The sequence below is a fragment of the Bacillus sp. 11C genome (assembly GCF_055486375.1).
Map to the genome: position 1 here is coordinate 1 of NZ_JBUPVZ010000002.1, position 56,819 is coordinate 56,819.

Annotated in this window: 60 protein-coding genes and 6 pseudogenes (1 of these 66 running past the window's edge); 22 read left to right on the forward strand and 44 right to left on the reverse strand. The window is 38.0% G+C overall.

The features are described from left to right. Positions 1-110 precede the first annotated feature (110 nt). From ACY3LV_RS02595 to ACY3LV_RS02610, 4 genes are all read right to left on the reverse strand, one after another. Complete coding sequence (locus tag ACY3LV_RS02595) at positions 111-449, reverse strand: thioredoxin family protein (RefSeq protein ID WP_464863352.1); 339 nt, start codon at positions 447-449, stop codon at positions 111-113. 186 nt (positions 450-635) lie between these two features. After that, positions 636-1,025, reverse strand: coding sequence for a DoxX family protein (locus ACY3LV_RS02600; protein ID WP_087993565.1), 390 nt, complete (start codon positions 1,023-1,025; stop codon positions 636-638). A 100-nt stretch (positions 1,026-1,125) separates the two neighbouring features. Beyond that, positions 1,126-2,064, reverse strand: coding sequence for a ring-cleaving dioxygenase (locus tag ACY3LV_RS02605; RefSeq protein WP_464863353.1), 939 nt, complete (start codon positions 2,062-2,064; stop codon positions 1,126-1,128). 27 nt (positions 2,065-2,091) lie between these two features. Continuing rightward, positions 2,092-2,712, reverse strand: coding sequence for a nitroreductase family protein (locus ACY3LV_RS02610; RefSeq protein ID WP_464863354.1), 621 nt, complete (start codon positions 2,710-2,712; stop codon positions 2,092-2,094). Between the two features lie 486 nt (positions 2,713-3,198). On the opposite strand from ACY3LV_RS02610, the gene mneP reads away from it, so the two are divergent. The 3 genes from mneP to ACY3LV_RS02625 all read left to right on the forward strand — a co-directional run bounded on the left by mneP (position 3,199) and on the right by ACY3LV_RS02625 (position 5,893). Further along, on the forward strand, positions 3,199-4,092 hold the full coding sequence (mneP, locus tag ACY3LV_RS02615) for a manganese transporter MneP (protein WP_464863355.1): 894 nt from the start codon (positions 3,199-3,201) through the stop codon (positions 4,090-4,092). Between the two features lie 207 nt (positions 4,093-4,299). Continuing rightward, positions 4,300-5,121, forward strand: coding sequence for a MerR family transcriptional regulator (locus ACY3LV_RS02620; RefSeq protein ID WP_333561129.1), 822 nt, complete (start codon positions 4,300-4,302; stop codon positions 5,119-5,121). An 82-nt stretch (positions 5,122-5,203) separates the two neighbouring features. Further along, entirely contained in the window at positions 5,204-5,893 is a 690-nt protein-coding gene (locus tag ACY3LV_RS02625) for a DUF554 domain-containing protein (protein ID WP_333561130.1), read from the forward strand. A 362-nt stretch (positions 5,894-6,255) separates the two neighbouring features. Here the strand turns inward: ACY3LV_RS02625 and ACY3LV_RS02630 are convergent, their stop codons facing one another. From ACY3LV_RS02630 to ACY3LV_RS02675, 10 genes and pseudogenes are all read right to left on the reverse strand, one after another. Next, positions 6,256-6,387, reverse strand: coding sequence for a Rok-like winged helix domain-containing protein (locus ACY3LV_RS02630; RefSeq protein WP_464863356.1), 132 nt, complete (start codon positions 6,385-6,387; stop codon positions 6,256-6,258). A 125-nt stretch (positions 6,388-6,512) separates the two neighbouring features. After that, positions 6,513-6,701 carry a hypothetical protein gene (locus tag ACY3LV_RS02635; protein ID WP_464863357.1) on the reverse strand — a complete coding sequence of 63 codons (189 nt, stop codon included), beginning with the start codon at positions 6,699-6,701 and terminating at the stop codon, positions 6,513-6,515. A 153-nt stretch (positions 6,702-6,854) separates the two neighbouring features. Further along, complete coding sequence (gene brnQ / locus ACY3LV_RS02640; RefSeq protein WP_464863358.1) at positions 6,855-8,177, reverse strand: branched-chain amino acid transport system II carrier protein; 1,323 nt, start codon at positions 8,175-8,177, stop codon at positions 6,855-6,857. 438 nt (positions 8,178-8,615) lie between these two features. Continuing rightward, positions 8,616-8,716, reverse strand: a pseudogene (locus tag ACY3LV_RS02645) (branched-chain amino acid transporter AzlD); the annotation flags it as partial. Continuing rightward, positions 8,712-9,219 (reverse strand): annotated as a pseudogene (locus ACY3LV_RS02650) (AzlC family ABC transporter permease); the annotation flags it as partial. The pseudogenes ACY3LV_RS02650 and ACY3LV_RS02645, both read right to left, overlap by 5 nt. A 378-nt stretch (positions 9,220-9,597) precedes the next feature. Beyond that, positions 9,598-12,117, reverse strand: coding sequence for a heavy metal translocating P-type ATPase (locus ACY3LV_RS02655; protein ID WP_464863359.1), 2,520 nt, complete (start codon positions 12,115-12,117; stop codon positions 9,598-9,600). Beyond that, positions 12,104-12,439 carry an ArsR/SmtB family transcription factor gene (locus tag ACY3LV_RS02660; protein ID WP_187441519.1) on the reverse strand — a complete coding sequence of 112 codons (336 nt, stop codon included), beginning with the start codon at positions 12,437-12,439 and terminating at the stop codon, positions 12,104-12,106. Before ACY3LV_RS02660 ends, ACY3LV_RS02655 begins: the two co-directional genes overlap by 14 nt. Positions 12,440-12,577: 138 nt before the next feature. Beyond that, entirely contained in the window at positions 12,578-14,749 is a 2,172-nt protein-coding gene (locus tag ACY3LV_RS02665) for an MMPL family transporter (RefSeq protein ID WP_333561134.1), read from the reverse strand. A gap of 112 nt (positions 14,750-14,861) precedes the next feature. Beyond that, positions 14,862-15,503, reverse strand: coding sequence for a two-component system response regulator YdfI (gene ydfI, locus ACY3LV_RS02670; RefSeq protein WP_148963098.1), 642 nt, complete (start codon positions 15,501-15,503; stop codon positions 14,862-14,864). Then, positions 15,496-16,719: a sensor histidine kinase gene (locus tag ACY3LV_RS02675; protein WP_333561135.1), complete on the reverse strand. Its 1,224-nt coding sequence runs from the start codon at positions 16,717-16,719 to the stop codon at positions 15,496-15,498. The genes ydfI and ACY3LV_RS02675 overlap by 8 nt, the downstream gene beginning before the upstream one ends. A gap of 268 nt (positions 16,720-16,987) precedes the next feature. Here ACY3LV_RS02675 and ACY3LV_RS02680 point away from each other — a divergent pair, with 268 nt between their 5' ends. The 3 genes from ACY3LV_RS02680 to ACY3LV_RS02690 all read left to right on the forward strand — a co-directional run bounded on the left by ACY3LV_RS02680 (position 16,988) and on the right by ACY3LV_RS02690 (position 17,863). Further along, positions 16,988-17,158: a hypothetical protein gene (locus ACY3LV_RS02680; RefSeq protein ID WP_148963096.1), complete on the forward strand. Its 171-nt coding sequence runs from the start codon at positions 16,988-16,990 to the stop codon at positions 17,156-17,158. Then, positions 17,155-17,331 (forward strand): hypothetical protein, encoded by a 177-nt coding sequence (locus ACY3LV_RS02685; protein WP_148963095.1) that lies wholly within the window; start codon positions 17,155-17,157, stop codon positions 17,329-17,331. Before ACY3LV_RS02680 ends, ACY3LV_RS02685 begins: the two co-directional genes overlap by 4 nt. Positions 17,332-17,419: 88 nt before the next feature. After that, positions 17,420-17,863, forward strand: a complete 444-nt coding sequence (locus ACY3LV_RS02690; RefSeq protein ID WP_333561136.1) for a carboxymuconolactone decarboxylase family protein — start codon at positions 17,420-17,422, stop codon at positions 17,861-17,863. Positions 17,864-17,905: 42 nt separating this feature from the next. On the opposite strand, the gene ACY3LV_RS02695 is transcribed toward ACY3LV_RS02690, so the two are convergent. Then, complete coding sequence (locus tag ACY3LV_RS02695; RefSeq protein ID WP_464863360.1) at positions 17,906-18,592, reverse strand: ArsR/SmtB family transcription factor; 687 nt, start codon at positions 18,590-18,592, stop codon at positions 17,906-17,908. Between the two features lie 89 nt (positions 18,593-18,681). Between ACY3LV_RS02695 and ACY3LV_RS02700 the strand changes: the two genes are divergently transcribed. Continuing rightward, positions 18,682-19,305: a flavin reductase family protein gene (locus tag ACY3LV_RS02700; RefSeq protein WP_464863361.1), complete on the forward strand. Its 624-nt coding sequence runs from the start codon at positions 18,682-18,684 to the stop codon at positions 19,303-19,305. Positions 19,306-19,431: 126 nt separating this feature from the next. Here ACY3LV_RS02700 and ACY3LV_RS02705 read toward each other — a convergent pair whose 3' ends face one another. The 7 genes from ACY3LV_RS02705 to pdxR all read right to left on the reverse strand — a co-directional run bounded on the left by ACY3LV_RS02705 (position 19,432) and on the right by pdxR (position 25,609). Then, a complete protein-coding gene (locus tag ACY3LV_RS02705; RefSeq protein WP_333561137.1) occupies positions 19,432-20,214 on the reverse strand; it encodes a GNAT family N-acetyltransferase in 783 nt (260 codons plus the stop codon). Between the two features lie 199 nt (positions 20,215-20,413). Further along, complete coding sequence (gene arsC, locus ACY3LV_RS02710; RefSeq protein ID WP_464863362.1) at positions 20,414-20,833, reverse strand: arsenate reductase (thioredoxin); 420 nt, start codon at positions 20,831-20,833, stop codon at positions 20,414-20,416. Positions 20,834-20,857: 24 nt separating this feature from the next. Further along, positions 20,858-22,156 (reverse strand): arsenic transporter, encoded by a 1,299-nt coding sequence (locus ACY3LV_RS02715; RefSeq protein ID WP_464863363.1) that lies wholly within the window; start codon positions 22,154-22,156, stop codon positions 20,858-20,860. A 12-nt stretch (positions 22,157-22,168) separates the two neighbouring features. Continuing rightward, positions 22,169-22,483 (reverse strand): ArsR/SmtB family transcription factor, encoded by a 315-nt coding sequence (locus ACY3LV_RS02720; RefSeq protein WP_464863462.1) that lies wholly within the window; start codon positions 22,481-22,483, stop codon positions 22,169-22,171. 317 nt (positions 22,484-22,800) lie between these two features. Next, a complete protein-coding gene (locus ACY3LV_RS02725; RefSeq protein WP_333561140.1) occupies positions 22,801-23,673 on the reverse strand; it encodes a YitT family protein in 873 nt (290 codons plus the stop codon). A 334-nt stretch (positions 23,674-24,007) separates the two neighbouring features. Then, positions 24,008-24,187 (reverse strand): hypothetical protein, encoded by a 180-nt coding sequence (locus ACY3LV_RS02730; protein WP_148963086.1) that lies wholly within the window; start codon positions 24,185-24,187, stop codon positions 24,008-24,010. A 30-nt stretch (positions 24,188-24,217) separates the two neighbouring features. Further along, positions 24,218-25,609: a MocR-like pyridoxine biosynthesis transcription factor PdxR gene (gene pdxR, locus ACY3LV_RS02735; RefSeq protein WP_333561141.1), complete on the reverse strand. Its 1,392-nt coding sequence runs from the start codon at positions 25,607-25,609 to the stop codon at positions 24,218-24,220. 154 nt (positions 25,610-25,763) lie between these two features. Between pdxR and ACY3LV_RS02740 the strand changes: the two genes are divergently transcribed. Then, complete coding sequence (locus ACY3LV_RS02740) at positions 25,764-26,627, forward strand: DMT family transporter (protein WP_333561142.1); 864 nt, start codon at positions 25,764-25,766, stop codon at positions 26,625-26,627. Between the two features lie 147 nt (positions 26,628-26,774). On the opposite strand, the gene ACY3LV_RS02745 is transcribed toward ACY3LV_RS02740, so the two are convergent. After that, positions 26,775-27,185 (reverse strand): Lrp/AsnC family transcriptional regulator, encoded by a 411-nt coding sequence (locus tag ACY3LV_RS02745; protein WP_333561143.1) that lies wholly within the window; start codon positions 27,183-27,185, stop codon positions 26,775-26,777. Positions 27,186-27,440: 255 nt separating this feature from the next. Here ACY3LV_RS02745 and ACY3LV_RS02750 point away from each other — a divergent pair, with 255 nt between their 5' ends. The 3 genes from ACY3LV_RS02750 (at position 27,441) to ACY3LV_RS02760 (ending at position 29,791) form a co-directional block, all read left to right on the forward strand. Beyond that, on the forward strand, positions 27,441-28,202 hold the full coding sequence (locus ACY3LV_RS02750; RefSeq protein ID WP_333561144.1) for an MBL fold metallo-hydrolase: 762 nt from the start codon (positions 27,441-27,443) through the stop codon (positions 28,200-28,202). A 178-nt stretch (positions 28,203-28,380) separates the two neighbouring features. After that, on the forward strand, positions 28,381-28,512 hold the full coding sequence (locus ACY3LV_RS02755; protein WP_252400958.1) for an ester cyclase: 132 nt from the start codon (positions 28,381-28,383) through the stop codon (positions 28,510-28,512). Between the two features lie 604 nt (positions 28,513-29,116). After that, positions 29,117-29,791: a hypothetical protein gene (locus ACY3LV_RS02760; protein WP_333561145.1), complete on the forward strand. Its 675-nt coding sequence runs from the start codon at positions 29,117-29,119 to the stop codon at positions 29,789-29,791. Between the two features lie 542 nt (positions 29,792-30,333). Here the strand turns inward: ACY3LV_RS02760 and ACY3LV_RS02765 are convergent. The 9 genes and pseudogenes from ACY3LV_RS02765 to ACY3LV_RS02805 form a co-directional block, all read right to left on the reverse strand. Then, positions 30,334-31,110, reverse strand: a complete 777-nt coding sequence (locus ACY3LV_RS02765) for a sulfite exporter TauE/SafE family protein (RefSeq protein ID WP_464863364.1) — start codon at positions 31,108-31,110, stop codon at positions 30,334-30,336. 61 nt (positions 31,111-31,171) lie between these two features. Then, the gene (locus tag ACY3LV_RS02770) at positions 31,172-31,399 is read right to left on the reverse strand and encodes a sulfurtransferase TusA family protein (RefSeq protein ID WP_333519305.1); all 228 of its coding nucleotides are present in this window, start codon (positions 31,397-31,399) and stop codon (positions 31,172-31,174) included. 32 nt (positions 31,400-31,431) lie between these two features. Next, positions 31,432-32,563, reverse strand: a pseudogene (locus ACY3LV_RS02775) (MBL fold metallo-hydrolase); the annotation flags it as partial. A gap of 15 nt (positions 32,564-32,578) precedes the next feature. Continuing rightward, positions 32,579-33,136: a sulfurtransferase TusA family protein gene (locus tag ACY3LV_RS02780; RefSeq protein ID WP_333561147.1), complete on the reverse strand. Its 558-nt coding sequence runs from the start codon at positions 33,134-33,136 to the stop codon at positions 32,579-32,581. A 78-nt stretch (positions 33,137-33,214) separates the two neighbouring features. Then, positions 33,215-33,583 (reverse strand): rhodanese-like domain-containing protein, encoded by a 369-nt coding sequence (locus ACY3LV_RS02785; protein ID WP_333561148.1) that lies wholly within the window; start codon positions 33,581-33,583, stop codon positions 33,215-33,217. Positions 33,584-33,607: 24 nt separating this feature from the next. Beyond that, on the reverse strand, positions 33,608-34,090 hold the full coding sequence (locus ACY3LV_RS02790; protein WP_268456360.1) for a DsrE/DsrF/DrsH-like family protein: 483 nt from the start codon (positions 34,088-34,090) through the stop codon (positions 33,608-33,610). Positions 34,091-34,247: 157 nt separating this feature from the next. Beyond that, positions 34,248-34,508 carry a metal-sensitive transcriptional regulator gene (locus ACY3LV_RS02795; RefSeq protein ID WP_087993538.1) on the reverse strand — a complete coding sequence of 87 codons (261 nt, stop codon included), beginning with the start codon at positions 34,506-34,508 and terminating at the stop codon, positions 34,248-34,250. 567 nt (positions 34,509-35,075) lie between these two features. Continuing rightward, on the reverse strand, positions 35,076-35,495 hold the full coding sequence (locus tag ACY3LV_RS02800) for a universal stress protein (RefSeq protein ID WP_464863365.1): 420 nt from the start codon (positions 35,493-35,495) through the stop codon (positions 35,076-35,078). 17 nt (positions 35,496-35,512) lie between these two features. Continuing rightward, positions 35,513-36,979, reverse strand: coding sequence for a SulP family inorganic anion transporter (locus tag ACY3LV_RS02805; RefSeq protein WP_202328993.1), 1,467 nt, complete (start codon positions 36,977-36,979; stop codon positions 35,513-35,515). 218 nt (positions 36,980-37,197) lie between these two features. Here ACY3LV_RS02805 and ACY3LV_RS02810 point away from each other — a divergent pair, with 218 nt between their 5' ends. Next, entirely contained in the window at positions 37,198-37,758 is a 561-nt protein-coding gene (locus tag ACY3LV_RS02810) for a recombinase family protein (RefSeq protein WP_464863366.1), read from the forward strand. Positions 37,759-37,919: 161 nt separating this feature from the next. Here ACY3LV_RS02810 and ACY3LV_RS02815 read toward each other — a convergent pair whose 3' ends face one another. Both ACY3LV_RS02815 and ACY3LV_RS02820 read right to left on the reverse strand, forming a co-directional pair. Further along, complete coding sequence (locus ACY3LV_RS02815) at positions 37,920-38,474, reverse strand: cupin domain-containing protein (RefSeq protein ID WP_148963075.1); 555 nt, start codon at positions 38,472-38,474, stop codon at positions 37,920-37,922. A 305-nt stretch (positions 38,475-38,779) separates the two neighbouring features. After that, positions 38,780-39,157: a hypothetical protein gene (locus tag ACY3LV_RS02820; RefSeq protein ID WP_333561153.1), complete on the reverse strand. Its 378-nt coding sequence runs from the start codon at positions 39,155-39,157 to the stop codon at positions 38,780-38,782. Positions 39,158-39,878: 721 nt separating this feature from the next. Between ACY3LV_RS02820 and ACY3LV_RS02825 the strand changes: the two genes are divergently transcribed. Further along, positions 39,879-40,340, forward strand: a complete 462-nt coding sequence (locus tag ACY3LV_RS02825; protein ID WP_148963073.1) for a CarD family transcriptional regulator — start codon at positions 39,879-39,881, stop codon at positions 40,338-40,340. Between the two features lie 921 nt (positions 40,341-41,261). Here ACY3LV_RS02825 and cspC read toward each other — a convergent pair. Beyond that, positions 41,262-41,462 (reverse strand): cold shock protein CspC, encoded by a 201-nt coding sequence (cspC, locus tag ACY3LV_RS02830; RefSeq protein WP_148963072.1) that lies wholly within the window; start codon positions 41,460-41,462, stop codon positions 41,262-41,264. 845 nt (positions 41,463-42,307) lie between these two features. Between cspC and desA the strand changes: the two genes are divergently transcribed. Continuing rightward, positions 42,308-43,336 (forward strand): Delta(5) desaturase DesA, encoded by a 1,029-nt coding sequence (gene desA, locus ACY3LV_RS02835; RefSeq protein WP_464863367.1) that lies wholly within the window; start codon positions 42,308-42,310, stop codon positions 43,334-43,336. A 498-nt stretch (positions 43,337-43,834) separates the two neighbouring features. On the opposite strand, the gene ACY3LV_RS02840 is transcribed toward desA, so the two are convergent. From ACY3LV_RS02840 to ACY3LV_RS02850, 3 genes are read right to left on the reverse strand one after another with little or no spacing between them, the layout of a single operon-like run. Beyond that, positions 43,835-44,452: an FMN-binding negative transcriptional regulator gene (locus ACY3LV_RS02840; RefSeq protein WP_253268842.1), complete on the reverse strand. Its 618-nt coding sequence runs from the start codon at positions 44,450-44,452 to the stop codon at positions 43,835-43,837. Between the two features lie 20 nt (positions 44,453-44,472). Next, positions 44,473-44,991, reverse strand: coding sequence for a spermidine/spermine N(1)-acetyltransferase (gene paiA / locus ACY3LV_RS02845; protein ID WP_333561155.1), 519 nt, complete (start codon positions 44,989-44,991; stop codon positions 44,473-44,475). 30 nt (positions 44,992-45,021) lie between these two features. Further along, positions 45,022-45,474, reverse strand: a complete 453-nt coding sequence (locus tag ACY3LV_RS02850; RefSeq protein WP_087993909.1) for a MarR family winged helix-turn-helix transcriptional regulator — start codon at positions 45,472-45,474, stop codon at positions 45,022-45,024. A 117-nt stretch (positions 45,475-45,591) separates the two neighbouring features. Between ACY3LV_RS02850 and ACY3LV_RS02855 the strand changes: the two genes are divergently transcribed. After that, entirely contained in the window at positions 45,592-46,236 is a 645-nt protein-coding gene (locus tag ACY3LV_RS02855) for a YitT family protein (RefSeq protein ID WP_333561156.1), read from the forward strand. A gap of 345 nt (positions 46,237-46,581) precedes the next feature. Here ACY3LV_RS02855 and ACY3LV_RS02860 read toward each other — a convergent pair whose 3' ends face one another. Further along, the gene (locus ACY3LV_RS02860) at positions 46,582-47,175 is read right to left on the reverse strand and encodes a TetR/AcrR family transcriptional regulator (protein WP_333561157.1); all 594 of its coding nucleotides are present in this window, start codon (positions 47,173-47,175) and stop codon (positions 46,582-46,584) included. Positions 47,176-47,333: 158 nt separating this feature from the next. Here ACY3LV_RS02860 and ACY3LV_RS02865 point away from each other — a divergent pair, with 158 nt between their 5' ends. From ACY3LV_RS02865 to ACY3LV_RS02875, 3 genes are all read left to right on the forward strand, one after another. Next, positions 47,334-48,329, forward strand: a complete 996-nt coding sequence (locus tag ACY3LV_RS02865) for an acrylyl-CoA reductase family protein (protein ID WP_333561158.1) — start codon at positions 47,334-47,336, stop codon at positions 48,327-48,329. A gap of 407 nt (positions 48,330-48,736) precedes the next feature. Next, the gene (locus ACY3LV_RS02870) at positions 48,737-49,057 is read left to right on the forward strand and encodes a multidrug efflux SMR transporter (RefSeq protein WP_333561159.1); all 321 of its coding nucleotides are present in this window, start codon (positions 48,737-48,739) and stop codon (positions 49,055-49,057) included. Positions 49,058-49,075: 18 nt separating this feature from the next. Next, on the forward strand, positions 49,076-49,417 hold the full coding sequence (locus ACY3LV_RS02875; protein WP_333561160.1) for a multidrug efflux SMR transporter: 342 nt from the start codon (positions 49,076-49,078) through the stop codon (positions 49,415-49,417). 517 nt (positions 49,418-49,934) lie between these two features. On the opposite strand, the gene ACY3LV_RS02880 is transcribed toward ACY3LV_RS02875, so the two are convergent. Then, positions 49,935-50,282, reverse strand: coding sequence for an HNH endonuclease (locus ACY3LV_RS02880; RefSeq protein ID WP_333561161.1), 348 nt, complete (start codon positions 50,280-50,282; stop codon positions 49,935-49,937). 90 nt (positions 50,283-50,372) lie between these two features. Continuing rightward, positions 50,373-51,233, reverse strand: a complete 861-nt coding sequence (locus tag ACY3LV_RS02885) for a DUF3427 domain-containing protein (RefSeq protein ID WP_333561162.1) — start codon at positions 51,231-51,233, stop codon at positions 50,373-50,375. A 243-nt stretch (positions 51,234-51,476) separates the two neighbouring features. Between ACY3LV_RS02885 and ACY3LV_RS02890 the strand changes: the two genes are divergently transcribed. The 3 genes and pseudogenes from ACY3LV_RS02890 (at position 51,477) to ACY3LV_RS02900 (ending at position 54,522) form a co-directional block, all read left to right on the forward strand. After that, positions 51,477-53,198 (forward strand): T7SS effector LXG polymorphic toxin, encoded by a 1,722-nt coding sequence (locus ACY3LV_RS02890; RefSeq protein ID WP_464863368.1) that lies wholly within the window; start codon positions 51,477-51,479, stop codon positions 53,196-53,198. Positions 53,199-53,208: 10 nt separating this feature from the next. After that, positions 53,209-53,724, forward strand: a complete 516-nt coding sequence (locus ACY3LV_RS02895) for a hypothetical protein (protein WP_333561163.1) — start codon at positions 53,209-53,211, stop codon at positions 53,722-53,724. Between the two features lie 236 nt (positions 53,725-53,960). Then, positions 53,961-54,522 (forward strand): annotated as a pseudogene (locus tag ACY3LV_RS02900) (GNAT family N-acetyltransferase). Positions 54,523-54,613: 91 nt separating this feature from the next. Here the strand turns inward: ACY3LV_RS02900 and ACY3LV_RS02905 are convergent. Next, a pseudogene (locus ACY3LV_RS02905) lies at positions 54,614-54,814 on the reverse strand (response regulator aspartate phosphatase); the annotation flags it as partial. Positions 54,815-55,056: 242 nt separating this feature from the next. Between ACY3LV_RS02905 and ACY3LV_RS02910 the strand changes: the two are divergent. Beyond that, positions 55,057-55,776 (forward strand): DUF4145 domain-containing protein, encoded by a 720-nt coding sequence (locus ACY3LV_RS02910; RefSeq protein WP_333561164.1) that lies wholly within the window; start codon positions 55,057-55,059, stop codon positions 55,774-55,776. Between the two features lie 9 nt (positions 55,777-55,785). Here the strand turns inward: ACY3LV_RS02910 and ACY3LV_RS02915 are convergent. Together ACY3LV_RS02915 and ACY3LV_RS02920 are read right to left on the reverse strand one after the other, a co-directional pair. Continuing rightward, positions 55,786-56,000, reverse strand: a pseudogene (locus ACY3LV_RS02915) (cystatin-like fold lipoprotein); the annotation flags it as partial. A 211-nt stretch (positions 56,001-56,211) separates the two neighbouring features. Continuing rightward, positions 56,212-56,819, reverse strand: partial view of a hypothetical protein gene (locus tag ACY3LV_RS02920; protein ID WP_333561165.1) — the 3' portion only. It continues 16 nt past the right edge of the window; the window shows 608 of its 624 coding nt (coding positions 17-624); its start codon lies off the right edge, out of view; its stop codon occupies positions 56,212-56,214.

Here is a 56,819-nt window from a genome sequence, read left to right on the forward strand (position 1 = left end):
AAGTCTTTCTTTTATTTTATTACACGTGAATGGGTATTTTAAGGAAAAAATAAAGACTGTCGAGATTTTCTCGACAGTCTGAAGCCCCTTAAAGGGGGCTTGCGTAAACTTTATTCATCTTCATATAACTGATAAACCCTTTTCAGCCTTTCTTCAAGCTGTTCAAAATGTACAAAACGGGCTTCTCTCAGAAACTCAGTTCCATCAATGAACAAAAGAAGCACAGGGACAGTGAAGACTGAAAATCTGCCGGCGACCTCTTCTACATCGTCAGCATTGATATGCCCCAATGTGATGTTTGGAAACTGATCCAATAATATTCTGAGCTGCGGCAGAACTGCGTGACATACTGTGCAGCCGGGTCTTGATATATAGATAAAACTAAATTGATGCTGTTTGATAAAAATCTCTATAGCATCTAATGAATGTAATTCTGTCATCTCTTTCATCAATTTACTCCTTCAAATTGGCCTGTCTTTCATGACCAAGCTCATTGATACGTATCATTCACTATACACATTTATATTTTTTATATCCGCTTTTTTGCTTTGCAGGGTACCCGCAAGTTTGCTTGAAAATCCCAAAACAAAAGAACAGTTACCGCTTGCCAGTAACTGTTCTTACATACTTGCGTATTAAAAATGCAAAGCGTAAGCCCCTGAACCGATGAGTGCAACCCCGATGGAGACTGCAATCAGTACCAAGTTATATTCAAAACCGCCTGCGCCATTCGCAAATCCTTTCGCTCCATGGACTTTTACGATGGCACCTAACATAATAATCGTGATGATAGCAGCTCCAAGCGGGAGGAATACACCTAAAATAAATAGAATTCCGCTTACTAATTCCCCAAGACCTGATAAAGCGGCCGCGACGTTACCTGGTTTAACCCCAATTGACTCGAACCATTGTCCGGTTCCTTTAATCCCGTATCCGCCAAACCAGCCGAATAATTTTTGTGATCCATAAAACAGAAACACCACACCAATCATTATACGAATAAGTAACAATCCTGCATCTTCCATTTTTATCTCTCCCCTTCTTTGATTTCATCTGATTCTTTGCTGACATTGCCACCAGTAATCATCAATTGAATATATGTTTTTTTATTTTTTATGTGTCAAATCAATCTAATTCTCTCACTTCAAACGGCAGCAGCCCTTGTTCAATTTGTGTTCGATGCGGTTCATATTGCACAGGCAGCATCAATTTTCCGCCCATTGTTTCTTGTGATTCATCGTGTGCAAAGCCCGGTGGATCAGTTGCGATTTCAAACAGGATTTCTCCATGTTCTCTGAAGTAAATCGCATTAAAATAGTTTCTATCCCGAACAGGAGTTACACCGTATCCGTGAGACGCAATATATCTTTGCCAATCTAATTGATCTTCGTCATCGTTAGCCCGCCAAGCAATGTGATGCACCGTGCCGGCTCCCATTTGTCCGCGGCCAATAGGCGTTACTTTAAGGTCAATCACATTTCCGATATCACCGACAGAACGATAACGAATGAAGTCTCCTTCCTTGCCGACTCGTTCCATCCCCATGATGTTTTCTAACAGTTCACCTGTTTTGTCAGGTTGTGCTGATAACAGGGTTGCACCTCCGAAACCTTTGATGGCAACATCACGTGTTATATCTCCAAAAGTCCAAGTATTACCTTCTCCTTCTTCTCTTTCCACGATTTCTAAGTGCAGGCCGTGCGGATCATCAAATTCTACATATTGTTCTCCAAAGCGCTCGATTTTTGTGTATGGAACGTTGAATTTCTCAAGTCTCTTTTCCCAAAAAGCGATAGCCCCCTTCGGCACGACATAAGAAGTCACGCCAACTTGCCCGTCTCCAATGATGCCTTGGCGGGCCCCCGCCCACGGGAAGAAGGTGATGATGGTTCCCGGTTTCCCGCCTTCATTCCCAAAATAAAGATGATACGTACCTGGATCATCAAAATTGACGGTTTTCTTGACCAATCGAAGCCCCAGCACTCCTGCGTAGAAATCTGCGTTCTCTTGAGGGTGACCGACAATTGCTGTAATATGATGGATTCCCATCGTTTTTTTAGCCATATTTATCCGCTCCTTTACGTTTATTATTTAGATATACTCAACAAACTCATTCACAGGCTTCCGGTAGCCGCGCGGCCTCCTGCTCTCTGTTTTTTCTTTCCCAATTGTCATCATCATGACAACTTCAAATTGGTCATCTATATCCAAAATACGTTTCACGGCTTCAGCATCAAACCCGATCATAGGGCAGGTATCCCAGCCTTTTTCCTTAGCACTCAGCATAAACATCATCGCAGAAAGTGAAGCATTCCTTATCGCCTCATCTCTCTTAAATGGTTCTCCCCTGTTTTCATAAAACGAAACGGTGTCTTGAACCATGTGATCATACTCTTGCTTATTTAATACCCCCAACACCTTTAATCCTTCATAGATGTCAGCCGCTTGCTGATATGCCTGCTTATCCCCCAATACCAAAAGAACCGCAGATGAGCTAACCACTTTATATTGTCCGTTTGCCGCCTGCTTCAGCTTTTCTTTTACATCCGGGTCAAGCACCGTCACATATTTTGTATGCTGTAAATTAAAAGCCGATGGAGCCAATGAAACCAATTCAAACATCTCATTGAGTTCTTCTTTTGTGATTGGATGATCTGGAAGGAAGTTGCTTGCAGATCTTCTTTCATGGACTAGCTGTGAAAATTCAGCCAATTACGATACACTCCTTTATATCTCGAATTCGAGATATTATTTTATAAAAAAACACATTGCATATCATTTAAAAGAACAGACAATGCTTGTGACATCTCTTCATTATTCAACAACACTCAGGTTTGCACTTGATCGTTAATATCTTATCTCGAATTAAAATATCTTGAATATGAGATAATAATAAAATACGGATGGTCTAATGTCAACAGGTTTTTAAAAATCAGGTGGGAATTTTTCACTGAAGCAAAATTTTATTTGATGAAAATCACAGCTTGTTACACAATACGCATTGGTTTTCTCTGTTAGCTTTTAGCCCGGCTCCAACTTTTTTTCTGCCACCTTATTTATTAGTAAACAGGAAACAACGTTGCTATAGACCCACTCGAAATTCAGTTGGTATGATAAGCAAAGTGATTTCACAAGAAAGGGTACGTTGAGTGAATAACAAGCACTCCTATTTTTTGTGCAGTTTTACAGGAGGAAAAAATGGCAAGTGAAAGAGAACAAATAAGCAAAAAAGTTGCTTTGATTGCATTAATAGCCAATCTGATCTTAATGGCCGGAAAGGTCTTTTTTGGCCTTATAGGCGATAGTGATGCCGTTTTTGCAGACGGTATACATTCCGCAGCGGATGTCGTTGCTTCGATTGCTGTTCTGGCAGTGATCGGTATTTCCAATAAACCGCCTGATCAAGACCATCCGTTTGGTCATGGAAAAGCTGAAGTCATTAGTGAGGCGATTGTAGGAATTATCTTAGTGATCGTATCCGTTTATATCCTAATAGAAGCGATTCTGTCCTTTGTTGAAGGGCCAAGCGTTCCACAATACAGCGCATTGTTTGCAGCTCTGATTTCATACGCAGCTAAGCAGATCTTATATCGTTATTCCATCAAGAAGGGGGAAAAATGGAACAGTAAAGCGATTATAGCGATTGCATACGATCATAAAGGCGATATCGTTGCCTCTCTCGCCGCTTTTATCGGCGTCCTATTGGCGATTATCGGGAACACCTGCGGATGGACTTATTTGTTGTACGCCGATGCAATTGCCAGTGCGATCGTGGCTTACCTCATTTTTAAAATTTCAATGGAATTAATCAGGCCGTCTGTTGATGTTCTCATGGAGAAAAGTGTTGATCCCAAGCTGATAGCGGAATATAAAGCGATTATTTTTGAATGTGATCAAGTAAAACGAATCGATAGAATCCGCGCGAGAGAACATGGCCACTATAAATTGCTTGATGTGCGTTTATCTTTAGATCATGATTTGACGATTAAGCAGGGACACGATATTGCCCGCGAAATCCGAAATGAAATCAAAAGACAGTTTCCAGATGTGGAAGAAGTGCTCATCCATGTGAACCCCTATTTTGAAGAGTAGAAAAGCTTCTTTCATAAAGGAGCCAGGCTGGCGAGGTTTTCTCGACAGCTTTTTTTGAATTTCAACCATACAATATATCGGATTGATATCTATCCTCAGCCCCTAACCTGATTTTGCCGCAAACTTTACCTTTAGGCCTCTGCCATCATATATAATGTGGGATATATATAAAGAGTTCACCAATCAAAGAACAGAAAGGTTGATAGAATGAAGAAATTTTTTTCGATTGGAGAAGTTTCAAAGTTATTCAATGTTAAAATCTCTGCTCTTAGGTATTATGATGAAATCGGTCTTTTGAAACCGGAATATAAAGACGAGCAAACAAACTATAGATACTATTCCACCCAACAGTTTGAGCGGCTGGATACCATCAAGTATTTGAGGGCTTTAGGCCTGCCAATCAATAAACTTCTTGATTTTTATAATTCTCAAAATACAAACACTCTGATTCATTTACTGAAAAGCCAGCAAACTGAAATTGATCGCAAAAAGAGAGAATTGGAACGCATCGAGAAAAAGATCTCCCGCCGCATCATCCAAATAGAAGATGCCGTTCACACGCCGTTAGATCACATTTCAAAAATCAAACTTCCCGCCTTACGTGTGGCTTATTTACAGCATGAGTATGTTCTCGGCCATGATATCGAACATTCATTAGCAGAATTGAGAACCCGCCTGAATGTAAACGAGGATATCTTTATAGGCAAGATCGGTTTATCGATTTCAGCAGCACATGTAAAAGCAAATCAGTTCGACAAATATTCCAGCATATTCATGATCCTTGAAGATGAAAGTGAAAACACTTCATCAGAAACCATTTTTCCTTCAGGAGAATATCTGCAAATGAGGTTTAAAGGATCACATTCAGAAGCCGAACCCTATTACAAAAAGTTGCTGGCATATATGAAAGAACATCAGTATGAGGTAGCAGCTGACTCAATTGAAATCACACTCATCGATTATGGAATTACGAATCATCTAGACAACTATGTGACTGAAATCCTGCTGCCAATCAAATCAATCTCATGAATATGTTTTCAATCTCCCTTGACTCTCTACTAACTTGAGGGTTTATTTTTTATACAGGAAGCGTTATTGGAGGAGAAAACTTATGTTTGGAACCATTTTCAACACAGTTATGATCATTGCAGGAAGTGTCATCGGAGGATTATTTAAAAAAGGCATTAAAGGCGAATACCAGGATATCCTGATGCAGGCAATGGGGTTCGCAGCTGTCGGACTGGGGATCAATGCCCTTACACAGCATTTGCCTGATAGTAAATATCCCATTCTATTTATCGTGAGTTTAGCTCTCGGAGGATTGCTTGGCCAGAGCATCAATCTGGAATTGCGGTTCAACAAGCTGGTGAACAAATTCTCTAAAAGTAATTTAGCGGAGGGGTTATCAACTGCGATCTTATTATTTTGTATAGGTTCGCTGTCCATATTAGGCCCTATTGAAGCCGCGCTGAATGAAAATTATACGTATCTCCTGACAAACGGGATGTTAGATGGGATTACCTCCATTGTGCTCGCTTCGACATTTGGTTTTGGAATAGCAGCGGCTGCCATTGTGTTATTTGCCTGGCAGGGCTCCATCTTTTTATTTGCTAAAGTAATGGAGAGCGCAATCAATACAGACCTTATAAACGAAATCACAATTGTGGGAGGCATACTCATCCTCAGCTCAGGGTTAAGCATTCTGGGAATCAAGAAATTTAAAACGCTGAATCTGCTGCCCTCCCTATTGATCCCGCCTTTTGTCATTTTCATGATTCATGTATTTGGATTGCGGTTTTAATGGCGATCTTCAAACACACGCTTCAAGGAAGGGGACAATGCCGCAAAATAGAATCTCTCTAAAGAGGCTCTATTTTGCGACACAAACCAACCCTAATGCGGCAGTTTTCGGACAGCAGCTCGCTTCACAACACGCGCACAAAAAATACCAAGGTAAGATAACCCTTGGTATCATGATGAAAATGGCCTGTAATTCTTACAACAAAAGAAATCACTTTATGTGCTTTAAAACGTTCCTGAATTCCATGCCACTGCCTTAGCCCCCGTTCTACATTCGCAATAGCAAGGATGTCTTATTATGCGACCGGCATCAGACAGATTATGCTCAGTCACCGGAACCAGAAGCCGAATACCTCACAAGAATTAAATCATTCGATACTGTCCTCTGTATGGTTTTTTCACCTCTGGGTGCATTTTCATTAAAGTATTCATAAATGATGTCATATTAGAAATGTGTGCACCAGTTTCCATCTCAATCTTTCTTTTCAGTTCCATACTGCTTATTGGTTTATCCTGCTGCTTTAAAATGTTTAACGCTGCTTCACGAGAGGCTTTTGCTCCAGCTCTGCCCTGCCTTCTTTTTTTCTGCTGGATTGGCTTTGATGTGATATGAGATGGCTTTACATCATTTGCTGCTTGTTCAACGAGCGTGACTGGCGATGGGCGCTTCTTTTCTTTTTAGACCGTTCTAATGCTCTGAAGCGCGAAAAGATTTTCTCCCGCTCCAGCTGGAACTCACGAAGTATCGACATTTCATGTTTATCTATTTCTGCTAATCTCAAACACAAAGCTTCTCTTTGATCAGCCATCTTCTCCCCCCAATTAAGCAGGCGGACAAGAGCTTTATTCCACCTGCAGATCTGAGTGATCGTTCAACTCTTTAGTACCGTGACCAGGGAAATCAAAATATCTATGAAGATGAGTGCGTTGGTAATCCTATATTAGCTTTAAAACAGCGCTTATCACGACTTTTTAGTTCGGGACATACTTAGTATATAACCGCCTATTCCCCCTATAATAGCTGGAATCAGCCATCCCAGCCCTATGCTGTACATAGGAAGAATCTGAGTGAAAACGCGATTCACTACTTCAATTTTCACCCCAGCTTCATTCAAACCGTCAAAAAGGCTAATGATAAACGTGAACAGTAAACTGCCCTGATATACTTCAGCCTTCCCTTTAAATACAGAATGTAAAAACGTTAAAAAGATTAAGGAAATCGCGATTGGATACATCGTCATTAAGACAGGCATGGACACTTTAATGAGCTGTGTTAACCCTATATTTGCGACAAGCGTACTAAACACCGCTAACATGACAGCAATTTTTTTATACGAAATGGTCGGAAATAATTCATGAAAAAAGGAAGAGCATGCTGTAATCAGTCCGACACTTGTTGTCAGACATGCGACTGTGATCATTAAGCCCAAAAAGACGGAGCCATAGGATCCGAAATAATAGGATGAAACAGTAGACAAAACCTCGGCTCCATTGTCTAAAAGCCCCAGCTTTTCAACACTGGAGGCTCCCATATATGAAAGGGCAGTATAGATAAGAGCTAAGAGTGTCGCAGCAATCGCAGTGGCTTTTGCACAAATTATGACCAGCTGTTTTTTGGTGGCAACACCTTGTTCTTTAATTGCATTCACAATGATGATTCCAAAAACAAACGCTACAAGGGCATCCAGAGTCAGGTATCCTTCCTGAAAGCCTTTAAAAAACACATGTGATGTATACCCTTTTGATGGTGCTTGGATTGTTCCGATTGGATGAACAACAGCTACCACTACAAGCAATCCGATAAATGTCAATTTAATTGGCGTCAAAAATTTTCCGACTACATCAATGATTTTTGTAGGGTTGAGTGATAACAGACATGCAACTGTGAAAAATAAAATTGTAAATATGATTAATGGAACAGGGCTTGCATCATCTGATAAAAAAGGTTTCACTCCAATTTCAAACGATACGTTCCCTGATCTCGGGATTGCGAAAAAAGGCCCGATTGCCAGATAGAGAATCGTCGTAAACACAATTCCAAACACCGGATGCACACGGCTGGCTAACGATTGTAAATTATGTTTACCTGAAAAAACAAATGCTGTCATTGCCAGCAATGGCAAGCCAACTCCTGTTACTAAGAAGCCAGCATTTGCGATCCATACATTTGTTCCAGCCATTTGACCAAGCATAGGCGGGAAAATGAGATTTCCTGCTCCAAAAAACAATGCAAATAGCATTAATCCTATAATGATGACATAGGAAGAAGAAACTTTCTTTGACATGATAAATCCTCCGATTACCGTAAATACTTTTTTAAATGACCAGCAAACATTGCAGCTGCTATTTACATTGGCACGGCGTTGACTCTAAAATCATAAGCTTGTGCCAGTTTTACATATTTTTATCAAGTTCAATAAAATCATGATCATTTCGTTCGATAGGCTCCCATAGCTGGGTTCAGACTTTTGCCATGCAAGATTCTTGTTCGATAGAATCCTGTGCAATCATTGCATCTTCGCTCTGTCACAGGACCCCGGGTTTAGCCGGCTGAATAAATTGACGACTGCGCATGTTCATAGATTTGATACTCTTCCATTTTCTTATTCACCATTCCCCTTTGATTTTCACAAGCCTAAATCGTTCCAAAAACCAATATACCAGAGCCATAAGGACAACGGTTCCCCCCGCTATGAATAGAAGCACTTTTTCTTTCAAAAGTGAAGCAGTGCCCCTAGAAATTGTATATACTTCGGTGTCGGTTTGCCAGACGGGAAATCATGAATGGGAGGAACCGAATCAGCATTGTGCCCAGCACGACCATAGCGCCTACACTTCACATACGATCCAAAAATACCTCCTATCGCTGCTCCCGCGACCTAATATATTAAGCAGCGTCATAAAAAACATAAACCAGCCCTTGTCTACATTGGCTGGAACATTAGCTGTATAATTGATAGAAAATGATTCATCGCACATTCCGAAAAACAGATGAAGTTTCTTCTTTCCAGTCCACCTGTACTTATCCAACATGGAAATTTCATAAAACAAATGCCAGGCATTTACCATTAACGTCAAAAAAAAGAGCATTCATCGGGTTGAACGCGCCCAGCAAAAAATGGGCGGCAACAAACTCTTATCGATCCTGCAAATATAATTACACTCATGATGACGGATAAATTGCACTACATCCTAAAGAAGGCATCACTATTCCATAGTTCCCAAAATAAAAACCCGGCAAAAAACGGAATCGTATACGAGGAAGACCGAACGAAATGCAGCCCCGATTTGATTTCTTTTTGTCATAACATTCACACCTTGCAACATTTTATCTTAAAGTACCTTATAAAATCCATATAACAAACAAGATAATTGTATGGATTACAATTATCCTTTGTATATTAATAGAGAACCCTGCTGCTCACCTTTAGAAACCATTCGTGTGAATTTAGACAATAGAGGCACAAATATCTAATGTCTTGGAAGCCTGAAAGAAAGGCATTAAAGCGCCCATTTTCATCCAACTTTTCTCTAATCTCGTTTGAATATCGCAATAAAGTCTTTCATACCTACTGAATCTTACCACAAAAACAGACAGTTTTAGGACGAGCATAAAGCCGGCAGTTTATATGTAAAATCAAAACAGCCATATAACATATCACCAACGATATGTTATATGGCGAGCATAAAATGATTTCTTGATGTCTATTCTTTATAATTCAGCAACCTTAGCGCATTTAAAATCACAATTATTGCAGCACCTGTATCACTCAATACAGCAAGCCAAAGTGTAAGCCAGCCAGGAAAGATAAAAACTAATGCTATGACTTTAATCATGATGGAGAACCAAATATTTTGTTTAATAATAGCTAAAGCTTTTCGGCTTAACTTCATTGTATGAGGAAGTTTATCAAGATGATCTGCCATTAAAATAATGTCTGCTGTCTCCATTGCAGTATCGGTTCCTGCACCTCCCATAGCAATACCTAAATCAGCTGCTGCGAGTGCGGGAGCATCATTGATGCCGTCTCCAACCATTGCTGCCTTATGGCCCTCTTTTTGTAATGTCTTTATAGCCTCTACTTTCTCTTCTGGCATTAATTCTGCAAAATAACGATCCACATTAGCTTCTGATGCAATCACTTTTGCAGTTCCTTCATTATCCCCGGTCAACATGACTGTCTGTTTAACTCCGCTTTGTTTTAACGCTTGTAAAGCTGAAGCTGACGTTTTCCGTATTGTGTCAGAAACAGCGATCATCCCGATGATTTGATTTTGGGTTCCGATTATAACGGCTGTCCTGCCTTCGTTCTGCTGTTCTTGAATATATTGTTTTGCATCCTTTATATCTGCATTCATTTCTTCAAACAGCTTAAGATTGCCTGCGTAATAAATATCTCCTTGAATGGCCGCTTGAACGCCTTTTCCTACGATATTCTTGAATAACTCGCCATGTTTAGGCTGGATCCGTTTTTCATAGGCATAATCGACAATCGATTTGGCGACAGGATGCGCAGAGTGATCCTCTAATGTGAAAGCGATCGAAAGCAATTCTTCCTCAGATAGGTGCAACGCCTTAATGTCAGATACTTGAGGCTTTCCCTCAGTTAATGTTCCTGTTTTATCAAATGCCACAGCAGTGATTGTTCCAGCAGTTTCCAAAAACGTTCCGCCTTTTATTAATACACCATTCTTTGCAGCGTTACCGATAGCTGATACGATGGCAACAGGTGTAGAGATCACTAAAGCGCAAGGACATGCTACAACGAGAAGTTCAAGCCCTTTGTAAAACCACTCGCCCCAAGTGCCAAATCCAATGAGTGGAGGAAATACCATGATTGCTAATGCAAGAATAAACACAACTGGTGTATAAATACTTGCGAATTTATCTATAAAGGCTTCTGTTGGCGCTTTTTGTTCTTGCGCTTCTTCAACCAAGTGTATAATATTGGAAATTGTTGTATCCTCAATCAACTTCGTGACCTTGATTTCAAGGGAACCATGTTCATTGATAGTCCCAGCATATACCGCATCTCCAATTTGCTTATCTACGGGGATGGATTCTCCTGTTATCGGAGCCTGGTTGACACTGGATTCGCCCCGGGTGATTTCACCATCTAATGGAATCTTATCACCTGGTTTAACAACGATAATATCACCGATGGTTATGTCTTCAACTGGTTTTTTCATCAGCTCCGAACCAACTTGGACCCAGGCTTCTGATGGTGCCAATTCCATAAGATGGTGAATGGAATTTCTTGTTCGTTCAATTGACTTCGTTTGCAGGTAATTACCAAGGGCAAATAACCAAACAACTGTAGCGCCTTCAAGCCATTCTCCGATGAAAGCCGCTCCAATCGCTGCGGCTGACATTAAAACATTCATATCAAGTGAACGGCTTTTGATTGCATAATATGCACTTTTAACAGGTTTATACCCGCTTACCGCCATAGCGATAAAGTAGAGCGCTGCCGACATCATGGCAGGCATTCCATAAAAGGAACCGATAAAACCAAGGGCGATGAGTACACCAGATAAGATGACTACACGCTGTTCATTTTTGTTTTTCTGTATCGATTTCTTACCTGATTGCAGGGAAGCTTGATAGCCAATTTTTGAAACCTCATTGATAACATCTTTGACACTGCCCGAATGTTCAATTTTCATTTTTCCAGTGGAGAAATGGACAGTGACATGTTTAACGGAAGGAAGACCATTTAAATGGTTTTCAATACTCTTAGCACAACTGCTGCAGTCCATTCCCTCAATATCAAACGTTTTGGTGTCCCCTTGATGTAAAGGTTCAATAGAAAACCCTAGTTTTTTTATTTCACTGGCAATTGGGTTAAATGCTTCTTGGCTGCTTGCTGCCACTTGCATTTTCGCAGTACTGTAATGAACCTTTACATCAGCTATATCCTTTAATGTACGCAACCCTTTTTCAATTGTTTTTGCACATGCAGGACAATCCATCCCATGAATCCTGTATGACCTCTTCTCCCCGGAAGGAAGAGGGTTCGAGAGTATCTCTGTTTTCTCTACTGTGTGCTGCTCTTTACTGCCGCAGCAGCTTGTTTTTGCTGAATGATTCTCTGCGGGTGATTTGCTCTGACAACAACTTGATTTACCTGTTTCTTTCGATGAATGGCTGCTGCAATTTTTCTCTTTATATTCAGTTTCTTTAGTAGAACGACAACATTTGTCAGCCAACTCAATCCTCCTCATCTATGTGACGTTCACAACAGGCAACATCATGTTGAACATCTTGGAGAACAACATCGAACATGGTTAATAAATCCCGAATATGATGGTTTTTCACACTGTAATAGCAGTATTTTCCTTCATTCCTTCCCACAATGATTCCGCATCCTTTTAAACACGCAAGGTGCTGGGAGATGTTTGACTGGTTTCCTTTAATTTCTTCTACAATTTGAGAAACCGTTTTTTCCTGATTTTTGATGCTTTCAAGAATTTGAATTCTTGTTTTATTAGAAAAACCATGAATGAGCTTCACTTTCATATCTAAATCGATATTTTGCAATTGCATGTATTCTCCTCCTCACATTAGAAAATCCTAATATGTTTATTATCATATTAGCAATCCCTAATATGTGTGTCAATTAGGCAATCATCGTTACCTCTTTTCATCACAAAAAAGCAGATCTCGCAAAAGATCTGCTTTCTATTACATGATTTGTTTCTTTTGTTCCTGATCGATCTCCGGCTGAATTTCCTTCGTGAGTTGATGCCCTTCTATATCTACATTCGGAATAATCTTGTCTAGCCATTTTGGCAAATACCAGGCTGCATTCCCCATCAGCTTCATGACACTTGGAATCAGTGTCATTCGTACAATAAATGCATCAAAGAGCACACCAAAGGAAAGAGCCAACCCGTTGGCTTTAATAGAAGCTTCACCAGCAAAAATAAATCCTGCAAAAACGAATATCATGATCAGACCTGCTGCGGTGACAACAGGACCGCTGTGTTTTAATCCAGCTTGAATCGCTTGGACTGGATTCTTTGTTTTCACATATTCTTCACGCATTCTGCTTACAAGGAATACTTGATAATCCATGGCTAATCCAAACAGTATCCCAATAGATAAAATCGGCAAGAATGCGAGTATCGGCCCTTTTTCAGGTATTTTGAAAAAGTCGATCAGATTCCCGTCTTGCAGAACAAATACACAAATCCCAAGAGTGGCTGTCATCGTCAATATAAATCCTGCAACAGCAACAAGAGGCACAAGCAACGAACGGAATACGATTGTCAGCAATACAAACGCAAAACCAACAATGAGTACAGCAAACACCGGTATCGCATCATTAAGGCGGTCTGAAATATCAATATTCACTGCAGTCGATCCAGTAACGAGCAAATCTACCCCGTTTTTATCTGATAAGCTGCGTACATCCTTTACCAAATCCTTCGTTGTTACATCATTTGGACCTGTTGTAGGAACTACCGTAATGATGGCAAAGCTCCCTTCTTTATTAGGCCTTGCAGGAGTGACACTTGATACATGGTCTAGTTCCTTTATTTCTTTCACTGCATCTGTGAATGCTTCCGCCTTATTTCCTGTCACACTTGTGGCGTCCGCTACGATTGTTAACTGGCCATTGAATCCTTTTCCAAATCCATCGGCAAGTAAGTCATAAGCCCGGCGATCTGGATTATCCTTCGCTTTCATCCCTGCATCAGGCAAGCCCAGCTCCAAATGCATAGATGGGCTACTAATGACGAGCAAAATGAGAATGCTACATACACTTAACATGATAGGATTTTTTGTGACAAAGCGTCCCCAGACATTTGTTTCAGAGCTCTGTTTTTCTTTTTTCTTGTTTGCTTTCGGAACCATCCGTTTCCCCGCTATCGACAAGACGGCAGGCACAAGCGTGATTGAAGCGAGAACAGCCATCAGTACACTAAGTCCTGCTGTCAGCCCCATTGCGGACATAAAAGGAATGTTAACAACCGTCAATCCGCAAAGTGCGACGATAACAGTAAGTCCGGCAAAAACAACTGCACTCCCAGCTGTTCCTGTAGCTCTCGCAATTGATGCATTTTTTTGTATACCTTCGCCTAAAAACTGGCGGTGTTTCGTAAAAATAAATAAAGCATAATCAATCCCAACCGCAAGACCAATCATTCCGGCTAATGAAAGACTGACGGAAGCAATATCGAATACCTGTGTCCCAATCAAAACCAGTCCAATGCTTACACCTAATCCAATGAGTGCAGTTAAAATCGGCAAACCAGCTATTAATAAAGACCCGAATGTAATGGCTAAAACGACAAAAGCCAGGATAATGCCGACAATTTCAGACACTCCGCCTATCTCCATTTCGGCTCCCGGTACATCTCCGCTAAGTTCAGTTTGTAGTCCCTCATCATCAGCCATTTTCAAACTGTCTTTTAAGTGTTTGATAGAGTAATCTTTTATATCATCTGCTGAAGATTTATACTTGATATCAGCATAGGCAACCGTGCCGTCTTTCGCGATTGTTCCTGTCACAAAAGGACTTGCGATCGAGTCAACGGAATCATCTTTATTGATTTCCTTGAACGTATTTTCGATTGCTTTTTTGGCTGACTCTGCAGTAAGTTTCTCTCCATCTTCAGCTCCGAAAATCACCCGTATGCTCCCTTTATCAGGGCCGTGAGGAAATTCTTTATTAATGACATCCATCGCTTTTTCCGAAGGTGTGTCAGGTATAGACATATCCTCAGAAAAACTTGGTTTTAACGTGATTGCAAGGCCTATCGATGCAACTAACACAACGATCCACGCACATATGACTTTTACGCGATGGCGAGCAACCCATCCTCCTAATTTATATAACATTCTTGACATGATAATCTCCTTTCAACACATTGCTTGATCACTTTCTCATTGTAGATGACAACGAAATAAAAAAAACGTACATTCGGGCATGTACGTTTGGGCAAATTTCAAATATATGATGTTATTCGTCTAATGTCAGAATGCCTCTTTGCATGGCAATCGTCACTGCCTCAGTTCTTGAATTCGCGCCTAATTTATTGTAAATGGACGTTAATCTAGACTTTACGGTTCTCTCAGAGACACCCAAATCAAAGGCGATCGCTTTGCTTTTAAAACCTTTAGCAATGGCTTTTAGAACAATGACTTCCTTTTCTGTCAGCTGGGTATGACTGTTCTGCTTCTTCATCCGCTCCAATTGGATTTCTTGCAGACGTTTTAAGATATCAGGCTGCAACAGCACGTTTCCTCTTATTGCTGCATCCATTGTATGAAAAAGGGTTTCTGAACTCGTATCCTTCAACAGATATCCTTTCGCACCTAGTTCAATTCCTTCAATCATTAAATGATCTTCATTATACGTAGTCAAAATAATGATAGGGATGTCGTGTTTTTCTTTGATTTGTTTAATGGCTTCTAACCCGCTCATCTCCGGCATATACAAATCCATGAGAATAATATCCGGTTTTAGTTCATCTGCAAGGCGGACTGCCGTTTTGCCATTTTCGGCCTCTCCTATGATGGTGTAGTGATCATTCGTTTCAATTAAAAGCTTTAGACCTTCCCTCACGACAAGATGGTCATCAACGATTAAAACCTTATTCATCTTGCATCTCTCCCTGAATTGGTACGGTAATCTCAATTTGTGTTCCTTTAGATTTTGTACTCTTTATATTGAAATGGCCTTTCATTGCTCTGACGCGTTCATATATGCCGAGAAGCCCATAATGTCCTCTCTTTTTCTTGCTCTTTTCAACATCAAATCCTTTGCCATTGTCCTTGACAGTTAAATGGAGCCTCCCCTTATCATCATCCCAAATGGATACCGATATCGATTCTGCTTCAGCATGCTTTGCTGCATTCGTTATACATTCCCCAATGATGGAATAACAGTTTTCAGCTGTACGAACGTCTAACACCTGATGTAATCTGTAGTCTAAAAAACCGCCCATGCCTGTCGACTCTTGAAAATGATCCATTAGTGAGGTAATTCTTTCTTTTAGAAAACCGATTTCTTCTGATTTGCTGCGCAGATCGTCAATCGCTGAACGCGCGTCCGCTAATGTACCTCTCACTCTTTTCATCGATTGTTGGATGATTTCTTTTGCTCTCTCTGTATTGCCTTTCGTGAGATGAACATGAATAGCATCCAGCTGCATATTTAAACTGACTAGCCCTTGAGCAAGCGTATCGTGTAAGTCCCGTGCCATACGCTGTCTCTCGTTTTGCAGCGTCAGCTGTTCGACCTGCTGATGAGCCAGCTCCAGCCTTTCAAGAGTCAGCTGCGCTTTTATCTTTTCATCGACTTGGGCAAATAATGTAGCAGCATAAGTCATAATCACGATCATAATAGGTACGGCAATGACAAGAAAATGCAAATATTCACCTTTGTGAATCTGATGTGGTACATTGATTGACAGCAGAAGCAATAAATAAAGGATGAGGAAAGCCCTTCTTCTGTCTGCCATTCCTGCAATCTGTCCAATCAAAAATGCATAAAGGCCAATGATGATCAGCACTAAGAAGCCAGTCATAACATTAGCCAGTATAAAAGTGATCAAACCTTGCAGCACAAAATATAGAATGACCCTTTTCTTAACCCAGCGATATGAATGCCAATGCAGCAAAGCAAAAATGGCGGTCAATACTGTGAACACATGAAGCAATAAAATGGACCAGCTCCCATTAAGAAATTGCAGCACGATAGAGGCTACATAGATCATGAGAATAAAAGCCATTCCCGGAACTCTGAGTGCAAGCATATTTAATGCCCGTCTATCATGTGAGTAATGATTTTCTTTGAAAGGATTCCTAATCAGCAAATCTCATCCACTTCCTTTAACAGTTTAACCGAACAGAGACTAACGAAAATCGATCCCATTTCATTAACGTGCAACAACCATTTATCCAATCATTTTATAGGAAGAGAATGAACTCAACAATACCAAGTGCACTGCACCATTAGATGTTCCCAGCATATGATCATTGCCCAAACGTACATAAGCGTTCTGCCTTTATGTACGTTTTATCTTTTCAAATGTACATTTAAAATAATAAAGAACTCACTATTCATTGAAGGAATGATCATTATTGAAATCACTTGATCTCACTATTTTATCATTAAAAAGAAAAGGCATCCGAACTGAGAAAGTGTTAAAAAATCAGTGCCTTGATCAATTAAGCAAGGTGAACGAAAAAACAGACAAGCATACAAACAAAAATGCTCAATCCAAGAGACCGTGTAAAGAAAAAGAGGAATGAATATGTATTGGTTTTTAGGTGCTTTATTATATTTTCTCATCGGTACTTGTATATTCATTGGAGTTAGTAGAGACAGTCATTCAGGCTCATGGATACTCCTTGCATTAGCAGCTCCACTCATCATTGTTGGCTATCCTTACTTTTATTCAAAGCAGCTTCTTGCCAAAAGATAATGAAATAGCCGCCATACAAACTGCACATTGGTAAAATGATCAATGTCGGGATACAATTTATGTATCTTAAGGAAAGGAGTCTTGCCTTATGAGTCAAAGAGTGTCTTATTATGATGCTGCACCTGAAGCTATGAAAATAATGATGGATATGGAGAAATATACGAAACAATCTTCAATTAACCGAACTACGAGAGAGCTAATTAAAATTAGGGTTTCTCAGTTAAACGGCTGTGCTTTCTGCATAGATATGCATACTTCCGATGCTCGCAAAATGGGCGAAACTGAACAGCGAATCTACTGTTTACATGCTTGGAGTGAATGTGATTTTTATTCACCTGCAGAGAAAGCAGCGCTTGAACTATCTGAACACATCACGCTCATTTCTTCTAAAAGGGTTCCTGATGAGTTATATGATCGAGTGCGGGAACATTATGATGAAAAGCAATATGTTGACCTTGTTCTCATCATCAATCAAATAAACAGTTGGAATCGAATTTCAATTGCAATGGGGAATCAAGCAACTTCAAGATAATAAGAAGGAGTAAGACTTATAATGAATCTTACTCCTTTTTTCTCATTCTCTAATATTCACTTTAAAGTACTTCTCAAATGCGGTTTTCCCGCTTGGTGTAACCCTAATGGCTCTCGTTTTCGGCATACGAACGATCCATTCTTCTTCTAGCATGCGCAGCAATAGAGCGTTTCCTAACGCTCCTGCAATATGATGCTGCCGCTCACTCCAATCCAAACAGCAGCGTGCAAATGCTCTCCTCTTGTTTCGCTGCTGCTCTTCGTTGATGCCTAAATTTGAAAAGAACAAAGACCCCTCTGAAGTCACCTCAAAGTCTAAATCGGCTTTTTTTAACATCCCCTGCTCAACCAGTGAATGAGTGATTTGCACGCCCACATAACCTGCCAAATGATCATAACAGGTGCGGGCGAAATGCAAGTCACTTTTCTCTTTTGAATCTTTTAAAGATGTGACTTTGGCTTTAGGGGCAATCAGAAGCAATTGCTCAATCACGTTTGCTGCATCTGAGTCAGACAATCTGTAATACCTATGTCTTCCATGCTTCTCTACGCTGATCAGCTCTTCTTCAAGCAATTTTTTCAGGTGAAAACTTGCGGTTTGAGGTTTAATGTTAGCGAGATATGCAAGCTCTCCCGCAGGGTGTATCCTTCCATCCATTAGGGTGAGTAGAATGGCAGAACGCGAGGGATCAGATAACAATGCAGAGATTTTTGCGATATTAGGATTCATGTTTTTCCTCCTTACATTCATATTTCGATGATAGTTGAAATGTTAAACCTTTACAATATGAATGTCATGATGACAAGGAGGAATAAGCGTTGGACATTGAAAAACAAGACACTCTTCATTTTAAAGAAATCAAACCAAAAATCATGTATTATGGCACCTCAACATTTCTGCTTACGACATTGAATGAGGATGGTACCACTAATATTAGTCCTATGTCTTCTTCTTGGGCTCTCGGAAACTATATTGTCCTTGGAGTAGGCCTAGGGGGAAAAGCCATTGAAAACTTAGATAGACACAAAGAATGTGTCATAAACTTGCCTGGCCCGGAATTATGGGAAAATGTTGAAAGAATTTCATCTTATAGCGGAAAAAAGGATATACCGCATTTGAAGAAACAGCTCGGGTTTACATATCAAAAAGAAAAATACGAATCAGCAGGGTTAACACCTTTACAATCAAAAACAGTTTCACCAACACGCATTAAAGAATGCCCGATTCAAATTGAAGCCGAAGTCAAGCATATTCGGATTCCTGAATATGACCCATCATTTGCGATTGTAGAGACGCAAGCATTACATTTTCACGCCGAGGAAAGTATCATATTGAACGAAAATCATATCGACCCTTCAAAATGGAGTCCCCTTATCTATAATTTCAGACATTATTTTGGATTAGGAAGAGAAATAGGAAAAACCTTTCGTTCAGAAACATGACCCTTTTTAACGTTTATAGACCAAGCTTGTGACTTGGTCTATTTTGGTATCTATGGAATTATCCTTTTTACCGCACAACGCATTCATAGACCCTCATGGGGTGCACTTCATTTTAGTTCTTCTTCATCACGATTTTCCAGAATAAAAAATAGAGTATTCGATTATTTTCTTAAAGCCTAATTTAGCTGCTAGTGTAATGGACGAATTATTGCAAACATCACAATCCCAACTAGGAATAATCCCATGTTTCAGACCATATTTTATAAACTCACTTCCCACACCATAAGCTAAACCCATGCCTCTGTAATCTTCAAGTGTATAGATATCCATTTCTGCACGATTATGACCTAAAAATATAGAGGTACACTCACTAACAACATGATTGCCATGTAATACGGCAAATCCAAAACCTTTTGAAGAAAAATGTGAAACAGAACCCCAGTACTCCTCATAATATGCTTTGTTAAATTCCGTGCTGTTTGAGATGATGTCTTCGTCTATCTTTTTTAATACAAACCCCTTTGGAAGTTGTAATTCCGTTATAGACGGTTTTTGCTGAAAAGAAAATGCGACTCTTTTCATTTGATTCAATTCGTCTTTCAGGATTGTTTTCATTACTCTGTCCCATGTATCGCTAGAACTAAACAAGGTAAATCTTTTTGTTGATTTCGCTTGTTTTTCATAATATTCAGCAATGAAATCATTAAAATCTTGATTCCCCTCTTCTCCCGCAATAAAGTAAATTCCTGATTCAGTCCCTATCAAAAATGATTTAGGGAAGTTGTGGTCATCTACATAAACAACTCCCGGAATCGTTTGTTCTAATATTGAATAGACAAATGTTGGGCAAACTTTTTCATGAAACCTTGTTTTTAAGCCTTTATATTTTTCTTTTGTTAACTCCTGCAAACTGACAACTCCTTTAAAACAGCGTCTCCTTCATGATTCTGTTTAAAAATCAATTTTCCTCTTTCACAAGCTAAATAACTTTCCTTTTAAAGCGGACAGTTCACGGATCACAGTCAAGTTAAACCAAAAAACAGGTGTCTGCATTCAGCTCGCAGACACCTGTTTTTCATTTTTTCATTACACGCTGAGTATATCTATTTTATTCCCCAGTTTCAGCAAACTGTTTTAAGCGGTCTCCAATTTCATCACGGACTCTTTGGAAAAACGCCCACTTTTCTTCATGTGTTCCTTGTGCTTTTGCCGGATCATCAAATCCCCAATGCACACGTTTTACATGCGGAGGCGTCATTGGACATTTGTCAGCTGCATCACCACAGAGAGTAACAACCAAATCAGCCTTGTTTAAAATGTTCGGATCAATCATATCCGAGGTTTGATTGGAAATATCAATCCCTGCTTCTTTCATCGCTTTGACAGCATTAGGATTTAATCCATGAGCTTCGATTCCTGCGCTGTACACGTTCCACTTGTCTCCAAGGTATTTTTTCCCCCACCCTTCAGCCATTTGACTGCGGCAGGAGTTTCCGGTGCATAAAAAGTAAATTGTTTTCTTTGACATGTTAACCTTCTCCTTTTTGAAACATTAATGGATGATCATCAGCCAAATATACAGGCCGACAAGTGTAATAAATAATGTTGGGATTGTCAGAATGATTCCTGTTTTAAAATACGTGCCCCAGGAAATCTTCACACCTTTTTGTGAAAGGACATGAAGCCATAATAGTGTCGCCAAGGAACCAATCGGCGTTATTTTAGGCCCTAAATCTGAACCGATGACATTTGCATATATGAGCGCTTCTCTCATCATCCCATGTGTATCTGTGCCGGCAATAGCCAATGCATCAATCATGACAGTCGGCATGTTGTTCATAACAGAAGAAAGAATCGCCGCGATAAAGCCCATTCCAATCGTACCCGCAAACAACCCTTGGTCAGCCACGGCTTGAATCACATCTGAAAGGACATCTGTCAGCCCAGCATTACGGACACCGTATACAACAACGTACATGCCAATCGAAAAGAACACGATAGCCCAAGGCGCTCCTTTCAGCACTTTTTTTGTATGAACGGCTGGGCTCTTTTGTGCAGCAATTAAGAAAAAGATGGCAATGATGCCCGCTACCACTGATACAGGGATAGATAAAAATTCGCTGGCAAAGTATCCAATTAACAACAGTCCTAAGATATACCATGATAGTTTGAACATCTTTTGGTCTTTTATTGCTTCTGCAGGTTTTTTAACCTCAGTCAGATCATAACGTTTTGGTATGCTTTTTCTGAAGAAAAGGTAAAGTACAATGATACTCGCCAATAACGAGAACAAGTTAGGGACAATCATTCTGGATGCATAATCAATAAACGTAATATCAAAATAGTCCGCTGAAACGATGTTGACCAAATTGCTCACAACTAACGGAAGCGAAGTCGTATCTGCAATAAACCCGCTGGCAATGATAAAAGGAAAAACTAATTTTTCATTGAAATGTAATGCTCTGACCATCGCTAATACAATCGGTGTCAATATAAGGGCCGCACCGTCGTTTGCAAATAATGCGGCGACGATAGCTCCTAATATAGATACATAAATGAACATGCGCACACCGTTTCCTTTTGCAGCCTTTGCCATATGAAGCGCTGCCCATTCAAAGAAACCGATGTTATCAAGGATTAACGAGATAATAATGATGGCCACAAAAGCCAATGTCGCATTCCAAACAATACCTGTCACAGTTAACACATCATGAAAATTGACAACTCCGGCTATTAGAGCCAAAACAGCTCCTCCACAGGCTGACCACCCGATAGACAAGTTTCTCGGCTGCCATATGACCAATACTAAAGTTAATAAAAATATGGATAACGCCAAAATGACTGAAGTCAATCTAATACCTCCTTATTGGCAAGACGCTTGAGTTTCCCTTTGTTTGATGTGCAGTAACAATTCGTCCTCCTGATCGATTTGATGCAAAATCAATTGCAATGTATCAAACTCGGGGCATGATTGATTGATTGAATAGTACCGCCATTGCCCTCTTCTGTCCTCGTTCACAAATCCTGCGTTTTTTAATTTTCGCAAATGCTGGCTTATGGCTGGCTGACTCATGTCGAACATATCAACCAATTGACAGACACAATATTCTTTTTCAAAAAATAATTTCATCATCATCAGCCTTGTTTGATCACTAAGTATTTTTAAACAGCTAGTCATTGCTGCAACTCCTATTTTTGTATCAACAGTCAAATGAACTCCTCCTTTAACCCAATATATAATGAAATCATAATATATTGGCCCAGTGATCAGACACCCCAATAAAAAAGAGGCACTATCCGTACATAAAAATGAACATTAAGTTTTTCACAACGTCATTATATAAGTTTTCACTTATATAATCAATCGTTTATATTTACCTAAACAAGAAAAAATCCTGCTTGATGGGAACAGGATTTCAACAAATCATGAGCAAACAGCTTCATAAGGCTCGTCAAAACATATGATGGCTGTTTTGCCATTCGTCACTCTTTTTTCTAATGATGATTGACCCTTCTAAAATTGCTGCCCTTCACTTCAGCTACGTCATATACGGTAACAAAGGCGGTTTTATCAATTTCATTAATAATTTCCTTTAGTTTGGTTTCTTCTAAGCGGTTGATGACACATGTGATTTCTTTGAATTTCTCATGGGAAAAACCCCCGTAAGCTTCTTTATATGTGGCGCTTCGGCCTAATTGATCACGTATGGTCTCTACCATCAATTCAGGTTGGGTTGTAATAATTTGAAACATTTTAGAACCGCTTAAGCCTTCCTCCACGACATGAATGACTTTGGATGCAATGTAGTAAGCAATGACTGAAAGCAATGCTCCTTGCAAACCAAATACGGTGGAAACAAAAATAAACACAAAAAGGTTTAAGAATAAAATGAGATCGCTCGTTCCGAATGGCAGTTTTCGGGATAACAGCACAGCAAGCATATCAATTCCATCTAATGCGCCGCCATTACGCAGCGCCAACCCCATTCCGAATCCAAGGATAATCCCGCCGACAACGGTTATCAACAAAGTATCCCCTTCGATGATGGCTGGAGTGTGGTGCATAAAACTTGTACCCGCGGCAAGTGATGCGATTCCGATAATTGATAATAACGCAAAGCGTTTTCCAATTTGCTTATATCCTAACCAGACAAACGGAATGTTAATAGCAACAATCAGAATCCCCAGCGGTAAATTGAATAGCTGTGACCCAACAATGCTGAGGCCTGTCACCCCTCCATCAGATACGCTGTTTGGAATGAGTACCGTTTCCAGTCCATATGCCGCTATGATTCCTCCGATTATGACCATGATGACTTGCAGGATGATTTTCGCTTTAAATTTCTTATGTTTTTCGTTTGTATTCATACCATTCCTCATTTCAAATATTTTTTATATTTAAACTATACCATAATAGATTTTTCTGGCTAAAAACATGCTTTTAAAAGTATTCGTCAATCATTTCTGTAAGCAGGCTGCTGATACCACTCTATTTCATAAAGATAACCTTTGTGATTAAGAACATTCAATTCACCTGATGAGCCAGTTGAGATCTATGTCTCAATCCATCTTTTATGAGTAACTTGGCAGCCACCAATAATCTGTTGTAGCTCGGTTGATTCATATCCAAATCGTGTCTTGCATGTTAGGAAGTTTGTTAAACTACATATTAAAACGCACGAAAAAAGTAAATTCCTCGGTATCATCCATATGGCCGAGCGGAATGGACAATCGACATATTCAGTGAAAAACATGATGAAATATGCGGAATGATTGTCCGAGCCATCGCAATAGAGTATTCCGTTGCTTTTTCAGGACCTATCAATGTGGTCATAGAAGCGGTTCCTTCAAGCAGCAGTGTGAATTGGTATGCTACATTCACATTCCTCCTGAATGGAAAAGCTGAAAGCTCTCATATCTTCCAGGCAGCTTTCAGTTTTTTTATACCTTCTTGTATGTTCAATTCGGGAACCCCTGCAAATCCAAGCGACACCCTTTTAGCAGGGGGATGATTTTGATAAGAAGGAGTTACAGGATAAATTTTCACTCCATGTTCCTTCGCCTTCTCAATTAACTCTTTTTCGCTAAATGGCAAATAAACGTCAAGTAAGATGCGAAGTCCAGAGTTTTCTCCGCGAATCCTGACATGCTCTCCTAATTCTCTTTGCACAGTCTCTAGTAAAATGGCTCTTTTTTTCCGGTAAAGCTTTCTCATTCTGTTGATGTGTTTTTGCCACTCTCCACTTTTTATAAAGTCAGCTAGCGTGAGCTGACTGTGGCAGGACACCGTTTGCTTATATAAAGACGCGATTTCATGGCCTTTTTTTAAAAGAGACGAAGGAAGAATCATATAGCTGATACGCAGCGAGGGAAGAAGAGACTTAGAAAAAGTGCCCATATAAATGACACGGTTATGCTGGTCAAGCCCTTGTAAGGATGGGACCGGCTGTCCGGTGTATCTAAACTCCCCATCATAATCATCCTCTATGATAAATGACTGATTCTCAGCAGCCCATTTAAGGAGCTGAATTCTTCTGTTAATCGTCATAATGGTTCCAAGCGTATATTGGTGAGAAGGCGTGACATACACAAGATTTGGCTGATGTTCTTTGATCGTCTGTATACAAATTCCTTCATTATCGACTGGTATAGGAAGGATATTCATACGATTGGCTTCGAAAATCTCGCGTGCTCTCGGATAACCCGGATCCTCATATCCTATGAAAATATTCTGATCAAAAACTTGACACAAGATTTGGAGAAGGATAGGGTTCCCGGCTCCTATAATCACTTGTTCAGGGACACAATGAACACCCCGTGATTGATACAGGTACTCTGCAATGAGCGTCCTCAGCTCAAACTCTCCTATAACCTGTCCCGGCCGATAAAGCTCGTGTCCATATTGGTCTAAACTATTGACCATGCTTTTTCGCCATGCCGAAAAAGGAAAGTAAGAAGAATCTACATTTCCATAGTGAAAATCAATCCACTCTTTATGTTCCTGCTCTTTTTGTTGAATGGGTAATGTTCGCGGCATTTTACGATAGGCAAAATCAGAATCGCAATAATCAGCAAACCACCCGCTTCTTGGCCTGCTCACGATATAGCCCTCAGCAGCAAGTTGTTCATAGGCACGTTCTACAGTCGTTTGGCTGATGGATAGCTGACTCGCCAAGAGTCTTTTTGAAGGGAGCTTCATTCCTTTTTGAATACGCCCCTGATGCATGTTTTCTTTGAAATCCTGATAAAGCTGCTGATAAAGCGGAATATCCAGATTTCTATTTAAAAAAGGCGTGATATCCATTTACACGTTGTTCTCCTAACTGGTATGCATTTTTTTATGAAAACTGGCTGTTTATGAAAGGTCAATTCCAGTTTATAGTCATTGTAATCCTTAGATGCTGGTTTTGTTAAGAAAATCCAGATCATTAAAAAGACATATATTTGGAGTGATTGCAATGAACAAAACAACAAATGGCTGGATAAATGGTTTTATAGGCGTCCTCATTTTCAGCGGCTCACTGCCAGCAACCCGCTTGGCTGTGGCGGACTTCACCCCATTGTTCCTCACCGTATGCCGTGCTGCGATAGCTGGTATATTGGCTGGAGGCCTCCTTCTCATCTTCCGGCAGCAGAATCCTGCTAAAAGAGACATCATTTCACTACTGGTGGTAGCATTCGGCGTGGTGATCGGTTTCCCGTTGCTGACAGCCTTAGCACTTCAGTATGTCACCTCCGCACATGCCATTGTCTTCCTTGGGCTTCTTCCGCTTGCGACAGCGGTATTCGGCGTACTCCGCGGAGGTGAACGTCCCCGGCCAGTCTTCTGGATGTTCTCAGCTGCTGGCAGTTTACTAGTAGCGGGATTCGCTCTGATCCAAGGAGGAGGATCATCCCCGCTCGGCGACGCGTACATGCTGGCTTCTATCATCGTATGCGGGCTTGGTTATGCAGAAGGCGCCAGGCTTTCTCGACGTCTGGGGAACTGGCAGGTGATCTCTTGGGCACTCGTTCTGTCGCTTCCTCTTATGCTGCCTTTGTCGTTCTTTTTTACACCGGACTCATGGTCGAGCATCGGGGTACCAGCGCTGCTCAGTCTTGCCTATGTATCCTTATTCAGTATGCTGATCGGCTTCGTCTTCTGGTATCGAGGTCTCGCCCAAGGCGGAATTGCGGCGGTTGGGCAGTTGCAGCTTCTTCAGCCATTCTTTGGACTGCTGCTTGCCTCAGTGATTCTGCACGAGAAAGTCGGCTGGGCACTCGTGGCAGTGAATATCGCCGTTATCATGTGCGTGGCTGCTGCACGGCGATTTGCAAAGTAAGGCAGACCTTTAGAGTAAACTTCAAAAATACATGAAGGCATAAAAAATACCAAGGGCCAGCAACCCTTGGTATCACTCATGCGGCCGAGGAATTGCCCCCCCACAGGGTTATCCCCGCTTAGCCCCTATAAAAGTGAAAAGGGTCTTTTATTTGTTAATCACAATCGATAATTTATAATTGACATGCTTGTTTAATTCCACTAAAAATTGATCTAGCGTTTCATTAGATGGAAATTTGCATTCAAGAAGATAACAGCCATCCCCGCTAATTTTATAATTATTGATGACATATTTGCCTTGTGTTTTTATAAATGACAGATATGGATGATGATGGGTGCTTTTTGTATAGATATTAAGCAAAGCATGTATATAACACCCTAATTTCACTTGGTTCACTTTAATGGTATATCCCTCAATCACACCGTTGTCTTCTAATTTGGCAATCCTCGAGGCGGCTGCTTGCCCTGTTAAATGAACTTTTTCTCCTAATTCTTTCATCGTGATACGGCTATTTTTAGATAACTCCTCTAATATTTGCATGTCTGTGTGATCCAACATGAAATCAAATCCCTTCAATATTCAATTAAAAAATCATCTGTTTCATCATCTTTCTATAAAGGTGCAGTCCTGCATATAACTTTAAAATTCGCTTCTTTTAAAGTACTCCGATTCTACCTTAATGACAATTAATCCAAAATAAAATACATATTTTCAAAAATCAAGTCAATCGACAGAAAGACTTGATTTGTTCCATGTATTTATTCAGCGGCTATATGTAAACTATACGCATATTAAAGAAAAGGAGTTTTATACATGAACATTCAACAAATTCGTAATGCTACACTTGTTGTCGAATATGCAGGCAAAACGTTTTTAATAGATCCAATGTTAGCTGAGAAAGGTGCTTACCCTCCATTCCCAAATGCGCCAAGGCAGGATCAAAACAACCCTTTGGTTGAATTGCCAACTTCTGTCGACAATATTATTCATCATATTGATGCTGTCATTGTCACTCATTTACATGATGATCATTGGGATAAGGCAGCTAAAGAGTTATTGCCAAAAGATATCAAGCTGTTCTCCCAAAATGAAGAAGATGCAACAGAAATACGAAATGCCGGATTCAAAAACGTCGAAGTACTAACAAAAGATACAGTCTTTGAAGGCATTCAATTAAGCAAAACCAAAGGCGAACACGGAAGAGGAGAAATTTTAAAACTCGCAGGCCTTGTATGCGGCGTTGTGTTCAAACACCAAAGTGAGAAAACATTATATGTAGCTGGAGATACAGTCTGGTATGATGCGGTTCAAGAAGAGATTGGAACACATCAGCCGGACATCATTGTAGTGAACGGCGGTGATAATCAATTCTATGAAGGCGGTTCTCTCGTCATGGGTAAAGAAGATATCTATGAAACGTATAAGGCTGCTCCAAACGCAAAAATCATCGTGAGCCACATGGAAGCTGTAAACCATTGGGGATTATCAAGAGAAGAATTAAAATCGTTTATTCATGAAAAAGGAATCTTCTCTCAAGTGTTAGTGCCTGATGATGGCGAAGCATATTCATTTTAAATGTTTATTTAAGGACAGGAGGGGTCACAAGAAAAGTACGATGCCTAAAAGACTTCTGCCATAAAGACTTTGTATTCTACCCGCCATTAGATACACCGTTTCCAGGTGTAGAAGGTTTAGTAGAATCTGAAAAGAAAAACTTTGATGCTTTCCCGGGTTTTAAAATGCCATTCAAGCGATGATTGCTGAAGGCGACCTTGTAGCTGTTTATTTTATATTTGAAAGTAAACATACAGGAACCCCATTTGCTGGTGTCCCTGCAACGGGAAAATCCGTTACGTTTTCTTATGATGTTGTTACGTATTTCTGACGGTAAAATTGATGTGCATGACATTCTCCGTCAGCTTGGCGTGACTGCCTAAAAGCTAATGAGAGAAATAAGAAAATCATTTTACTTAGTGATCAAGCAATGCTTGGTCTCTTTTTTATTTAACCTATCCAACTCGTATTATAACCAACCTTAATTCGTTTTTGTTCCTTGATGAAAGAATAGTTGCCATCTTTCATCAAGGAACTTCCATATAGAGCTGCGCCATGTTTGTTGTTTTCTTGTTTCATCAATGATCTGATATGAAGCTAGTGCAACATTAGGAGCCAATGTATGAACTTCAAAGTTTTGGAGAGTCTTCAGAGGATTTCGTTGCTTCTCATTTTAATAACTTTTCCTCAAGCTGTTTTAAATGTTTTTTCTGCAAAGTCCTTTCACCCCTTAAATAGAATTCAATATATCCATATTACAGGAGATCATATCCTCAAAAATACTTCCTGCGATGACTCCGTAACATGGACAATATTGATCCAAAAACGTTTCTTCTTTTAAGCAAATTTCAAACGAACATATTTATTACATGGTAATATTTAGAGGCATAACTTTTACATGAAGCTGAAACCTAGTTGATGAGAGGAATGAAAGAATGAGGAAACTCGGAAAGATATTTTACGGCAATGCCGCCCTCCTGCTGCTCGTTTTATTGCTTGCTGGGTGTGCGGGCAGTAAGAACGTAGAATCAAAACAAACTTCAAATGATGATACTGCTGCACAAACTGACGAAGATCATAATGATAATGAAGACAGCAACAAAATAAGCAAAGATGAATCAGAGCCAACAACGGGATCAGAAGAATCCGCAACAGTTGAATCAGATGACACCTCATCAGAAAAAGCAAAAAATGAGGAGAAAGGTAAAGAAGACGATGTATTGGCAGCGTATTCTTCTGAAAAAATCGAATATGCCCGTGTTTGGCTGCAGCTTGGACCTAATCAAGAGATAGATGAATTGAATGTTCGGCACATTTCGGCTGGCGAATCTATCAATCCTAATGATGACACCAGTGCCAGCTACCCAGAAGATGTGATCCAGTTAGCTGGTTCTCGATTAGTGGATGGATCAGTCACTTACCATGGTAACGGAGATGGCACGATTCATGTATACAATGTCCCTTTACGCTGGGATTCCGCTGATGATTTAGATCAAGGCGTAATGCAGGAAGTGACTGAGAATATCATTAAAAATAAAAAAACAGTGTACGTCGATACAGGAGACGATGAAAAAATCAAGCGACTCATTGACATCATGGTGATTCATTAATCAGTTATCATGTATCTAAACAGGATAGCGGGCTTTTTCATCCAAACTATCACTATAAATAATGGATAATGAGGTAAAAAGTATCGCATATTCGTTTCGGATAAAGGTTGGAGTGAAATCACTTGCTAAAAAATCCACCTATTCTATTAGTTCTGCTATCAGTTGGAAGCATACTAAATGTGGTGAGCAATACCATTGAATTATCTGGTACTTTTCATTGGATCATATTATTACTGGGTGTCGCATTAGTATTTTATAGCGCCGTATGTCTAGTGGCATACAATATTAATCAAAAGAAACATCTCAACAGTAAGTGAATGATTCTTTAGAAAAACAAGCATTTCACATGATGCTTGTTTTTCTTTTACTTGTAGCAGTTTGTCAGACTCATACCTTCAGCCTCTAAGAGGTTAAACACGGTTAAATTTTTCCATTCGCGTAAACAGTATAGGGTATAACCATTATTCTTTTGAGCAACATCACAGTAATAATCGCCGTTCCCTCGGGCCTTATTCAAAAGGTTAACGCTCAATATTTTATCCCTAAAGGAATCCTAACCAGATTTTAATCGCTGTCGCTGATATTAATAGCGCTAAAATCCATTGCAGGAATTTTGTATTTACCTTTTGTCCAACTTTTGCGCCAATAGGAGAAGCGATTAAACTAGCGATCATAAGAACCAAAGCTGGTACAAAAAGCACCTGTCCTGTGATTACCTTTCCAAATGTTGCGCCAATAGATGATAGAAATGTAACCGCAAGAGATGAAGCGACGGTGATTCTTACAGGAATATTTAAAATTGATAACATAATAGGAACGAGAATAAAAGCTCCACCAGCTCCTAAAATACCTGATACCCCGCCAATGATAAAGGCTAAGGATGAAGCTAACCCTCTATGAAATATGACTTCTTCGCCTTCCCTATGTTCTTGTCCTTTTTTAGGTATAAACATTAATATAACAGCTATAATAGCCAAAATACCGTATACGAAGTTCATTCCTTGTTCAGATATGCGATGAGAAAAGTAACTTCCTAATACACTCCCTATAAAAATACTGCTTCCCATGTAAATGATTAATGCTTTATTTAAAAACCCACTCTTACGATAAGCCCAAACACCGCCCAGTGTCGCAAAAAAGACTTGAATAGCTCCTATCCCTGAAACTTCATGAGCGGTTAATGATATCACTCCCACTAAAGAAGGAATGTACAATAGCATTGGATAATTAATAACTGATCCGCCAATACCAATCATTCCGGAAATAAAGGCACCAATAAACCCTATAATGAAAAGAGTTGTGATAAAGGCAATATCCATTTTGGTTTCCTCCTTTTCAAAGAAAAAGGGTATCTTTTTATTCGATACCCTTTCACATTCATTAGCCTTTTTGAATCCAGAATTTCAATACATCACCTTCATCAGTATGCTCTAAAAGGTCATGCCCGCCTGATTTAGACCAAGCAGCCAAATCATTTTTAGCTCCTTTATCTGTTACATGCACCTCTAATATTTGACCTGAATCCAGTTCATTCATCGCTTTCTTCGTTCTCACGATTGGCATAGGACATGCCAGTCCTTTTGCATCTAATACTTTATCTGATTTCATGTTCATCTCTCCTCTTTTAATAGAATCTTGTGTTACCGAATTGCACAACGGTTAGGCCCAATCTCCATTTCACGCTGTTTTTCTTCATCTGGGTTGATTTTCCCCATATTTGTTTCGCGAATCTCTTGATATGCATTTGGCTGCGGAGGCAAATGATCTGTCACTAGGTGTCTAAATTCTGTTTCATCCGCAATGTTCAAACCATGATTCTCGGTAAATAATGTACTTAGTTTTTTACCTACACTTCCATCCTCATTTAACTCATCAATGATCATAAAGTGTGCCGGTAATACGATTAAATCCTTTGATAACGCTTTGTAACGGCTATAAAGCGTTTTTCTTAAATCTCCTACCCAATCTTCTGCCATACCGGCTAAATCCGGTCTGCCGATTGAATCGATAAACAAGATATCACCTGAAAGGAGATACTCACCATCAACAATGAAAGAAGTGGAGCCAATGGTATGTCCAGGAGAATATATTGGTTGAATTCTAATCGTTGTTTTTCCAATGACAATGTCATTTCCTTCTTCCAACGGCTGATAATCGAATACCACTTCTTCAGCATCTTTAGGCGGTAACCAGTAGATTGCTTTTGTTTTTTCGGCAATCACTCTGCCGCCTGAAATATGGTCTGCGTGAAGGTGTGTATCAAATACGTGGGTAATCGTCGCACCCTTTTCCTTTGCAAAATCCATAAAGACACCCGCCATACGTGTCGCATCAATAATCGCCGCTTCACCATTGGAAATCACCATGTATGACAGACAGCCTTTCCCGATTCGAACAAACTGATACACCTCACCGCCGTCTTTTAAATCGCCGACTTTTACCGGCTCTAAATGCTCGCTCCACGCTTTCATACCACCTTTAAGATACGATACAGAAAGACCGGCTTCTGAAAGCATCTCGGATACCACTACAGATGAACCTTCTTTTGCGCATACGACTAGCACTTCTTTATCGGAAGGAATTTTCCCTAAGATATCTTCCACGCCATCTAAAAGGTCGAAATAAGGCACATTCAAATGTTCAAAATCATGTCCTTCAATTTTCCAATCGCTAAAATCATTTTCATTACGCACATCGAGAATGAATAAAGGTTCTTTGTTGAAAATTTTTTGTGTCACTTCTTTTGCGGTAGTTGCCTGTACAGTCATGTTTATATACCTCCTTTAATTACTCTGTTTTCCCTGTCCAATCACGCATACCGGGGACAACGTTGATTAACTTTTTAAAACCTTGTTTTTTCATCGTTTGGGCTGCCATTTCACTTCTTCTTCCTGAATGGCAAATGATATAAATTTCATCATCTTTGTTTAACTCGCTAGAGCGTTTTTCCACTTCACCAAGAGGGATATGCACAACACCCGGGATATGGGCTTCTTCATACTCCTCCACCTCCCGAACATCTAAAATGTGAAGAGGCTCGTCACTTTCTACTTTCTGCTTGAAAGTTTCTAATGAAATGTCCGGAATGGAAGATGCGTTCTCTGATGCAGGCTCGCCTCCTCTACGAAGAAAATGGCGAAATATATCTCCCTCTGTTTCAGTACCTAGATATTGATGACCTGTGCTTTTTGCCCATGCTTGCAAATCTGCCGTAAAGCCTTTGTCTGTTGCTTGAATTTCTAATACTTCACCAGCTTTTAAATCCTTCATTTTCTTCTTCGTTTTGACGATAGGCATCGGACACGCTAAACCTTTAGCATCTAATACAACATGTGCTTGTATCATGTTATTTCCTCCTTTTATCTAATAGGGGTAGGGGTATATAATCCGTCAAAAAAAGAGATCTTCTTCCTTTCACCGATATTAATGCCATGCATTCATGCCGCCTTTTACATTTGTAACACTTTTAAATCCTTGTTTTTTCAATACCTTACTCGCCTTCATACTTCTCATGCCGCTTTGGCATATAACGAAAATCTCCCTGTCTTTCGAAAGTTGATTTGTTTGTTGAGGCAGTATTGACAAGGGAATATTTTTAAAACCTTTAATATGCTTTGTACGAAACTCAAAAGGTGTTCTGACATCTAGAAACTGTATCCCTTTACTTTTCAGCTCTGATTTTAAAACTGTCGTTGTCATTTGTTTCACACCTTTTACTGGTAAAAAATTACGAATCAATATCCATAGAAAAAACAAAATGAGTATGGTATAGATGATGGCTCTGCTATCCATCGGATTCGATTCACCTCTCTTCAATTAAATAAATAAGTTAACAGTACCTTCTTCAGCATCAGCTAAATAAGCTGCTACACCAGCATAGTCGATATCATCTAATAGTTCTTTTTCCTGCAAACCAAGCAGATCCATTGTCATCGTACAAGCTACGAGCTTTACACCTTGTTCTTGAGCCATCTCAATTAGCTGAGGCAATGTTAGCGCATTATGCTTTTTCATCACATTTTTGATCATTTTAGGGCCCATACCCGCAAAGTTCATTTTAGATAAGCCCATCTTATCAGCACCTCGAGGCATCATCTTTCCAAACATGTTTTCAAGAAATCCTTTTTTTACAGGGACCAGCTCTTCTTTACGTAAAGCGTTTAATCCCCAAAACGTGTGGAAGATGGTCACTTCATGGTCATAGGCGGCTGCACCATTTGCAATAATGTAAGCTGCCATCGCTTTATCATAATCCCCGCTAAATAAGACAATCGTTGTGCGTTTTGTTTGTTCTGTCATGTTTATCCTCCCAACCTCCAATTACCCCTAGGGGTATACCGAAAGCAAAATTTTTTAAAAGTTAAGGCTATAATTCAATCATTCAAATACCGGTAGGGGTATATTATAACACATATAAAAATTCGTCAACCTTAAAAATGATAGGTTGATGAATTTTTTATCGGCTCTTCACCAGTAAGTCGACTGCTTCTTTTACTAAATTGGATGTGTCTTCTCCCTGGTCCAAACTTTCACGAATACAAAGTTCAAGATTTGTGCCAACAATAACACCTAATGCTCTATCAATTGCATTGCGTGAGGCTGCCAATTGAGTCACAACTTCTCTGCAGTCTTTTCCTTGCTCCATCATCGTCAATACACCTTTAATTTGTCCTTCTATCCGGCGTAAGCGATTTTTAACCTTTTGATCATACTCCATATCGTTGAAATCCTTTCTTTCATTAATTTTTGCAATTCATAACTGTTCACATGAATACCTTCTTTAGAAAACACACTCCCACATTTAATTCTGCCTTATCATAAACTATTATGTGTATTTTATCACGCGGAATCTCTAAATAAAAACGTTTTAGATACGCATATGGAATGTTTAAAATAAAATCATTTTGAAAAATTGGTTACATCGTTAAAATGACGATATCTAATATGGTCACATCCATGGCTACTAATTCTTCTTTATTGAGACAAAAATACCTGCAGAATAATAACGTCTAGACATGGCATAGATCAATATCAAAATAAGCAGGAATGCGACAGCCAAGTAAGAAATTTATTCACAACGCCTTTTTAAATGCTTCTTATTTGTGAACCAATAATATACCCCCACTGGTATAAAGTCAAGTGCGTGAAAATTAGATTTCGGATCGTTTTGATACGAAGTGCTGTTTTGAGACTGTAAATAAAACCACCTATCACTTGTGCCCAGCTAAATTAACAACAGTAAAAAAACAAGCCGATTTTATATTAAATCGGCTTGTTACATCCATCACTTTACAATCAGCACAGGACAGTTCACTCGTTTCGCAACTTTATGGCTTACACTGCCCAACACCATCTCCTGCAGTGAATTCAATCCCCTGCTGCCTACTACGAGCATATCAAATTGATTTTCATTTGCATAAGCAACAATGGTCGGTCCTGGTTCTCCGTGTTTCATTATTACATCATGCCGGACACCAGCTTGCTCAAATTTTTCTAAAATCGGCTCTAACTTTTTACGCCTTTCCATTTCTAACTCTGCAGAACTCGCGGTATGAAGCACTTCGGTTTTCGCTTTTGAATAATCTTTAACAAAAATGATTTCCACTCTTGCATCAGGCACCAGTTTCGCTATACGGATTGCATGTTCTGCTGATCGAATGGAATGATCTGATCCATCAGCTGCCAACAAAATATTTTGATACATACCCCTTCACCTTCCCCTTAGTGGCTTGACGGCTGTGCGTTAGGATGATTGTAAGTAGCCAGCTTTTCAATCAAATGTTGGCTTGATTCGTTTAAGCCAACCAATGTAACATCTGCATGATTCTCTTTGAATTTCAAAACAACCTTATCCACTGCGGCGACACCAGAATCATCCCAAATATGCGCCTCTGAAAAGTTCATCACAACACGCTCTTTTACATCTTCATATGAAAATGAATTCACAAAATCTTGAACAGAAGCAAAGAACACTTGTCCCTTAATGTCATAAACAGCCTCTTTCTCAGAAACAGAAGACAAATCCACCTTTACTCGTGAAATTTTAGAAGCGAAGAAAATAGCACTTAACAGGACGCCTACGATTACACCAATGGATAAGTTATCTGTTGCCACTACAGTAATTACTGTGACAACCATGACAACCGAATCAGTGAACGGAACTTTTTTAAGCGTCCGGATTGAAGACCAATCGAATGTTCCAATTGAAACCATAATCATAACGCCAACCAGTGCAGGCATAGGAACTTGAACAACCCATTCACCTAAAACGAGTATTAAAAACATGAGGAACATACCAGCCGTAAAGGTTGACAGTCTCCCTCTCCCTCCAGATTTCACGTTAATAACAGATTGACCGATCATGGCACACCCTGCCATACCGCCGAAAAATCCGGCAACGATATTGGCAATCCCTTGCCCTCGGCTTTCCCGGTTTTTATTACTATCTGTGTCAGTCATGTCATCAACAATGGAAGACGTCAACAGCGACTCAAGCAGACCAACGACAGCTAGAGCAATAGAAGTCGGGAAGATAATTGATAACGTCTCAAAGTTTAATGGAACATCGGGAATCAAAAAGTTCGGCAAAGCTTGTTTGATTGTTCCTAAATCTCCAACTGTTTGAACATTAAAGTGACCCCAAATAGAAACGACCGTGAGAAATACAATTGCTATTAAAGGACTTGGAACAGCTTTTGTAATAAACGGGAACAAATAAATGATGACTAAGGTTATGCCGACAAACACATATGTCAGACCGGATATACCAACAAAATGAGGAACTTGTGCCATGAAAATTAAAATGGCCAGCGCATTAACAAAACCTACCATGACCGATCGAGGTACAAATTTCATTAATCGCGCCACTTTTAGAACCCCAAATATGATTTGGATGATACCCGTCAGGATCGTAGCAGCAAACAGATACTGTAATCCGTGATCCTTTACCAGCGTTCCCATTAACAACGCCATAGCCCCTGTAGCCGCAGAAATCATCGCAGGCCTTCCGCCCGCAAAAGAAATCACCACCGCAATACAAAATGAGGCATACAATCCCACCATCGGGTCAACACCTGCAATAATAGAAAAACCAATGGCTTCAGGAATTAATGCCAAAGCAACGACAATCCCGGCTAATAAGTCCCCTCTTATATTTGAGAACCACTCGATATTTAATTTTTTTAACATAAAATACAGTACACCTCTTTATGATTATTTTTTGTTGACTTCTAACTCTCATAGAAGCCAGGGTCGTTTATAACTATTTAGAATGTAACAAACAAGAATTCAAATGTCTACAATTTTTTGTTCCAAAATAGATCTTTTTTGGAACTGACAGCACATTCTGCGCTATCCATCTTATTTTGTTATAATGAAATATACAAAATTCATCAGGAGTTGATGATTTGATTTTTGGATATGCACGTCCGTTTAGTCAAGATCAGGATGTAACAAAACAGATAACCGCACTTAAAGGGTTCAACTGTGAAAAAATATATATTGAACAAACAAATTCAGCAAAAAACAGACCAGAATTTGAGTCATTATGCAACAGTTTAAAGGCCGGAGATACCGTAATCATTTATAAGTTATACAGCATTGCGGACTCTACAAAAAACCTAATTGATATCATTGATTTTTTCAAAAGGAAACAAAGCCACTTTATTTCAATATTAGACAAAGTGGACACCACAAAGAAAAACGGTTCCATATTCTTCGATTTTTTAGAAAGAGTCAGCGAATTTCAATTTGACATGATTAGTGAAAACACAAAGCTTGGAATTCAAGAAGCGAAATTAAAGGGGAAAAATACAGGACGTCCGAGGAAACCAGACCATAATGTCCGACGCGCGATGGAAATGTATCAAAGCAAAACGTATACCATTCAGCAAATTACCAAAGAGACGGGCATCAGTAAAACAACACTGTACCGTTATTTAGATAATTGGAATGATTTTGATTCATAATACTCACGAATAAAAAACATACCTATTTTGGGTATGTTTTTTATTCGTGATTCATTCCCTCTCAAAAATGATCCACATAAACAACGCCGGAAATGGTTTGTGTTAAAACCGAAAAAGATAAATGTTGGGAAACACTTTGTGAAAAAGTCTCATTAACCCGCTCAATTTTTGTATGAACTGTTCTCCTTTTCCGCAGCTTCTGCATCTGCTTTGGTCACATGGACCGTGCCAAACGGATGGTTAAGCGGGGCATAAATGGAGTATAGTTTTAGCGGCGTATTGCCTGTATTGATCAGATTGTGCCATGTGCCGGCAGGTATGACGATGGCTGAATCATCATAGACATTTCGTTGAAAGTTTACCTGATCTTTGCTCTTGCCCATTTTAACGATCCCGCGGCCTTGCTCAATCCGCAAGAATTGATCGAGGTTAGAATGCATTTCCAAACCGATATCTTCTCCAATATCAAGACTCATTACAGTAACTTGCAGGTGCGCTCCTGTCCATAGCGCGGTACGGAATGTATTGTTTTGTTTTGTCGCTTTGTTAATATTAATAACAAATGGTTTCGGCCCATAATCTGTCAAGTGAAGGTTTTGGCCTGCGTTTTCATGCTTCATTTTATATGGATTCATCCAATAAACCGACCTTCCATCGCAGCACATTGGTGCATACACATAATAAGGATATTGATGTGTAACAGGTATATAATACATTTTTCGATCACCACATTTTTTATTTTATGATATTACCCTATTCGTTTATTGTGGGAATGTGCCACTTACATAACTTCTTAATAATGGCTGATGGTTAGTTCACGAGAGCAAATGAACACATCAAGTTTTGCCAAAAAACCACCATGAAAACAGGTTTTCAAGGTGGTTTTGGTGTCATTTATTCAATTATTACAGGAAAGCAACTGCCTTTCCACACTTCTTCTTTATTAATTGTCCAACTGCCACTGTCCCTTATTAGCCGCAGGGCTGTGAACCTCTTCCTCGATAAAGTGAAATTATATTAGTTATAATGTAACTTCTTTATTTCTGCCAATTAGTAAGGTTACTATAACACTAGCTATACTAACTAAAGTTCCTACAATAGAAAAAAGAATTGTCAAAAAGCCATTGGGAATAAGAAACCCTATTGGAATTCCCCCCATAAAAGCGAAAACGATAAAACATTGATATACTCCAGATATGATTCTTACAATCAAGTTGCCAAAAAACGACATAACTAATGGAGGGATGAATAAAAATACAACGATCCCAATTGATATCATTAAAATAATAGGCTCATCAAATGAAATGACATGATCTCCAGGTGAATTTTTAGCAGCCACTAGCATAACAACTATAGACATCATTAACGTAAGCAAGACCAGACAAAATCTTTTTAGCATTGTGATGACTCCTTTTTATAAAAATACAAAAATGGATATCCCGTTTTTTAAAAATTTCCATATCCATTTTATGTGATTGAATGATGAATATGCAGTTCAATCACAGCCGCACACCACTATTTCTTATGAAGACCTAACAGATACCGGTTGGTAACTGACCTCATAAAATGTCGAATTAACAGTGGCTTATCAACATAAACACAATGGAGTATGCTTCATCTTTTTTAGATGAGATGATAAAAAACAGCTTCCTCCTTTTTTACCAAAAATTATAACGTAACCTTTATCTAACGGAGTATCAAATCCTTGAAAATGAAATAATTTTGTATTCTAACTACCCGGTATTGAAATTATCACTTACTTCGCAACATCGTTAATTGCATAGATACGTTTTACTGTTAAGCATATCCCGATTTCATTTCACTCTCCCGCCTTCCATTTTCATGAATTGATGCCAAGTCATGAATTTCTAAAGGAGATTTTAATAAATCATTTCAATGAAAAAATAATGAGCCGGCTTTAGGATACACGTAGCCATAGACTTTTCCTTCATTGGAATTACGGCACGTTCCCTATTGTTTTGATGTTGCTTTTGCTCGATCTGATTTTTTTAAAAAAGTTATTGACAATAAAAAAATAACCATGTTATTATAGAATATTTGATAATACACCTACATGTATGGTAATCTTAAGAAGGTACTTATATATGGAGGTGTATGTAATGTTTCAAATTGGCGATAACATTGTTTATCCAATGCACGGAGCAGGTATAATTGAAGCCATAGAAGAAAAAGAATTTTTAGAAGAAAAACAGCTGTATTATGTCATAAGAATGTCAATCAGTAACATGACAGTTATGATTCCAGCGCGTAAACTATTGAATTCAAGTATACGACCAGTTACTGATATACTTGCATTAAAACACATTATACACATTTTTCAGCATGGAGAATCAGATAGGTTGCTGCCTTGGAAACAAAGGTATCAAGTAAACACGAACAAAATAAAAACGGGTGATATACTAGAAGGCGCTGAAGTAGTACGTGATTTAATGCGTATGAAGAAAGAAAAAGCACTTAATACAAGCGAAAAAAAAATGCTGGATCATGCACATGAATTTTTGATTAGTGAACTGAAGTTAATGAAAGGAATCACTGAAAATCAAATCAAAAGTTTTTGTTAAGATTAATTATTGGTGATGTATTGTATTTCAAAAATATCCTGAATTTTTTGATAATATTATGATTAAAAGTAAAATAAATCATTTCAAATACATTCAACTTCTTTAACTTACTTTTAGAACAGTAACCTCTATGTTATTTCTGCATTCTATTCCATTTTTATTATTTACATTTCTTCTGCGAACATTTTAGAAAAAAACGAAATAGTCACTTGATTTTTCAATCCTGATTCACACTGGCACGGACAAGGAGCCGTAGAGATGGAAGAGAGGTAGGGCTTTCATTGTTTTAGGTATATTTAAGTGATGATTTCCAGCAAAAATCAATCCATTTCCCCTTACTCTTTAAGAATTTTTCATATTCACTGTGACAGTGAATCGTAAGTGTTCTAGCTACACGAGTTTGTACCATCTAAATATATGATCAACAATAAAAATAGCGAAATCTTTAAAATGAAACACATGCCAACGCAAGAATGAAGTAACGAGTGAAAGAAGCGAAAAAGGGTTACTTCTCTTGTGATAGCAGATGAATCAGCTGTTATTTTAACTAATCCGACTTTTTTGAATTTCGCACTTGTTTTTGCCTCTTCGTTAAACAGCCCGAACTATGGCTACTTAGTATTTGGAACAGGAAAAGTGGTTTACTGAACATGGTTTGGAGGACTTGTCTTGTATTTAAATTAAAGGCAGGTTAGTGAAAAAATAAAATACAGGAAAGAAATATAAATATTTTATATACTTTCCGCATATTGTCAATCCAATATGTTATACTGTAAACAAACCTTTGAAGCGTTAAATCTTTTTCTATTACCTTTTACCATCACCCTACTCGACCGTTGAGTAGGGTTTTTTATGTATTTTACAGAGAACATAAAAAAACAGACTCTATATAAAGAGCCTGTTTGTATAAACGATTGAAGACTAAGCTTTTTGAACGTTAGCAGCTTGAGCTCCACGAGTACCTTGCTCAACGTCAAACGTTACTTTTTGACCTTCGTCTAGAGATTTGAATCCTTCGCTTTGGATAGCAGAGAAGTGTACGAATACATCGTCTCCGTTCTCACGTTCGATGAAGCCAAAACCTTTTTCTGCATTAAACCATTTTACTGTACCTTGTTCCATTTTTATTGCCTCCTAGTGTGTTACCACACAATATATACTATCCTTGCCCATAGTATCATCAAGACGAAAAGTCGATATTCATACTATCCTTTACACCGAACAAAAATAATTCTTCTTTATCATAACATGAATCGGAAATAATTGCAAATTAAAATTATCATTTTATTCATAGCGTTATTTTTCAAACATTGTCTCTCGGTTCAGAAGCGGTAAGCACAAATAGAATCTAAATCTCCATTGAATTTAAAACATATCTACGAGATCCATTAACAACTATGATTTGAAAACACCGTGAAATGAATCGCGACTGTCTTCATACCTTTTTCATTGCTAAATAGTACTTCATTATTGTAACTGTTAAAGATTTCTTTAAAAAGCGCAGCTGTTTCTTGCTCAAGTCTCCGATTCTTTTAAAAGCAGTGCTGTTACTGCTAAAGCTTTGTTTCTTCAGATAGTTTCAAACGATCTCTCATGGTATTCCCCATTTGCCGAATTCCCAAAGCCTTTTTAATGAAGAAACAGCTCAATAGTAATCAGGTTTTTTAACTCTCTTTATTTTGACAGCCGCAAATAACATGTTCCCGGGTCTAAATAAACCGATTCTCATTGGGAAGCAGGACGAGAGTTTGGCCAGATAAAGAGCCGGGTATAATTTTCATACGCCGATTGTATCCTGGCTGTCCTGCTAAAAGGTTTATTTGAACTGGAAATTAGTTTTGTATTTCCAATAATTTCTCATATGAATGGGAAAGATACTTATTATCTGCGGTGTATGACGCCGGGACTTCAAAGATAATCGTTTACGATACTTAGAAGAACATCAGGGAAGGGGAAATTTTTAAAAAATGAATGAACAAAACCTAAGGACTTTGAGAAAACTGGTTACACCCTATGAAAAGTCTGATTTACAAAAAAGTATTTTTCAGATCATTAACACATTAGTACTATTTTTCCTGCTATGGTATTTGGCATATAAGAGCTTGACCATTTCTTATTTCCTTACATTAGCCATTTCTGTCGTTGCGGCAGGTTTTTTAGTAAGAACCTTCATCATCTTTCATGATTGCTGCCACTATTCCTTTTTTAAGAACAGAAAGGCGAATCGAATCCTTGGAACAATCACAGGAATTCTGACTCTGCATCCTTTTGATCATTGGGCACACGACCATTCGGTCCATCATGCGACAAGCAGCAACCTGGACAAACGAGGCACTGGCGATATTTGGGTGCTGACCGTCGAGGAATATAAGGAAGCCTCAACGAAGACAAAAATCATGTACCGTTTGTACAGAAATCCGTTTGTTATGTTTATTTTAGGGCCGATTTACGTATTCGGAATTACCAATCGCTTTAATCGTAAAAGAGCAAAACGCAAAGAACGAATGAATACGTATGTAACGAATCTAGGGATTGTCGCTTTAGCAGCACTTTTATGTTTGACTATCGGCTGGCAAAACTTCCTGCTGGTTCAGGTGCCAATTTTTATGATATCTGGCTCTCTTGGAATTTGGATATTTTATATTCAGCATACGTTTGAGGATTCTTATTTTGAAGAAGATGAGCATTGGGAATATGTAAAAGCAGCAGTTGAAGGAAGCTCTTTTTATAAACTTCCAAAAGTGATGCAATGGCTGACAGGCAATATCGGTTTCCATCATGTTCATCATTTAAGCCCGAGAGTCCCAAACTATAAGCTTGAAAAAGCACATAACAACACTGAACCATTGCAAAACGTGCCGACCATTACACTGGCAACAAGTCTTAAGTCGTTAAAGTTCCGCCTATGGGATGAAGAAGGCAAAAAATTTGTTGGTTTTAGCCACTTAAAAAAAGCTTCTAAAAGCCAAGTATCACCGCGGCTTGGAGCGGATTAAATAAATTCCCCTAACCGATGATAAGGGGCAGTGTATCTTGCAGAATAAAAGTGCAGTCTCGCGCAACGGTTTTGTGCAGAGGCCAGCACTTTTTTAGTGCCCAACACACTTACAGACTCCACAATATCGTATTCCGCCCAAAAAAATAATACCAAAGGTGGTTAAACCCTTGATATTATTGGGATGCGGCCGAGAGGACTTGAACCTCCATGGGTTATTAACCCACTAGGATCTCAATAAAGTGAAAGCTTATTATCAGTTACAAAAGCCCGTCATTTCAAGCATTTGAATTCATTTATTACATGTATTTTCATCGTTTTATATTCATTTTGGGCATAAAATGGGCACTGTTTTTAGGCTGTAAGCACACTGATTAATTCAAAGTTCGCATCCCAATCTAATGAAAGAAAGAGCAATGAATAGAAGCTGCAAACATAACTGCTCCAGTTCCATTCTTTAATTCTCGAATCTAAAGGTTTAATAAAAGTGGGCTTATATTTAGTTTTTTAATCTCTTTTCCATCTGTTCTGCCATTTGTTTCGAATTTGGATTTCCTTCATTTTGCAATTGATCAATGATATTCATATAATCCATTTCACTTCGGTTCTGACTTAATTTATATGCAGCCTGAATGTCATCCACCTTAATCTTAAAACCGACAATCGCTTTCAGTTGTCTTTCTAAGAGTTCAGGGGAAAGTTTATCCCATAAAATTGGATTTTCTCGATGTTTTTCGTATTTTTCCATCATTGTTGTTAATTCTTCTATTAATTCATCTCTCTCTAAAATACTTGCTTGACCGTATATATGGACGGCTTGATAATTCCATGTCGGAACATCTTCATGCCCGTACCAAGAAGAAGAAATGTAAGCGTGTGTTCCCTGAAACATAACAAGCACATCTTCACAGGTTTCAAATGTTCTCCACTGACGATTTCCATAAGCGATATGCCCAGTGATATAGTAATCATCACCTTTTTTATTTAACCCCAAAGGCAAATGCGTGGCAATTGGTTTCCCTTGTTCTGTCGTGACGATCGTGCCAAAAGAGTTTTTTTGAACGAAATCCCAAATTTCATCAACATTTGAGACCTTAAAATATTTTGGAATATACATAATCATCCTCCTTCCAAAATTTATATAAGTGTTTTAGCCATTATAAAGTCCGTTTGTTTTTCATGCCCCATATAAAAAGAATGGGCTCCAGTTTGAACAAACCCCATTTTCTTATAAAAAGCAATAGCAATTTCGTTTTTTTCCCATACGCCCAGCCAGATTTTCTTTTTATTCAGTTCCTTCGCAATTTCCATAGCTTTATTTAACAGATATTTACCAAGTCCATGTTTTTGAAATTTGTTCTTGATATAAATCCTCTCGATTTCAAGTGATTCAACACCGATTTCTTCAGTCTGAGCATCATTGATATTGACCTTTAAATATCCAGCGACTTCATGATGAAAATATACAAAAAAGAAGCGCGAAGAAATATTGGACAATTCTTTTTTTAACTGTTTTAAGTTAAATGCCTTTTCCAGATAGGCATTCATATTTTCGGGCGAATTCTGATCCTTAAATGTCTCATTAAATGTTTCATAACTAATGTCTTGAAGTTTGCCCAAATCTTCAAGTGTGCACTTTTTTATATTGATAGTCATTTAAATATGTCACTCCTTTATAACATCACATCAATAATTTCTCTTGTTCCCTTTTTTTACAAAATCCCAATCTTTTTCTATATTTTTTCTTACTCTTTGAAGAAAATTGAAAATGGTCTCCGCTTCTCTTTCAGAAAATCCCTCTAAAGCGACACGATTCGAATGATCATTTTCTCTTTTTATAAAAGGAAATACCTCATTCCCCTTTTCCGTCGGAAAGAGTTTTTTTATTTTTTTGTTATGTTCATCATCTTTCTTTTCAATAAAGCCCTTCATTTCAAGTTTTTTTATTGCACGAGCTGCGGTTGTTCGGTCTACTTTAATCATCTCAGCTAACTTTTCTTGAATGATTCCCGGGTTTTCACATATTCGTACAAGGTACAAATACTGCCCTTTTGTCAGGTCATGTTCTTTAAATTCGATATTGCTTATAGAATCCAATGCTCGTGCAATCATTCCAATTTCACGAAGAATATCCTTCATCATTAAACTCCTTACGTATATGTTTTTGTTGTATTTGCAATAAAAATAACGTACATTAAATATAACTCATCTTTGTTGTATTTACAACAAAAAATAAAGATAAAGAGGTCGAGTAAAGTGAAATATGTTTTTTATGTATTAGGAATTTTAATCTTAACCCTTGGTATTTCTTTCACGATTCAATCAGATCTTGGAGCTTCCCCTTTTGACGCACTTTTGGTGGGACTGTCCATAAATGTGGGGCTTACTGTGGGAAGTTGGGAAGTCATCATAGCTCTTATATTAATATGTTGTAATTCATTTTTAAAAAGACAAAAACCTGAAATTTCGGGGTTGTTAACGGCCTTTATAACGGGTATGGGGATTGATATATGGCTTTTTTTATTGCATTTTTCTGTAACACCTGAAACTTTGCACAGCAAAATTGTTTGTTTTGCAATTGGCTTAGTTGTTATAGGATTGGGAACCGCAACATATTTACACACAAAATTCGCCCCGATTCCTGTTGACCGGCTAACATTAATCATAAAAGAATTAACGAAAACCAATATATTTTTTTCGAGAACATTCATTTACCTCGTCTTCTTGATAATGGCGTTTATTTTGAATGGACCAATTGGCGTTGGAACTATACTAACCGTTTGTTTAGGTGGGTTAATACTTAATTACTTCATGCCCTTTACTGAAAAAGTGTTGGATCCCATATTAACAAACTCCAGTACATCACCAAATGATGGACAAGATAAAAAGCATTCCATATAGAAGGTATTTTAAGTAAGTGGGCCGCAAGAGGTTAAAAACAAATGAATATGAAAAATACCAAGGTCGTCAAAACCCTTGGTATCATTGATGCGGCCGAGAGGACTTGAACCTCCACAGGGTTATTCACCCACTAGGCCCTCAATAAAGTGGATGCTTATCATAATTACAAAAAACTTTTATTTGAAGCACTGAAGTCATTCATTATATGGTTGTAAAGATAACACTATAGTCCCCTTCTTACTTCAACGCTTGTTATATTTAACTTCTTAATTAAGGGACATATTCTGTTTTTAGATTCGTTATGTCTTTTTCTGTTACGTAAAGAATGGAGATAAACCAATAGAATTAAGTGAGCTTTAAATGCTTCAAAAAGCTCTGATAACAAATCTCTTTATAATATTCATGTGAATTTATATCTTCACTCATTAGCCATTGAATGAGCAATCCATCTACAATAGATCGCATTGTTTTTGAAGCTTTATCAACATCTATACTTTGGTCAAATACGCCTGTTTCCTGTCCAAAAATAATAATGTTAGATGTGATGCCCCAGCATTGTTGATAAAAGCTATGGTTAATTTTCCTGTACGTTTCATTTCGGCTCGCCTGAGACAAGAAATCTAAATAAACCTTATAAAACTTTTCATTTCCCTCGGGAGAGACAAATATTGAATTTACATAAGCTTTCAACTTATCCAGTGGCGCAAATTCCGAATTCACTGCTTCTAATTCATGTTTATAAATTTTATTTGTAAGCCACTCAAGTAGTTGAGACAGGGTATCTTCCTTATTATCAAAGTAATAATGCACGACGCCCTTACTAACTCCTGCGTGATCTGCAATACTTTGTAGTGTAACTGAATTATAACCTTGTGTTGACACAGCTTGGAAAGCTGCCCTTAATATTTGATTCTTTCTTTCTTCTGCTTTTTTCTTCATAATAAACCTCCAGAAAGCTAAACCTTCAATTAGTATACAACAGTTCATGAAATCCACACAAAATTAATCTGACCAGACAAAATAGTTTGACCGGTCAGAATAATTGGGTATACTAAAAGTGGTTTCACATCAAGATAGCATATTGGAGGATTTATAAAATGAAAGACGAATTCAAGGCTCTAGTTGTAAACAAAGTTGATGATGAATTTTCAGTAAAAGTAAAGAATGTTTCTCCAGCGTTTTTACCAGAAAGTGATGTCCACATCCAAGTACACTACTCTGGGATTAACTACAAAGATGGACTTGCAGGGAACCCCAATGGGAAAATCGTAAGAAAATACCCATTTATACCGGGTATAGATTTAGCAGGTGTAGTCATTTCTTCTAATGATCCTCGCTTTCACGAGGGGGATAAGGTGATTGCCACAAGTTATGATATAGGTGTTTCTCATTTTGGCGGTTTTAGCGAATATGCAAGCCTCCCTGGAAACTGGATTGTACCTTTACCTGATAATTTAACCCTCAAAGAGGCGATGGTAGTAGGAACAGCTGGCTTCACAGCAGCTCTATCTATTCAACGTCTAGAAGAAAATAACCTATCTCCTGAAAAAGGAAAAGTTCTGGTAACAGGAGCAACAGGTGGCGTTGGTAGTTTTGCTGTTTCATTCCTTAACTCTCTAGGTTATCAAGTAGAAGCTAGTACAGGTAAAGAGTCAGAATATGATTACTTACGAAATCTTGGTGCTAGTACAATTATTTCACGGGATATGACCTATGGAGGGAAGGTTAAAGCCTTAGGATCACAAAAATGGGCGGCAGCTGTTGATCCTGTAGGCGGGGAACCTCTTGCCTCTATCTTAAGTCAAATTCAATATGGAGGTTCCGTTGCTGTGAGTGGATTAACAGCTGGAACAAAACTGCCAACTACTGTTTTTCCATTCATTTTAAGAGGCGTTAATTTACTTGGAATTGATTCTGTATATTGTCCAATGGAAACACGGTTAAAAACATGGGATCGTGTAGCAACAGATTTTAAACCATCTAATTTAGAGGAATTTATATCACAAGAAATTACTTTAGATCAACTTCCTAACGTTCTTCCTGAAATATTGGAAGGACAAGTAAGAGGGAGAACGGTTGTAAAAATAATTTGATTATTCATCAGTACTCATCCAGTGGCTAAGGTTAAAAATGTCTTAAAGGGATAGTAAAGAGATTTTTTCAACAGGAATTTCTTTACTTCTTATAACTCACTTTATGTTATTAGCAAAATACAAGGAGTGCCAGCAGTGCCCTCCCCACTCAGCTTACACAGTCGTAGTGGTATGAAAATGCTTATTCATTTAACCATTGTACAAATAAAAATGTGGTTCCTGCCCCGTAGTTTCGTATTGGGTAAACAAAGCTCAAACTCATTGTCTTTCCATGGGTCTGAGCCTTTACTTTATTTCTTCCTTAATAATTATTGTATGTCTACAGGATTAGATGATAAAGAGGAAATTGTTTCTCTAGGTAAAGGGTACTTACTCCCAAAAAGAATATCTTATAGGAGGTATATAGTTTGAGCGCCTATATCGTTCTTGCTTTAGCCATTCTTGCTGAAGTTTTTGGAAGTTCAATGATAAAACTATCAGATGGTTTTAAAAAATTATACCCTACTCTTGGCGTCTTGATTGGTATGGGAGCAGGTTTTTACGGTATTGCAACAGCCATTAAAACAATTCCTCTGGGGACAGCTTATGCCATTTGGTCTGGTGCAGGCACTGCACTTACGGCAGTTGTAGGCGTATTGTTTTATAAAGAGAAACTAGATTTAAAAAAAGTGTTGGGAATTGCGGTTATTATCATTGGTGTGGTGGTAATGAGATTAGCAACTAATTAATCTAGGGAGGAGATTAAAATGCCCCAGGGTTATTTTTTTTTAATGTTAACCATTTTATTTGAGCTTTTAGGAACGAACATGCTTAAGCTCTCTAATGGTTTCACCAATTTGTTTCCTTCTATAGGTGTTGTGGTTGCAATGGGACTGTCTTTCTATTTCCTATCCTTATCCTTAATGAAATTACCCTTGGGTGTAGCTTATGCGATATGGTCTGGAGTCGGCACAGCTCTTACAGCATTAATAGGAATTGTTTTATGGAAGGAGGAGTTCAGCCTCATAAAAGGCATAGGACTTACACTCATCATTGGTGGAGTTATTATCCTCAATATGCCAAAAGAAGAAAAAAAGCAAAGTTGTTAATGTATAAATTCCATGCAACAAAATGGAGTGGATTCTAAAAGATTTCCACTCCTTTTTAATGCTTATAATTTATTTAATGTGAACCCAGAAATTATGTATTATAGACACATTCGAAAACTGTGAGTATACACAACAAAACCTTACGAGATTCCCTGCCGCCCATTTAATAAACCAAGGTGAAGACTGACAATAAAGGGCCGTCTAGGTCACATTTAGTAAGAACAACGATTGCGTATATGGCAAACATCAAAAGGAAAATGGCGTTATTAGCACACTTTCTTCAAAGACATAAAAATACTAAAGGTCTACAACCATCGGTATCATCGATGCGGCCGAGAGGACTTGAACCTCCACGGGTTTTTCACCCACTAGGCCCACAATAAAGTGAATCTGTGTTCTCTATTATAAAACCTTTATATATCAGTGTTTGTTTATTTTGATTATGCGCACTTATACTTGTTAATTCATATTCAGGAGTAAAAATGGAGTAGCCCCCCGATTAAAGTAATGGTTGCTTTTATCTATTATCGTTTATAATGTCTTTTAACTCCTCGACTGTGAAAGCTGGTTTCTTCTTATGCAACATAGCATGACAATTTGGACAAACTGGTCGTAAATCGTTGATCGGGTCAATTTCGTACTCCTTGCCTATCTGATTTAACTCAATTATATGATGTACGTGTATAAAGCCTTTACCCAATTCTCCGAATATCTTTTCAAAATCACACCCACAAATGACACAACTAAAACCATAACGCTCTAAACACTTTTTCCTTGCCATGGGATTTCTCTCATAGACGTTGACTGAGACCTTTTTTGTGGCTCCTTCTATATACCTTGTTGGGTTATCAATTTCTTCAGCCATTTGATTATGTCGGATTTCTTTTTCATCATTAAATTCCCAAATAATTTTGACTGGCTTAGTGTCATGAAATCCTTTTACTCTGGCATTTCCTTAGTAAGTAAAGAGGGGATTATTACTATCTTCACGTGTGAAAATATAAATATTACCTTTGGGTTTTAACATAGACTGAATAGAAGCATTTTGTAATGAGTGACTATTCTTACCAAACCATTGAAGGTCATCTCCGATAAATTTATTATCGTAATCATGCCCCGTTCTTCCGGCTGAACTTATATTAACAAAGACAAATACGTCATTATTAAATGAAGTATACCCCGTGTTCCAATTCCCGCCCTGTTTACCTTCTGGTACGTTAAAAATCTTGTATATATCTTTTCTTGAGTATTGTTCTCCAATTTTCAAAGGATGTGCATCAGTGTTATGAATCAATGAAGTTATTTTTGTAAATGTTTTTGGATTTAACGGCATTGATGAGGCTTGAAACCCTTTTATTAAGTATTTATCATATTCATCATTTTCAAAATCTAGATCCTCAAGTAAGATTGGTGAATTCAGCAAATTCTTTATGTATCTAACTGGTACTCGGTAATTGAAATGATCATTTTCTTCATAATAATAATTTTCATCCTTATCAGATGAGTAGACGGGTTTTCCCGTTATTTCTACTACCGCATAAATACCTCGATTTAATTTTGGTTTACCATTTAACATTTCTTTATTCCGGTTATCATGTCCAACTCTAATAATCCCTTGTTGACCTTCATTAAACCACTCTTTTTGCCAACTTGTAATGGAAAATGTATCTTCTATTTGGTTTGAACTCAAAAAATCATCAATAGCCCAAACCTTTGGGTTACAGAAAAATGTCCAGAACCCTGTCGGTTTAAGGGCTTGTTTTTCTTTTATGTTTAGTCCAACTGATTTCCCTAAACTCACTTTTAGTTCCCCCATATTCTCTATCTCTTTTTATTATACAGTCTTCCTAACACTATCATCGGAATTTACTTAAATGTTTTTGATTTTGTTTCAAAAATGAAAGACAAATATATTTTGAATATAAACAACATTACTTCTTTAACATTCATTATGCTCAAGTGAGCTAAAATTCGTCACCTCTCCTTAAACATTTTTTTGAAACCTTCATATCTATCCTATGGTAATATTTAGATATAAAATCGTTGAAAGGATTGGACAATGAAGGTATTTGAAGCTAAGTCTTTGTTATCTGAAGCTGAAAACCGAGCAAAAGATTATAAAGAATTGAAAAATCAAATGATTAAGCTAAGAAAAGCATTTAAGGCTGTTGCTGATCTGGATGACAGTGAGTTCTCTGGCAAGGGAGCAAACAATATCAAAGCATTTTATCACGATCATGTGGGTGTCACTGATCAATGGATTGATTTAATTGAAATGAAGATCGCTTTCCTTACTAGTATCTCAAGTGTTTTAGAAGATGCCAGCTTATCTGATGCATATATCGAGGAATCCTTCTTAGAACATGAATTAGCAAACGCATATAAAAAATCAAAATCAATTATGTCTGAGCAGAAGAAAGCAATGAAAGATATTCTGAATGACATCGATGACATTCTTCCACTTGATTTATTTTCAACTGAGACTTTTAAGGATGAGCTCTCTTCTGCCGAAAACAAACGGAAAAAGACTGTTGATAAAATAGGCGATGTGGACGAAAACTTAAAAACTGAATATGCAATAACTGAACCTAACGAACAATTCATTAAAGCAGACTTTCAAAAGTTACAGGAATCAACAGGCAAAGGCAAAAATGCTACACCCCTTCACTATAATGCCAAGGCATACCGTGAGAGCGATATACATAAGAAAAAAAGCAATATCGAGAAGCAATCTGAAGCTTATTTAAAGATCAAAAAAGAGGAAGCCAAAAAACGAGAAATAAAAGATTTGAAAAAACAGCTTGTAAAGGTAACAGATCCAGACGAGTATTTAAAAATTGCGAAGAAAATAGGATACGAGAATTTGGAACCTGACCAGCAAGTTTATTTCCGTCAGCTCGAAGAACTCCAACAAAAAGCTGAAATTGGAAAAGGTATTGCAGTGGGAATGTATGAAGCAGGTAAAGATACAGTGATGGGTCTCTATCAACTTGCAAGACACCCGATTGAATCGCTTTCTGGAACTGTGAACGCAGCCTTACATCCAATCGATACTTATAAGATCATAGCAAAAGACATAGAAGACACATTTCAACGTGATATGATTAATGGAGACAGCTACAGCAGAGCAAAATGGGTTTCCTATGTAGGCAGTACGGTTGTTCTTGCAATAGTTGGTCCGAAGGGTATCGATAAAGTATCCAAAGTTGCAAAAGCCGGTTCAAAAGTTGCTGCAATTAAGACGCTCGAAGTTTCAAAAGCAGGAATAAAAAAAGGGATTGAATACGTTAAAATTCCAAATGTTTTTGAACAACAGTATGCAATGGCTGGTGGTTCAGGAACTTTTCCTTTTAACGTGATTGATGGAGAGAATTATAAAAACTCTGCACTTGAAATATTCAAGACCTCGTCTACTGTACAAGGATTAAAGAAGGCTAAGCCGCATGAAGTTGTAAACGAATTAAAAACTTTTCAAAGCAGAAAATACATTTTTGGAGGACAATCATTCCTCATAGACAAACGAGGAATGAAGCATATTTTAGAGCGCCATCATCCTAATTTATGGGATGGTTCAGTTAAAGCTCAACAATCTTTTTTCAATAAAGAGATGACTGTTAACGATGTTGCAGATGCGATAGAATCAATTATGAAACAAAACCGTGAAGAGTTAACGAAAAAAGGAACTAAATTTAGTTATCAAATTAGAGGAATATATGAGGGTCAACAATATGTTGTTGGCTTTCAAAAAGGAAGAGTAGGACAATTCTATCCGGAAAAATAGGAGAGGTAAAATGTTTTATATTCAATCATTAATTCTTAGGCCAAATAAGAAGATAAACAATCTTTCAATCTTAAAAAATAATATTGACGATTACTTTGTTCCACTTAGCAATATAGAGGGACTAAAGAACATAAAACCACAGTTAGACTCTTACTATTTATCTGGGGCGATTATTTTAAAATATGGTGAACAAGATTTGCTTGATGTCACTATGTGGGACTTGGTTGACCAATTGTGGGCTTATTTTTTAAATCTAATCGAAGAAGCTATTGAAACAGGAAAAAGCGAAACTTATTTTCCAGATCAACCCCTTCTATTGAAAATGAAATCAATATCGAATGATATGTTGTTATTTGAAATTGAAAAACAAAAAGTATTACTACCGAAACTTGATTTTTTTGAATCACTCTTAAAGAATGCGAGAAGTTTCTTTGAAACTATGAATTTTGTTTTAGAAGAAAACTGTGATTATGAGTATGAACTTAATAAGATCGATGAATTGCAAACCCAAATCAAATGTATGTGAGGTTAAATGTGAATTACTCTAGAGTGAAAAAATTCTTTGATGAGAATAAAAAATATTCAATTCTTACTGAAGGCGTCATCGATAAACAAATGAAAGAGATAGAAAAGGATCTCAGAGTAACCCTTCCAGAGAGATAACAAGAAGTTATAACTCTCGTGCTTTAGAATTAGTTTTGGAGATGAGAGTTTTTTTATTACTTTCTTTTTTAATATTTCATTTTGGAGAGGAGAAATCAAATGAATCCTTTGTTGTTAGATGTTCCTTTACAATTAGAAACAGAAAGACTCATTCTTCGAGCACCACACCAAATAGGAGACGGGAAAATTGTAAATCAAGCAATTAGAGATTCCTTTGGTGAATTAAAAGCGTGGTTGCCATTTGCTCAAGAACTTCCAACTGTTGAAGAGACAGAGATCAATGTAAGAAATGCTCATATAGATTTTTTAAAGAGAGAGTTTTCGGTTTCTTATTTTTGATAGAGATTGCAATGACTTTATTGGAATAATTAGCCTTCAGAGAATTAACTGGACCATTCCTAAATGTGAAATTGGATACTGGATAAATTCTAAATTTAGCGGGAATGGATATATGACAGAAGCAGTAAAGAAATTAGCTGACTTTGGGTTAAACAATTTAAAATTTAGAAGAATTGAAATAAGGTGTGAATCAACAAATCTTAAAAGTCGTGCTATCCCAGAAAAACTGGGGTTTGTATTCGAAGGCACTTTAAGAAATGATGATTTATCCGCAGATGGCAGCAAGCTGACTGATACTTGTTTTTATTCCATAATAAAGTAACATAGCGAACATTTACACTTAAAGTAACGAGTGCGTTAGGGAACAAGAAGGTATATAACATATTTTATATACTAATATGTTATGGCCCTTTAATTATCTCGTGCCTAAATTCCAATAGCTGATAATATAACAATGCATTCTTGGTTTTCTTCCATGTTTTGCAATTCTTTCTCTACTTCTGTTTTTATAATCTCTGCTTTTTCTCATTTTTTATTGATGTATACCATTCATTTAATTTTTTCGTGACTAAGTCGTACGGAATTTTATCTTTATCTAAGAAAACACCCCGCAAGAAAATTCCCCTATCCTTACATAAATTGTACGAATATTTACATTAATTGTATTATGTCAGAACCCTCTTTATTTTACAAAGATGAATTGCAAAAAGGTACATAGTAACTACCTATTTGCGGTCACAGCAATTCTTTTGAGACTTGACATAAATTGATTAACTTTTGAAATCATTGGTAAAAATTTTTACAATTTTAACAAGAGTGCTATAATACGAGGAAAAATCTATTGAGGGAGCTAAAAATGGAAGAAAATATAATTCTCACTTGCCCACATTGTGGAACTAAGGCACCTATGAATTTATTAAACAGATATGAAAAAAATACATTTGTACCATTAACCTCTTATGAAGCCCAATTTAATGACATATTTGAAGTGTTCGAGTGTCCTGTTTGTTTTGAATTTCAACTGTATCATACTCATTGGAATACTGAAGAAGTATACTACGAGGGTGATGATATTTATAAAGATGGTCAAGTTTTGTTCCCATATAGTGAGCAGGTGAATTTAAACCTCTTACCTAAAAACATTAAATCTGCTTATGAGTCAGCTTTAAAAGTAAGGAAGATTGATGCTATGGTATGCCTAATGGCTCTTAGAAGAACTTTGGAAATGGTTTGTAAAAATAAAGGGGCTATCGGAAGAACACTTCATGCAAAACTTAACGACTTAGAAGAAAGGAACATTTTACCACCTTTAATGGGCGGTCTTTCTAAGATGATTAAAGAGGCAGGGAATGTAGCTGCTCATGGTGATGATATAGAATTTAATAGTACTATCGTTGAGCCTTTATTTAAATTCACAAATAAGATACTTGAATATGTTTACATTCTTCCTACTGAAATGGCCAGTGCTAGACGTCAAATGGAGATGGTGACAGGAAAAAAATTCACCGAAAAAAGAGCACCCCATCGAACACCTAGAATGAGAAAAATGAATCCAAGAGTAAAAAAAGAGGAGTAAACACACGTTTTACTCCTTTAACTTTGTCTCTTCACCTTTTGATTCTTCATAGTCTGGTGTTTTCTTTGATAAGCCTAGACGATCATTTTCACCATTCATTCGCATACCATCCATCTCTTGATACTTATCGCGGACTTTCTCATAATAGGTGTACGATGTCAGTTCACGAAAAGATCTTTCAGAAGGTAAAACGCAAATTGAATATATTTGCCTCCGTCACAAACTTTTATAAATACACTGTATCGTTTATATCAAGAATTGCACCGTGAGCGATTGGTGAGTGGGCTTTAACCACAGTATCTTGACTGTGTCTGTAATCAATTTCGAAGGAGAAAACATATTATATATGTCTATATGCTTTCTCCTTTATTTTAAGGGTTTTTATAATTTAGGTCTTGATAATTTAAACCTGTTTGTATTCTGTTTTTAAAACAATTAGAAACAATTATCAACAACGTCACCTAAACTAAAGAATTCTAGTACGGCTTTTTGAGTTTCACCTGGTAGTGCTTTAGTAGATACTTTTACGGCTTTTTTTATAGCATTTGTTCTAGAAAGTCCTAGGTTTCTTTGATGTTTATAAGCTGTGATAATTGTTTTTGTCATTGAATTTAGTCCGCCCATTAATTTTGCGGCTTTTTTAACTTTTAAGATCTTTGCCCAGGGGATAGCATTTACTGCTATAGCTTTAGCAGCACTAGAAATGCAACTCCATGTACTCAATACTATAAATGGTCCTATACTTTCCTGGACGGTTTTAACAGCAGTTAGGTTTTCTCCATCAGCAACAAATTCATAACCTTCAAATTCGTTACCTTTATGTACGTTTAACCATTCAACACCGGAGTTTATTCCTTGTACCGCAACATCCTCTGGCATTTGATCAATTAATTCTAATAGAGGTTCGAGAGTTCTTTTCATGTTTTGAGCTTCTACATTAACTTGCTCAGAAGAAACATCATTAGAATTTTCTTTTGCGTTAGCTATTGGTATTGTTATAGTAGTGAAAATTAGAGAGAAACAGATTACAATGACCAATTGTT

Bases quoted from the DNA above. Each gene is read 5' to 3' on its own strand.
- ACY3LV_RS02595 (WP_464863352.1), bottom strand. From the start codon at position 449: ATGAAAGAGATGACAGAATTACATTCATTAGATGCTATAGAGATTTTT.
- ACY3LV_RS02600 (WP_087993565.1), bottom strand. From the start codon at position 1,025: ATGGAAGATGCAGGATTGTTACTTATTCGTATAATGATTGGTGTGGTG.
- ACY3LV_RS02605 (WP_464863353.1), bottom strand. From the start codon at position 2,064: ATGGCTAAAAAAACGATGGGAATCCATCATATTACAGCAATTGTCGGT.
- mneP (WP_464863355.1), top strand. From the start codon at position 3,199: ATGGCAAGTGAAAGAGAACAAATAAGCAAAAAAGTTGCTTTGATTGCA.
- ACY3LV_RS02620 (WP_333561129.1), top strand. From the start codon at position 4,300: ATGAAGAAATTTTTTTCGATTGGAGAAGTTTCAAAGTTATTCAATGTT.
- ACY3LV_RS02625 (WP_333561130.1), top strand. From the start codon at position 5,204: ATGTTTGGAACCATTTTCAACACAGTTATGATCATTGCAGGAAGTGTC.
- ACY3LV_RS02630 (WP_464863356.1), bottom strand. From the start codon at position 6,387: ATGGAACTGAAAAGAAAGATTGAGATGGAAACTGGTGCACACATTTCT.
- ACY3LV_RS02635 (WP_464863357.1), bottom strand. From the start codon at position 6,701: ATGGCTGATCAAAGAGAAGCTTTGTGTTTGAGATTAGCAGAAATAGAT.
- brnQ (WP_464863358.1), bottom strand. From the start codon at position 8,177: ATGTCAAAGAAAGTTTCTTCTTCCTATGTCATCATTATAGGATTAATG.
- ACY3LV_RS02655 (WP_464863359.1), bottom strand. From the start codon at position 12,117: ATGAGGAGGATTGAGTTGGCTGACAAATGTTGTCGTTCTACTAAAGAA.
- ACY3LV_RS02660 (WP_187441519.1), bottom strand. From the start codon at position 12,439: ATGCAATTGCAAAATATCGATTTAGATATGAAAGTGAAGCTCATTCAT.
- ACY3LV_RS02665 (WP_333561134.1), bottom strand. From the start codon at position 14,749: ATGTCAAGAATGTTATATAAATTAGGAGGATGGGTTGCTCGCCATCGC.
- ydfI (WP_148963098.1), bottom strand. From the start codon at position 15,503: ATGAATAAGGTTTTAATCGTTGATGACCATCTTGTCGTGAGGGAAGGT.
- ACY3LV_RS02685 (WP_148963095.1), top strand. From the start codon at position 17,155: ATGAATATGTATTGGTTTTTAGGTGCTTTATTATATTTTCTCATCGGT.
- ACY3LV_RS02690 (WP_333561136.1), top strand. From the start codon at position 17,420: ATGAGTCAAAGAGTGTCTTATTATGATGCTGCACCTGAAGCTATGAAA.
- ACY3LV_RS02695 (WP_464863360.1), bottom strand. From the start codon at position 18,592: ATGAATCCTAATATCGCAAAAATCTCTGCATTGTTATCTGATCCCTCG.
- arsC (WP_464863362.1), bottom strand. From the start codon at position 20,833: ATGTCAAAGAAAACAATTTACTTTTTATGCACCGGAAACTCCTGCCGC.
- ACY3LV_RS02720 (WP_464863462.1), bottom strand. From the start codon at position 22,483: ATGACTAGCTGTTTAAAAATACTTAGTGATCAAACAAGGCTGATGATG.
- ACY3LV_RS02725 (WP_333561140.1), bottom strand. From the start codon at position 23,673: ATGAATACAAACGAAAAACATAAGAAATTTAAAGCGAAAATCATCCTG.
- pdxR (WP_333561141.1), bottom strand. From the start codon at position 25,609: ATGGATATCACGCCTTTTTTAAATAGAAATCTGGATATTCCGCTTTAT.
- ACY3LV_RS02740 (WP_333561142.1), top strand. From the start codon at position 25,764: ATGAACAAAACAACAAATGGCTGGATAAATGGTTTTATAGGCGTCCTC.
- ACY3LV_RS02745 (WP_333561143.1), bottom strand. From the start codon at position 27,185: ATGTTGGATCACACAGACATGCAAATATTAGAGGAGTTATCTAAAAAT.
- ACY3LV_RS02750 (WP_333561144.1), top strand. From the start codon at position 27,441: ATGAACATTCAACAAATTCGTAATGCTACACTTGTTGTCGAATATGCA.
- ACY3LV_RS02755 (WP_252400958.1), top strand. From the start codon at position 28,381: ATGATTGCTGAAGGCGACCTTGTAGCTGTTTATTTTATATTTGAAAGT.
- ACY3LV_RS02760 (WP_333561145.1), top strand. From the start codon at position 29,117: ATGAGGAAACTCGGAAAGATATTTTACGGCAATGCCGCCCTCCTGCTG.
- ACY3LV_RS02765 (WP_464863364.1), bottom strand. From the start codon at position 31,110: ATGGATATTGCCTTTATCACAACTCTTTTCATTATAGGGTTTATTGGT.
- ACY3LV_RS02770 (WP_333519305.1), bottom strand. From the start codon at position 31,399: ATGAAATCAGATAAAGTATTAGATGCAAAAGGACTGGCATGTCCTATG.
- ACY3LV_RS02780 (WP_333561147.1), bottom strand. From the start codon at position 33,136: ATGATACAAGCACATGTTGTATTAGATGCTAAAGGTTTAGCGTGTCCG.
- ACY3LV_RS02785 (WP_333561148.1), bottom strand. From the start codon at position 33,583: ATGGATAGCAGAGCCATCATCTATACCATACTCATTTTGTTTTTTCTA.
- ACY3LV_RS02790 (WP_268456360.1), bottom strand. From the start codon at position 34,090: ATGACAGAACAAACAAAACGCACAACGATTGTCTTATTTAGCGGGGAT.
- ACY3LV_RS02795 (WP_087993538.1), bottom strand. From the start codon at position 34,508: ATGGAGTATGATCAAAAGGTTAAAAATCGCTTACGCCGGATAGAAGGA.
- ACY3LV_RS02800 (WP_464863365.1), bottom strand. From the start codon at position 35,495: ATGTATCAAAATATTTTGTTGGCAGCTGATGGATCAGATCATTCCATT.
- ACY3LV_RS02805 (WP_202328993.1), bottom strand. From the start codon at position 36,979: ATGTTAAAAAAATTAAATATCGAGTGGTTCTCAAATATAAGAGGGGAC.
- ACY3LV_RS02815 (WP_148963075.1), bottom strand. From the start codon at position 38,474: ATGTATTATATACCTGTTACACATCAATATCCTTATTATGTGTATGCA.
- ACY3LV_RS02820 (WP_333561153.1), bottom strand. From the start codon at position 39,157: ATGCTAAAAAGATTTTGTCTGGTCTTGCTTACGTTAATGATGTCTATA.
- ACY3LV_RS02825 (WP_148963073.1), top strand. From the start codon at position 39,879: ATGTTTCAAATTGGCGATAACATTGTTTATCCAATGCACGGAGCAGGT.
- cspC (WP_148963072.1), bottom strand. From the start codon at position 41,462: ATGGAACAAGGTACAGTAAAATGGTTTAATGCAGAAAAAGGTTTTGGC.
- desA (WP_464863367.1), top strand. From the start codon at position 42,308: ATGAATGAACAAAACCTAAGGACTTTGAGAAAACTGGTTACACCCTAT.
- ACY3LV_RS02840 (WP_253268842.1), bottom strand. From the start codon at position 44,452: ATGTATATTCCAAAATATTTTAAGGTCTCAAATGTTGATGAAATTTGG.
- paiA (WP_333561155.1), bottom strand. From the start codon at position 44,991: ATGACTATCAATATAAAAAAGTGCACACTTGAAGATTTGGGCAAACTT.
- ACY3LV_RS02850 (WP_087993909.1), bottom strand. From the start codon at position 45,474: ATGAAGGATATTCTTCGTGAAATTGGAATGATTGCACGAGCATTGGAT.
- ACY3LV_RS02860 (WP_333561157.1), bottom strand. From the start codon at position 47,175: ATGAAGAAAAAAGCAGAAGAAAGAAAGAATCAAATATTAAGGGCAGCT.
- ACY3LV_RS02865 (WP_333561158.1), top strand. From the start codon at position 47,334: ATGAAAGACGAATTCAAGGCTCTAGTTGTAAACAAAGTTGATGATGAA.
- ACY3LV_RS02875 (WP_333561160.1), top strand. From the start codon at position 49,076: ATGCCCCAGGGTTATTTTTTTTTAATGTTAACCATTTTATTTGAGCTT.
- ACY3LV_RS02880 (WP_333561161.1), bottom strand. From the start codon at position 50,282: ATGGCTGAAGAAATTGATAACCCAACAAGGTATATAGAAGGAGCCACA.
- ACY3LV_RS02885 (WP_333561162.1), bottom strand. From the start codon at position 51,233: ATGGGGGAACTAAAAGTGAGTTTAGGGAAATCAGTTGGACTAAACATA.
- ACY3LV_RS02890 (WP_464863368.1), top strand. From the start codon at position 51,477: ATGAAGGTATTTGAAGCTAAGTCTTTGTTATCTGAAGCTGAAAACCGA.
- ACY3LV_RS02895 (WP_333561163.1), top strand. From the start codon at position 53,209: ATGTTTTATATTCAATCATTAATTCTTAGGCCAAATAAGAAGATAAAC.
- ACY3LV_RS02910 (WP_333561164.1), top strand. From the start codon at position 55,057: ATGGAAGAAAATATAATTCTCACTTGCCCACATTGTGGAACTAAGGCA.